Source organism: Pseudonocardia kongjuensis (assembly GCF_039526905.1).
In the GTDB taxonomy this organism is placed as follows: domain Bacteria; phylum Actinomycetota; class Actinomycetes; order Mycobacteriales; family Pseudonocardiaceae; genus Pseudonocardia; species Pseudonocardia kongjuensis.
In genome coordinates, this window is sequence record NZ_BAAAJK010000053.1 from 56,007 (window position 1) to 113,677 (window position 57,671).

Consider the following 57,671-nt stretch of genomic DNA (forward strand, 5'->3'; position numbering starts at 1 on the left):
GCTCACCGCGCTGCGGCTGATGAGCCGGATCGCCTCGACCGGATCGTCGCTGGCCGAGCTGGCGTCGGTGATGACGCCGCTGCCGCAGGTGCTGCGCAACGTCGTGGTCGGCGACCGGGACGCGGTCGCCGCGTCCGACCGGGTCGCCGAGGCCGTCGCGAAGGCCGAGGCCGAGCTCGGCGACACCGGGCGGGTGCTGCTGCGACCCTCGGGCACCGAGCTGCTGGTCCGGGTGATGGTGGAGGCGCCGACCGCCGAGGAGGCCGGTGCGGTCGCCGCCCGGCTGGCCGACGTGGTCGCCGCCGCGAGCTGAACCGCCGCCGCTCGAGCGTTGCACGATGGTCGTCGGGACCGCCATCGTGCAACGCTCGACGGCTGCCGTTCGCGATGGCGAACGACCCGGGGTGGTCGGGGGCCGGATCGGGCAGAGTGCCGGGATGCGACCGGACCTGCGGCGGGACCCCGATGCACTGGACCGGATGGCCACCCGGCTGGACGACGCCGTGGTCGATCTGCGGGCCGCCGTGGCCGCCGGCCCGACCGGTGAGCACGGCCGGGACGCGCTGCGGATCGCCGACGAGCTGGAGTCCCTGGCCGCCACCGCCCGGTACTGCGCCGGCGCAGCCCGCGCCGCCGACGAGATGACGGCCGCAGCGTTCCGGGCGGCCCACTGGACGACGCCGAGCCATCCGGCCGGACCATCGGATCCGGCCGGGCGATCGGATCCGGCCGGGGCACGGGACCCGCGGTGACCGGGATCGCGGAGCAGAGCGCTGCGCTGCGGCGGCTGGTGGAGCACCTCGACGACACCGCCGGTGCGCTGGTCGCGGTGCGCCGTGCCCTCGCCGCCGCCTGGGACGACCCGGCGGGCCGGGAGTGGACCGACCGGCTCGATCTGGTGCGCCGGGCGACCGACCGGCTGGCCGCCGACGCCACGGCCGAAAGACAGCGCCTCGACGGGTGCTCCGAGCAACCCGAACCCGGGCAACCCGAACCCGGGCAACCCGAACCCGGGCAGCCGGAAACCGGCCCGGCCGGGCCTACCGCCCCGCCGCTGCCCGGCATCACCGGGACCCGCACCACCGACCGCCGCGGCGTCGTCGCACCGCTGCTGCCGCCGCTCGGCCCGGACCCCGGCCGCTGACACGGGGGGCCGGGACCCGGCCGCTGACACGGCGGCCCGGACCCCGGCTGCTGATCACGGATCGGGCACCGGATCGGTCGCCCGGGAGGCGTCCCGGTTCCCGATCGGTGATCAGGCGCCGGCCGGCCCGGTCAGCGGCCGATGCCGAGCAGGCCGCCGGACGAGGCGGACTCCTCGTCGTCCTCGGCCGGGGTGAGATCGACCAGCGGAGCCCCCGGGACGTTGCCCGAGGTCAGTGCGGACACCCGCTTCTCGCCGATCAGCTCCTGCATCAGGAACGCGGTGACCAGCGCCCGGGTGATCTTGCGGGTGCGGTGCTGCGGGCGGTTCTGCAGCAGCAGGCTCGACCAGTGCGTGCCCTCGCAGAAGCCGAGATGACCCGCCTTGTCGATGCTGCGCAGGGTCACCTCGCCACCGGCCGCCCTGGCGATCGGCTCGGCGTGCCCGGCGGCCGGCGCCAGCGAGTCGACCGCGGCGGCCAGGTGCAGGGCGGGTGCGGTCACCCGGCCCGCGGCCTCGATCGCGGACGGCGAGGTCTCGGCCGGGGCGAGCGTCACCAGCGCGCCGAGGCGCTCCCGGGCGGCCGCGGCCAGGATCGCCGCGCCACCGCCGATGCCGTGCCCGACCAGGGCGGTGCGGCGGGCGTCGACACTGATGTGGCCGTCGCCGAGCCGGACGCCGACGCACACGTCGAGCACGGTGTTCAGGTCCGCGGAGAACCGGGACACGCTCGGCACCGGGCCGCGCTGCGTGTTCGGTGCCGCGGCGACGAAACCCCAGGTCGCGAGGTGCCGGAGCAGCTCGTGATAGCGGCGCACCGGCTGCAGCCAGGCGTGCCCGAGCACGACGGCGGGCAGCTGGTAGCCCTCCGCGGGGGTGTAGACGATGCCCGGCAACCCGATCAGGCCGAGATCGCCGTACCGGACCGGGTTCGGCCCCGGCCGGGAGAGCACGCCGAGGGCGTCCTTGGCCCCCTTCATGGACGGGGGACGGGTCACGCTGGTCCGGGCCACGGACGGCACCGTACCGGTGCAGGTCACGACCTGCCCGCCGCGCCGCCCACCTCGGGCGTGGCGCCGCTCGCACCCGGCGCCGGAAGATCGCGGATCGGGCGTCGATACGCTCGGTCGTATGTGTGGCATCGTCGGTTACGTCGGTCATCAGGTCGCACTCGACGTCGTGCTCGGCGGCCTGCGCCGCCTGGAGTACCGCGGGTACGACTCCGCCGGTGTCGCCCTACCGGGTGACGGTGACCTGCTGGTGGAGCGGAAGGCGGGTGCGCTGGCGAACCTGGAGGCCCGCCTGGACGAGATCGGCCGGGAGGGGTTCGTCAGCACGTCCGGGATCGGGCACACCCGCTGGGCGACGCACGGCCCGCCGACCGACCGCAACGCGCACCCGCACCGCAGCAGCGACGGCAAGGTCGCGGTGGTCCACAACGGGATCATCGAGAACTTCATCGAGCTGCGCGCCGAGCTGGAGGCGCGCGGGATCTGGGCCGAGTCCGACACCGACACCGAGACGGCGGCGCACCTGGTCGCCGTCGCCTACGCCGAGGGCGGGACCGCCGGGGACCTCCCGGCCGCCGTCCGCGCGGTGGCCCGCCGGCTCGAGGGCGCCTTCACCCTGGTCGTCACGCACGCCGACGACCCGGACCGGATCGTCGCGGCCCGCCGGAACTCGCCGCTGGTGCTCGGCATCGGCGACGGCGAGACGTTCCTGGCGTCCGACGTCGCGGCGTTCATCGAGCACACCCGCTCGGCCGTCGAGCTCGGGCAGGACCAGGTCGTCACCATCACCCGGGACGGCTACGAGGTCACCGACTTCCACGGCGAGCCGGTGACCGCCACCCCGTTCGAGGTGACCTGGGACCTGGCCGCCGCCGAGAAGGGCGGCCACGACTACTTCATGCTCAAGGAGATCGAGGAGCAGCCGACCGCGATCGCCGACACCCTGCGCGGGCACCTGGTCGACGGCCGGATCGTGCTCGACGAGCAGCGGCTCACCGACCAGGAGCTGCGCGACGTCGACAAGGTCTTCGTGGTCGCCTGCGGGACCGCCTACCACTCCGGGCTGCTCGCGAAGTACGCGATCGAGCACTGGACCCGGATCCCGGTCGAGATCGAGCTGGCCAGCGAGTTCCGCTACCGCGACCCGGTGCTGGACCGGTCCACGCTGGTCGTCGCGATCTCCCAGTCCGGCGAGACCGCGGACACCCTGGAGGCGCTGCGGCACGCCAAGGACCAGAAGGCCAGGGTGCTGGCCATCTGCAACACCAACGGGGCGCAGATCCCGCGCGAGTCGGACGCGGTGATCTACACCCACGCCGGTCCGGAGATCGGCGTCGCCGCGACCAAGACGTTCACCGCGCAGGTCGCCGCGAACTACCTGGTCGGCCTGGCGCTGGCGCAGGCCCGCGGCACCAAGTACCCGGACGAGGTGGTCCGCGAGTACGAGCAGCTGGAGGCGATCCCGGCGGCCGTCGCCGAGGTGCTGGAGTCGCTGGGGGCGGCCCGCGCGCTCGGGCAGGAGCTGGCGCCGTCGAAGGCCGTGCTGTTCCTGGGCCGCCACGTCGGCTACCCGGTCGCCCTGGAGGGTGCGCTCAAGCTCAAGGAGCTCGCCTACATGCACGCCGAGGCGTTCGCGGCGGGCGAGCTCAAGCACGGCCCGATCGCGCTGATCGAGGACGGCCTGCCGGTGGTCGTGGTGATGCCGTCGCCGAAGGGGCGCGCGGTGCTGCACTCCAAGCTGCTGAGCAACATCCAGGAGATCAAGGCCCGCGGCGCGCGGACCGTGGTGCTGGCCGAGACCGGGGACGAGACGGTGCGGCCGTTCGCCGACCACCTCTTCGAGCTGCCGGCCGTGCCGACGCTGCTGCAGCCGCTGGTGGCGACGATCCCGCTGCAGGTCATCGCGGCCGAGATCGCCCGGGCCCGCGGCTACGACGTGGACAAGCCGCGGAACCTGGCGAAGTCGGTCACCGTGGAGTGAGCCGACCGCCGATCGGGACGCGGGTCTAGTCTCCGCGCCATGCACGGGTTGTACACCGCGGAGCAGGTCAGGGCGTCCGAGAGCGCGATGGCGGCGACGGTCGCCGACGGCGTGCTGATGCGCCGGGCGGCCGGTGGGCTGGCCGCGCACCTGCGCGGCCTGCTCGGCGGCGGCTACGGACGCCGGGTGGTCCTGCTGGTCGGGGCCGGCGACAACGGCGGCGACGCGCTGTGGGCCGGTGCCGAGCTGCGCCGCCGCGGCGCCCGGGTCACCGCGCTGCTGCTGGACCGGGACCGGGCCCATCCGGCCGGGCTCGCCGCGCTGCGCCGGGCCCGCGGCCGGGTGCTGCCGGTGCTGCCGGAGACCCTGGACGCGGCGCGCGAGCTGGTGGCCGGTGCCGACGTCGTGGTGGACGGCATCGTCGGCATCTCCGGCCGCGGCCCGCTGCGCGATCCGGCCCCGGCGCTGGTCGACGCCGCGGACCGGGCGGGCGTCCCGATCGTCGCCTGCGACCTGCCGTCGGGCGTCGACACCGACACCGGGCGCACCGCCGGGCCGCACGTGCGGGCCGCGTGCACCGTCACCTTCGGCACCCGCAAGCCGGTGCACGCGCTCGCGGCGCCGCTGTGCGGACCGGTCCACCTGGTCGACTTCGGCCTCGGACCGTACCTGGGCGAGCCGCACGCCCGGGTGCTCGACGACGCCGACGCCGGCCGGTACTGGCCGGTCCCGGGCCCGGACGACGACAAGTACAGCCAGGGCGTCGTCGGGATCGCCGCCGGATCGGCGACCTACCCGGGCGCCGCCGTGCTGGCCGCCGGCGCGGCCGCGCTGGCCACCTCCGGGATGGTGCGGTTCGCCGGATCGGCGGCCGACGAGGTGCGCCGGCACTGGCCGGAGATCGTCGCCACCGGGGACATCACCGACGCCGGCCGCACCCAGGCGTGGGCGGTCGGCCCCGGCATCGGCACCGGATCGGCCGGCCGGGCCGTGCTGGAGGCGGTGCTGGACCGGGAGGTGCCGGTCTGCATCGACGCCGACGGGATCACCCTGCTGGCCGCCGACCGGGCCCTGCGGGAGCGCGTGCACGGGCAGCCCGCGGTGCTCACCCCGCACGCCGGCGAGTTCGCCCGGATCGCCGGCGACCTGTACCGGGACCACGGCGGCGACCGGGTCGCGGCGGCCCGGGCCGCCGCGGCCGAGCTGGGCGTGACGGTGCTGCTGAAGGGCAACGCCACCGTCGTCGCCGCCCCGGACGGGCGCGCGCTGGTCGATCCGGCGGCCGACGCGTGGGCCGCCACCGCGGGCTCCGGCGACGTGCTCACCGGGATGATCGGTGCCCTCCTGGCGGCCGGCCTGGAGCCCTGGTGGGCGGCCGGCTGCGCGACCCTCGTGCACGCCAGGGCGGCGACCCGCGCCGCGCGTGCGCACGGGCTGCCGCCGGTGCCGGTGCCCGCGTCGTCGCTGCAGGCCGCGATCCCGGGCGCGCTGAGCGGGGTGCGGGCCGCCGCAGCGGGCTGAGCCCGGGCCGCGCGGTCCCGTCCCCGGCGGGCCGACCGGTGCGGGATGCGATGATCGGACCCGTGTTGCCTGCCACCGAACCCGTGCCCGGTGCGGGTGCCGCCACACCCCCGGCCGGCGGCCCGCGCGCCGAGGCCGTGATCGACCTGGACGCGGTGCGGCACAACGTCGCCCTGCTCTCCGGTGCGGCGTCCCGCTCGGGCGCCGAGACGATGGTCGTGGTGAAGGCCGACGGCTACGGCCACGGCGCACCCGGCGTCGCCCGGGCCGCGCTCTCGGCGGGCGCGACCCGGCTGGGCGTGGCGACCCTCGACGAGGCGCTCGCGGTGCGCTCCGCCGGGATCGACGCCCCGCTGCTGAGCTGGCTGCACCTGCCCGACGAGGACTTCGCCGCCGCCGTCGCCGCCGGGGTGGAGCTGTCGGTGTCCTCCCGCGAGCACCTCGCCGCGGTGCTCGCCGGGGCCCGCGCGGCCGGCCGGCCGGTCCGGCTGCACCTCAAGGCCGACACCGGGCTGGGCCGCAACGGCTGCCCGCCCGGCGAGTGGCCGGGCCTGGTCGACGACGTCGTGGCGGCCGCCGCCGACGGGACCGCCGAGCCGGTCGCCGTCTGGTCGCACCTGGCGCGGGCCGACGAGCCCGGCGATCCCAGCATCGACGCCCAGGCGGCCCGGCTGCACGCGGCCGTCGCGCACGTCCGCGACCGCGGCTTCGCCCCGCTGCGCCATCTCGCCAACTCGGCGGCCACCCTGACCCGCTCCGACCTGCACCTCGACCTGGTCCGGCCGGGCATCGCCGCCTACGGGCTGGACCCGATCGCGCAGCCCGCGGACAGCCCGCTGCGCCCGGCGATGACGCTGCGCGGGCGGGTCGCGCTGGTGAAGACGGTCCCGGCGGGCGAGGGCGTGTCCTACGGCCACGAGTTCGTGGCCGCCGGCCCGCGGGTGCTGGCGCTGGTGCCGCTCGGCTACGCCGACGGCGTCCCGCGGCGGGGGAACGACCGCGGCCGGATGCGGGTGCGGATCGGTGGCACGATCCGGCCGGTGGCCGGCCGGGTGTGCATGGACCAGTTCGTCGTCGACTGCGGGGAGCCGGGCGCGCTCGCGGTCGCCGTCGGGGACCCGGTGGAGCTGTTCGGGACCGGCGCGGGCGGCGGGCCGACCGCCCGCGAGTGGGCCGACGAGCTCGGCACCATCCACTACGAGATCGTCACCGGGATCAAGGGCCGGGTCCGCCGGACGGTGCACGACGGAGGGCAGGCGTGAGCCGCAGGGGATGGACGGTCGCCGGGATCACCGGCGGCCTGGTCGGCGCGGCCGGGGCGGCCGCCGGTGTCGGCGTCGCCGCGCAGCGCCGCAAGATCGCCTCGGCGCGGCGCAGCCTGGCCACCGAGATGGCCGAGCACGGCGGCGCGCCCTCGCCCGGCCGGATCGGCGAGGAGAGCTCGGTGATGGCCGACGACGGCATCCGGCTCGCCTGCGAGGAGGTCGCGCCCGCGGACGGATCGGAGCCCGCCGCGACCGTCGTCCTGGTGCACGGCTTCGCGCTGGACCGGCGGACCTGGCAGGAGCAGCGCGCGTTCCTGGCCGGCATGACCGACCCGTCGGTGCGGATGGTGCTCTACGACCAGCGCAGCCACGGCCGCTCCGAGCGGGCGCCGCAGGACTCCTGCACCATCGACCAGCTCGGCCGGGACCTCGACGCGGTGATCCGCGCGATGGTCCCGGAGGGGCCGCTGGTGCTGGTGTCGCACTCGATGGGCGGCATGACGGTGATGGCGCTCGCCGAGCAGCACCCGGAGCTGTTCCACGACCGGGTCGCCGCCGTCGCGCTGGTGTCGACGTCGGCGGGCGAGATGGCGGCGTCCGGCCTGCCCGGCACCTTCCTGTCCCGCCGCAACCCGGTGATCCGCGCGCTCGGCGGGCTCGCCGCCTGGCAGCCGGGGCTGGTGGAGACCGGCCGCCGCGCGCTCGGCGACATCATCTGGGCGATCACCAAGCGGTTCGCCTACGGCGACCGGCAGGTCGACCCGCGGATGGTGGACCTGGTCGACACGATGATCGACTCGAACGCGGTGGGTGCGCTCACCGACTTCGTCGACACCCTCGGCACGCACGACCGGCTCGCCGCGCTGCCCGGCCTGTGCTGCGCCGAGGTGCTGGTGCTGGCCGGCGACGGCGACCGGATCATCCCGTACCGGCACAGCGAGGTGATCGCCGACGCGATCCCGACCGCGCGGCTGGTGCGGCTGCCCGGCGTCGGGCACATGCCGATGCTGGAGCAGCCGGAGAAGGTCGACGCCGAGCTGGGTGCGCTGATCGAGCGCAGCCTGGAACGCACCCGGGGCGGCCGGTTCCGGCGCAGGCGCCCCGAGCACGGCCCGGACCGGCGCCCGGACGCCGACGGCACGCCGGACCGCCCGCGCCGCCGCGCCGGCGTCCTGCGCGGGGCCGGCCGCGGGAAGCGGAAGGGCCGCGCGTGATCCCCGCGCCGGGTGCCGCGCCGCTGCGCCGCGAGCTGCCGACCGTCGCCGACACCGAGACGTTCGGCGAGGAGCTGGGCCGCGAGCTCGTCGCCGGGGACGTGCTGCTGCTCGCCGGCCCGCTCGGGGCGGGCAAGACCGCGCTGGTCCGCGGGCTGGCCCGCGGGCTCGGGGTGACCGGGCAGGTCGCGTCGCCGACGTTCGTGATCGCCCGCGAGCACCCGCCGTCCGGGGACGGGCCGGCGCTGGTGCACGTCGACGCCTACCGGCTGGGCGGCGCCGGCGGGCCGGACGAGGCTGCCGCTGCCGCCGCGGTCATCGACGAGCTCGACGACCTGGACCTGGACACCGAGCTGGACCGGGCCGTGGTCGCCGTCGAGTGGGGGATCGGGGTGGCCGACCGGCTCGCCGAGCGCGCCGTCGAGGTCGTCCTGGAGCGCCGCGAGGACGAGACCCGGGTCGCCACGCTGCGCCGCACCGCACGCCCGTAGGCTGGCCGACCGTGCTGGTACTGGCCCTGGACACCGCGACCCCGGTCGTCACCGCCGGCCTGGTCGCGCTGGAGGACATCCCGCGGGCCCTCGCCGTCCGCGCCCACCGCGGTTCCCCCACCCGCCCGAGCAGGCACGGCGAGCTGCTGATGCCCGCCGTCCGGGCGCTGTGCGCCGAGACCGGCCGGGACCTCGCGACGGTGGACGCGATCGTGGTCGGCGCCGGGCCGGGGCCGTTCACCGGGCTGCGGGTCGGGATCGCCTCGGCGGCCGCGCTCGGCCACGCGCTCGACGTCCCGGTGCACGGCGTCTGCACGCACGACGCGATCGCGCTGGCCGCGGCCGGGATCGCCGAGCCGGGCGCGGAACGTCCGCAGGCCGGGCCGGGCAACCTGCTCGTCGTGACCGACGCGCGCCGGCGCGAGGTGTACTGGGCGGCCTACGACCCGGCGGCGCGGCGGCTCAGCGGCCCCGCCGTCGAACCGCCGGACACGCTGGCCGGCCGGCTCGGCGAGCTGGCGGTCGGCACCGTCGCCGGGGACCCGGCGTTCGCCGACCGGCTCGGTGTCCCGGTCGGCGGGCCCGATGCCGCCACCCCGGAGGGCCTGGTCGGGGTGGCCGCGGCCGCGCTGCGGGCCGGGCGGGAGCCGGAGCCGGTCGAGCCGCTCTACCTGCGCCGCCCGGACGCCGTCGAGCCCACCGGGCGCAAGCGCGTCACCGCATGAGCACCACCGTCACGGTCGGCCCGCTCTACCGGGCCGACGCCGAGCGCTGCGCGGAGCTGGAGCGGTTGCTGTTCCCCGGCGACGACCCGTGGAGCGCCCAGGCGTTCCGGGACGCCGTCAGCTCCGGGCAGCTCTATCTCGCCGCGCGGGCGGGCAGCGAGCTCGTCGGTTACGCCGGGCTGGCCGTCGTCGCCGGCCCGCCGCAGGCCGAGGCGGAGGTGCACACGATCGGCGTCGATCCGGCCTGGCAGCGGCACGGGATCGGCCGGGCCCTGCTGGCGAAGCTGCTGGAGGTCGCCGACGAGCTGCGCGCCACCGTGTTCCTGGAGGTGCGGACCGACAACGAGCCGGCGAGGACGCTGTACGAGCGGCACGGCTTCGAGATCGTCGGCCTGCGCAAGCGGTACTACCACCCGTCCGGCGCCGACGCGCACACCATGCGCCGGACCGCGCGCGGCTGAGCCGTCTACCGGCTCACAGCAGCGTCGTCCAGCGCGGCCGCGGTCACCTCGGCCAGCAGGTCGAGGTGCTCGGCGGTCGCGGTGAGCGGCGGCGAGAAGCCGACCGCCGAGCCCATCGGGCGGATCAGCGCCCCGCGCTCGCGGGCCGCGCGGAACACCCGCTGCGGCAGGTCGGGCGCCCCGGCCAGCCGCTCCGGGTCGAGCGCGAGCGCGCCGAGCACCCCGGTGCCGCCGCGGGCGTGGTCGACCAGCGGATGGTCGGCGATCCCCTGCAGCCGCTCCAGCAGCTGCGTCTCCAGCACGTCGGCCCTGGCCAGCAGCCCGTCCCGCTCCAGCAGGGCGATCGTGGCGCTGCCCGCCGCGCACGCCGCGGGATGACCGGCGTAGGTCTGGCCGTGCCGGAACACCCGGCCCGGGACGTCCCAGAACGGGGCCGCGATCCGCTCGGACGCCACGATCCCGCCGAGCGGCTGGTAGCCCGACGTCACGCCCTTCGCGAAGACGGCGATGTCCGGGCGGACCCCGAACCGCTCGACGCCGAACCAGTCGCCGAGCCGGCCGAACCCGCAGATCACCGCGTCGGCGACGAACAGCACCCCGTGCCGGCGGCAGACCTCGGCGGCGGCCGCGACGTAGCCCTCCGGCGGCGGCAGCACGCCGCCCGCACCGATCACCGGCTCGCAGAAGAACGCCGCGACCCGCTCCGGGCCGAGATCGACGATGGCCTTCTCCAGGCCGGCGGCGTCGTCCCAGGGGGTCTGCACGACGTCCGGCACGAACGGCCCGGCCAGCCGGTTGCCCGGGATGCCCGCCAGCGAGGTGCCCAGGCCGTGGGTGCCGTGGTAGCTGTGCTCGCGGTGCAGCAGCACCGTGCGCTGCGGTTCCCCGATCGCGCCGAAGTACTCCCTGGCGAGCTTCGCGGCGGTCTCGATCGAGTCGCCGCCGCCGCTGGTGAAGAAGACCTTGCCGTCGTCCAGCGGGGCGCGCTCGGCGATCTCGGCGGCGAGCCGCTCGGCCGGCTCGTTGGTGAAGTCGGTGAACGTGGAGTACGCCTCCAGCCGGCCGAGCTGCTCGGCGATCGCGTCGACGATCTCCCGCCGGCCGTGGCCGACGTTGGCGTACCAGAGGCTCGCGGTGCCGTCGAGGTAGCGCCTGCCTGCGTCGTCGAACACCCAGACGTCCTCGCCGCGGACGATCGTCACCGCGCTGTCGCGGACGGAGTGCATGGCGGCGAACGGATGCCAGAACGCGGACATCGGCGGACCTCCTGGGCGGGACGGGGACTCGCCGTTCGACGCTAGCCCCGATCACCGGCCGCCGGATCCCGGTGGATCCACAACTGTGGACGGCGTCGTTGTGTTATCCACAAGGGTGTGGATCTCGACGACCTGCTCGGCCGGGACGGTTTCGGGCTCCTCCCGGTCGTGCCGGGGCGGCGGCGGCCGGTGCTCGGCGCGCACGTCGTCGAGATCGGGCACCCGACGCGCTGGGTGCCGCCGGGCTGGGTGCTGCTCACCACCGGCCTGCGGCTCGGCTCGCCCGCCGACTGCCGGGAGCTGGTCGCGGAGCTGGCCGCCGGTGATCTCGCGGCGCTCGGGTTCGGGATCGGGATCGTGCACGACACCGTCCCCGCCGCGCTGGTCGACGAGGCCCGCCGCCGGGAGCTGCCGCTGTTCGCGGTGCCCGAGGCGACGCCGTTCCGGGAGATCGTCCGCGCCGTCGACGCGGCGGTGCTGGATCGCGACCGGGACGTGTTCCGGCGGACCGCGGCGATCACCGACACGCTGACCGGGCTGCTCGACGGGCCGGTCCCGCAGCAGTCGCTGGTGCACGGGCTCGCCCGTGCGCTGCGCTGCGGGGTCGCGCTGCACCGCCCGGACGGGTCGGTGCTCGCCGCCGATCCGGCGTCCGGCCGGGCCGGGGCGGCCGAGCGCTGGACCCGGTTCCGCGGGCTCGCGATCACCGGGCCACCGGTCGAGGTGGTGGACGCCGACGGGCTGTTCGCCGCCGCCGTCCGGCCGCGCGGCGAGCTGCGCGCCTGGCTGGTGGCGGGGGCGTCGCGCGGATCGGTGCCGGTCCCGCTGATCGTGCGGGCGGTGGCGCTGGTGGCGCGGCTGCTCGGCGGGCTGGCCGCCGCCGCGGACGACGACGCGCTCCGCCGCCGGGCCGACCGGGCCGCCGAGCTGCACCGGCTGGTGGCCGGGGACCCGGCGCCCGGCCCGGACGCCGGGACCCACGGACCGCCCGCCGACCGGCCGCGGACGGTGCTCGTGCTGGCCGCCGGCACGGCACTCGCCGACGCCGAGCGCACGCTGGACGCGCTGCGCGTCCCGTACCTGCTCGGCGAGGTCGACGGCTCGGTGGTGGCCGTCGTGGGGGAGGACGTCCCCGCCCCCGGGCCCCCGGTGGCCGGCGCGGCCGGCGCGCCCCCGGTGGCCGGCGCGGCCGGCGGGCTCCCGGTGGCCGGGTCGGCCGGGGTCGCTGCCGGGGCGCCGCTGGGCCCCGGCCACCGCGACGCCCGGCTCGCCGCCCGGCACGCGGCGCTGACCGGCGGCGGCCCGGTCCGCGCCGGGGACCTCGGCGTCCTCGACCGGATGGTGCTGGAGATCGGCGAGGAGCGCACCGCGGAGCTGGCCCGGCCCCTGCTCGCGCCGCTGGCCCCGCCGCTGGTCGAGACGGTGCGGGTCTGGCTCGCGCACCGCCAGGACGTGCCGGCGACCGCGCGGGCGCTGCACGTGCACCCGAACAGCGTCCGGCACCGGCTGGGCCGGGTGCAGGCGCTGGTCGGGGACCTGCGGGACCCGGCGGTGCTGGCCGGGATCTACCTCGCCCTGCTCACCGGCGGGTGATCGCGAGGTGGGCCACGCGGCGTGGCTGTCGGCGCCCCGGCACGGGGATCCGCGCGCGACCGCCCGGGGCCGGTCAGCCGGTCGCCGACAGGTAGACCAGCAGCCGCAGCTCGTCGTCGGTGAGCTCCAGGGTCCGCATCGGCAGCAGCTGCGCCAGCTGCTCCGGGGTGCGGGCACTGGCGATCGGCGCGGTGACCGACGGCTGGGCCGCCAGCCAGGCCAGCGCGACGGCCGGGACCGGAACGCCGTGCCCGGCGGCGATCTCGTCCAGCCCGGCGAGCACGGCGCGGCCGCGGGAGTCGAGATAGGCGGCGGCGCCCTCGGCGCGCGGACCCTCCGGCACCGAGTCGGGCCGGTACTTCCCGGTGAGGAAGCCCCTGGCCAGCCCGTAGTAGGGGTAGACGGCCAGTTTCTCGGACTCCGCCAGCGGCGCCAGCGCGGCCTCGTAGTCGTCGCGCTCCATCAGGTTGTAGAGCGGCTGGACGGCGGTGAAGGCGGTGAGCCCGTCGCGCGCGGAGATCTCCAGCGCCGAGCGCAGCCGGTCGGGGGCGAAGTTCGACGCGCCGATCTCGCGGACGAGGCCCTCGCGGACGAGCGCGTCGAACGCGTCGAGGGTCTCCTCCTGCGCGGTGTCCGGGTCGTCGCGGTGTGCGTGGTAGAGGTCGATCCGGTCGGTGCCGAGCCGGCGCAGCGACGCGCGCGCGGCCGCCGCGATGTTCTCCGCGGCGAGCCCGGTGTGCCCGGGCAGCGCGCCGACCTTGGTGGCGATGTGCAGCCGGTCCCGGTTGCCCCGGGCCCGCATCCACTCGCCGAGGATCGTCTCGGACTCGCCGCCGGAGTTGCCGGGATGGCGCCACATGTAGGAGTCGGCGGTGTCGATCATCGTCCCGCCCGCGTCGGCGAACGCGTCGAGTACCGCGAACGACGCGTCCCGGTCCGCCGTCCAGCCGAACACGTTCGCCCCGAGAACCAGGTCAGCCACGGCTGTGGACGCTACCCTCCGGGGCGCACCGCGGTTCGTGCCCCGGGTGGGTGAAGAACCGGTTGAGCCCCCGTCGCGGTTCTGGCACTCTCGTGAGTAGAGTGCCAATGCGCGCGACGGACACCTGTCGCCCCGGCACCCGCGACGGCGGGGCGGGAGGGCGTACGCGCGCGCTTCTGACACCGGACATACCCGTGACACCGGATTCACCCCAGGAAGGGGAGGTCATCGTCGTGGCGAACATCAAGCCGCTCGAGGACAAGATCGTCGTCCAGGCCAGCGAGGCGGAGACCACCACCGCCTCCGGCATCGTCATCCCGGACACCGCCAAGGAGAAGCCCCAGGAGGGCAAGGTCCTGGCCGTCGGCCCGGGCCGGGTGGACGACAACGGGAACCGCGTCCCGCTCGACGTGGCGGTCGGCGACGTCGTCATCTACTCGAAGTACGGCGGCACCGAGGTCAAGTACAACGGCGAGGAGTACCTGATCCTCTCCGCCCGCGACGTGCTGGCCGTCGTCAACTGACGCCGAGCATCTCGTGAACGCACCGCCCCGGCGGGTCCACTCCGAGGGGTGGTCCGGCCGGGGCGGTCGCATTTCTCCCATGACGAGAGGTTGAGAGAAGAGAAGATGGCGAAGCAGATCAGCTTCGACGAGAACACGCGTCGCGCGCTCGAGCGCGGCGTGAACCAGCTCGCCGACGCGGTGAAGGTGACGCTCGGCCCGCGCGGCCGGCACGTCGTCATCGACAAGAAGTTCGGTGGCCCCACGGTCACCAACGACGGCGTCACGATCGCCCGCGAGATCGACCTCGAGGACCCCTTCGAGAACCTCGGGGCGCAGCTGGCGAAGACCGTCGCCACCAAGACCAACGACGTCGCGGGCGACGGCACCACCACCGCCACCGTGCTGGCCCAGGCGCTGGTGAAGGAGGGCCTGCGCAACGTCGCGGCGGGCGCCGCCCCGTTCGCGCTCGGCCAGGGCATCGCGGCCGCCGCGCAGAAGGTGTCCGACGTCCTGCTCTCCCGGGCGACCCCGGTCGACGCGGGCAGCCACATCGCCCAGGTCGGCGCCATCGCCTCCCGCGAGCAGGAGATCGGCGACCTGATCGCCCAGGCGATCCAGACCGTCGGCAACGACGGCGTCATCACCGTCGAGGAGGGCTCCACGCTCTCGACGGAGCTGGAGATCACCGAGGGCCTGCAGTTCGACAAGGGCTACCTGTCGCCGTACTTCGTCACCGACTCCGAGTCGATGGAGGCGGCGCTCGACGACCCGTACATCCTGCTGCACCGGGACAAGATCAGCTCCATCCAGGACCTGCTCCCGCTGCTGGAGAAGGTGCTCGGCGAGGGCCGGCCGCTGCTGATCATCGCCGAGGACGTCGAGGGCGAGGCGCTGTCCACCCTGGTGGTGAACTCGATCCGCAAGACCGTCAAGGTCGCCGCGGTGAAGTCGCCGTTCTTCGGTGACCGGCGCAAGGCGTTCATGGACGACCTGGCGATCGCCACCGGCGGTCAGGTCATCAACCCTGAGATCGGCCTCAAGCTCAACGAGGCGGGGCTGGAGCTGCTGGGCCGGGCCCGGCGCGTCGTGGTCACCAAGGACAACACCACGATCGTCGAGGGCGGCGGCTCGAAGGACGACGTCGCGGGCCGGGTCGCGCTGCTCAAGCGCGAGATCGAGGAGTCCGACTCCGACTGGGACCGGGAGAAGCTCCAGGAGCGCCTGGCCAAGCTCTCCGGCGGCGTCGCGGTGATCCGCGCCGGCGCGGCCACCGAGACCGCGCTCAAGGAGCGCAAGCACCGCATCGAGGACGCCGTCGCGGCGACCCGGGCGGCGGTCGAGGAGGGCATCGTCCCCGGTGGCGGTTCCGCACTGGTGCACGTCGCCTCGGAGCTCGACGGCGGCCTGGGCCTGACCGGTGACGCCGCGACCGGCGTCGCGATCGTCCGCAAGGCGCTCTCGGCGCCGCTGTACTGGATCGCCGAGAACGGTGGCGACGAGGGCTCGATCGTGGTGTCCCGGGTCGCCGAGAAGGGCTGGGGCACCGGGTACAACTCGGCCAGCCGCAGCTACGGCGACCTGATCGCCGACGGGGTCATCGACCCGGTCAAGGTGGTCCGGTCGGCGGTGGAGAACGCGTCCTCCATCGCGCGGATGGTGCTCACCACCGAGAGCGCCGTGGTGGACAAGCCCGAGGAGGAGCCGCCGGCCGCCGCCGGTGGTCACGGCCACGGGCACGGGCACTGACCCCGGATCCACACAGCACGCACGACGAGGGCGGGTGGTCGAATCGACCACCCGCCCTCGTCGGCGTCGGGAACCGGTGTGACGCGCCGGTATCGCGGCAGGGTGCGGCGCTCAGGCGGAGCCCAGCGTCTTCTCGATCGGCTGGGGATCGGCGACCTTGAGGGTCCGGCGCGGCCCGCGGATGATCGTGTCGCGCTCGGACTCGGAGAGCCCGCCCCAGATGCCGTACGGCTCGTGGACCTTCAGCGCGTGCTCCCGGCACTGGGCCAGCACCGGGCATTCCTGGCAGACCTGTTTGGCGCGTGCCTCGCGCCGGGCCCGCGCGGGACCGCGCTCGCCCTCGGGATGGAAGAAGAACGCGCTGTCCATCCCCCGGCAGGCTCCCTCCATCTGCCAGTCGTAGATGTCGGCGACCGGGCCGGGAAGCCTCCGGATGTCCGCCATGTTCGTCACCTGCCTTCGACCTCGGACGTGTCGAGGTCCAGATTCCCGGGGTCTGCCGGGCGCAAACCTGATTCGAGGTGAACGATCGTGCACGTCCGGACGTCGGATCCGGGAGCCGTCCCGCCGCCCGGGATCCGGCGCCTGCTCGGCGGCCCGGCGAGCACCGCCGAGACGGCCGCGGCCGGCCGGTCCGGACCGCTGTGGCGCTGGGCCGGTGGGGTCGCGCTCGGCGGGCTCGGCCACTACGCGGCCGCCGCGGCGGTGCTGGAGCCGCTGTCCCGGTCGCCGGCCGCCGGCCCGGCGCTGCGGGCGCACGCCGCGGTCACCCGGGCGTCGCACCTGCGGCAGCTGGGCGGGCACGCCGCCGCCGCGGTGCTCGACGGCGGGGCGCTCCGGGCGCTGTCCGCGATCGCCGCCGCGGGGGACCCGTCCGCCACCGACGTCTGGGGGACCGGGGCCTGCGCCGCGACGGCCGACGCGCTCACCGGGCTCGCCGCGGACGCCCTCGGCCGGTTCGACGCGCGGACCGCCCGGGTGCTGCTCGACCGCGCCGGGCCGTGGTGCGGCGGCCCCGGCCACCGGACCCGGGTGCGCCACGACTGGGTGCTGGCCGAGACCGCGCTGGTCGCGGGGGACCCGGTCGCGGCGCTCGGGGCGGCCGGGCGCGCGCTGGCCGGGGCCCGGCTGCTCGGCTCGCCCCGGCACGTGCTGAAGAGCCGGCTGGTCCGCGCGGTGGCCGGCGGGGTCGCGGGTGAGGACCCGGTCGCGGTGCTCGCCAAGCTGGATGCGGTCGCGGCGGAGGCGGACGGCTCCGGGCTGCTGCCGCTGCACCGTGCCGCACTGCTCGCCGGCGCCGATCTCGCGGCCCGCACGGGCGCCCGGCCGCCATCCGGACAGCGCGGTGGTCCGTCCGCGGGAGCCGGCCGTTCACGAACCGGACACGCCACGGCCGATCGGGCGACGCCGGACGGCCGGCGTGATCCGGACGCCAGGGGACGACACGCCGGAGCGTCACGATCCGATACGCGTAGTCGCCAAACGGATGCGGAGGGTCGCCGAAGTGCGGTGTTGCGCACGGTGAGCGTCCTATATACGCGAAGTGACGGGCCCGGGCGGGACCTGCTGCGGGAGTAGTGCCCGCAGGCGGGCCCGGAGGATGTACCGTATGGACTACTCCATTCGGCGAACCTTCACCCACATGACGCTGAGCCAGGCGGGGCGAGGTTCCGAACGGAGGCAACAAATTCGCCCCGACCGTGTCAAGGTGAGAGGGTCACCCGCCGATTCGGAGGGTGAATATCACCCGGCTGCAGGAAGCTGCAGGAAGGAATCGTCGTGACGACGGTACTCATCTGCGACGATCGTCGCAGCGTCCGCGAGGGATTGACTCGCGTCATGTCCGCGGTCCCCGGGGTCCAGCGCATCGACTGCGTGGCCCACGGGGACGAACTCCTCGCCCGCTACGCCCGCCAGTCCGTCGACGTCGTCCTGGTCGGGACGCAGCGAGCGGTCCCCACCGGCGTGGAGGCCACCCGGCGCCTCGTCGCGGCCCACCCGCAGGCGAACGTGATCGTGTTCGGCGCCCCGGACGACGCCGGCAGCATCGCCGCCGCCATCGCCGGCGGGGCCCGTGGCTACCTGCGCTGGGACGCCTCGCGTCCCGAGCTGGTCGCCGCGCTCGCGCACACCCTGGCCAGCACCTCGGTGCCGACCCCGCGGGTGCCGACCGACCCGGGTGTCCAGCTCACCGAGCGCGAGCTGCAGGTGCTGCGCGGGATGAGCCAGGGCAAGAGCAACGGTCAGATCGGCCGCGAGCTCTACCTGTCCGAGGACACCGTCAAGACCCACGCGCGCCGGCTGTTCCGCAAGCTGGGCGTCCGGGACCGGGCACAGGCCGTCGCGCACGGCTTCCGCCGCGGCCTGGTCTCCTGACCGGGTTCCACACCCACGTCGTTCCCGCGGAGCGTCCGCCGGTCCCGAGCCGGAACGCCCGCAGCATCCGGTCGGCGCCGCACCACCGGCGCGACCCCCGGATGTGATCTGGTGAGCCGGGCCGACCCCCGCGGTCCGGTGCGGAGTGCGCAGCGCGCACCCCCTCGACGGCCCGTGTCCCGGGCCGCGGCGCCGGTCGTGCTCCCCGCGGCCGGACCCGCACATCCCGTCCCGCCGTCGGCGGCCTGCTCCTCCCGAGCGCGTGCCGTCGCCCCGCGGACGAGCGGTCGCTCCCGCGCCGGGAGTCGTCACCTCGCTGCTCCTGCTTCACTCTCGTCACTCGCGCCTCTGGTGTTACATCGCCCGCGCGAGGACCTTCGGCCCGGACAGCGCCGAGCCGGGCACCACCGGCGCCGGGCGGTCCGGTCCCGGTGTCCGGGTCCTGTCAGTGGCCCTGTCATGGGCCCTGTCATCGCCGCGCAGCGCCCGGATCGTCCCCCCGCGGCCCGAACAGACCGTTCGCCGACCGTGCCCGGCTGGTGACCGCGTGCACCCGACACGCCGCGCAACCCGACACTCCGCACGATCGTCTGACTCCGTGTGGAGCAACTCCCGCGGGCGTACTGCGCTCGGATACGGTGGGCGGACTGTGGTCCCCGCCTGTCCTGCGGCGGGTTGCCTCCACGATCGGATGACACTGACGGAGTCTCGTAACGCCTGGGCGGTTCCCCACGATGAGTGAATCAAGAGACGTACCCGACGAGTGGATCGAAGCGGCCATGGCCGGCGATCGCTCCGCGGTCGAGCGCGTTCTCACCATGATTCGGCCCCTCGTCGTGCGCTACTGCCGCGCCCGACTGGGGACCGACCGAGGGTCCGTCTCGGCGGACGACGTCGCCCAGGAGGTGTGTGTTGCAGTGCTGACGGCGTTGCCGGGGTACCGGGTGCAGGGCCGCCCGTTCCTCGCTTTCGTCTACGGCATCGCGTCGCACAAGGTGATCGACGCGCACCGCGCCGCATCCCGGAACCGGTCCGAGCCCGTCGCGGACGTGCCGGACCGGATCGAGATCGCGGACGGTCCGGAGAGCAGGGCCCTTCAGGTCGAACTGTCCGCGGAGATGTCCAGGCTGCTGGAGGTCCTCCCGGAGAAACATCGGGAGATCATCGTGTTGCGGGTGGTCGTGGGGTTGTCCGCGGAGGAGACCGCGGCGGCCGTCGACTCCACACCGGGCGCCGTCCGGGTGGCACAGCACCGGGCGCTGACCCGGCTGCGGAAGATAATGAGTGAGGAGGTGGTCCGGGATGCGTGACGACCAGGGTCCGGTCGGTCCGGGCTCCCCTCCGCCGTCCGGCGACGGCTGGGAGCGACCGCCGGCACCGGTGACCCGGGGCCGCTTCGGCGAGCCCCGCACGGGCCGCCACGGCAGCGGCCCGAACAGCCAGGGCGGACCGAACGGCCCGCACGGCCCGAACAGCCGCGGCCCGAACGGCCCGAACGGGCACGGTTACGTCCACCCGCCCGGCCGCAACGGGCATCCCGCCCCGCAGCCGGTCGGCAGGCGGTTCGCCGAGCTCGACGACGAGGGTCCGGTGGACCTGGTCGAGCTGCAGGCCGACGACGAGCTGATCAACGCGCTGTCCTCCGGGCTCGGCGTGTCCGGCCCCGGCCGCCAGGGCTACGACGTCGACGACCGGCTGGTCGCGATGCTGTCGTCCTGGAAGGACGAGGTCGACCGCGAACCGGTCCCCGAGCTCGTCGGCACCGACGAGGCCGTGCAGATGCTGCAGCCGGCGCGGCCGTCGCGGAAGGTCTCCTGCCTGCGTCCGCTGGTCGCCGCCGCGGCGGTGGCCGCCTGCGCGCTCGCCGTCGTCTCGATCAGCGCCCACGAGGCGGTGCCGGGCGACACGCTCTGGGGCGTCTCGAAGGTGCTCTACAGCGAGCGCGCCGAGCAGGTGCAGGCCGCGGCCGACCTGCGACAGGGCATCGAGCGGGTCAACGCCAAGCTGGCCGTCGGCGACACCGTCGGCGCGCAGCAGGACCTGGCCTCGCTCGGCCCGCTGGTCGACAAGGTCGGGCCGGACGAGCAGGGCTACTTCGAGCAGCAGAACCGGTTCCTGACCGCCAAGGTCGCCGAGACGCCGCCCGGGACCCCGACCGATCCGCGGTCCCCGCTGCGCGACGGCACCCCGGCCCCTCCGCCGCCCCCGGCGTCGGAGGGCACCCCGGAGGAGCCGCCGCCGGCGCAGCCGCAGCAGCCGTCCCCGCCGCCCGGCTCGACCGGTCCCGGTGGCACCACCGGTGGCGGCGAGGGCAGCCCCGGACCGGCCGACCCGAGCGGCTCGACCGATCCGCGGGTGCTGTCCGGCCCGGGTGGCACCACGTCCGACCCGTCCACCACGACGAGCCCGGACCCGTCGCAGACCTCGCCGACCACCGAGGGCTCGGCCGACCCGACGACCACCACGTCGTCGACCCGGCCGACCGCCTCCGGCGAGGGCAGCTCCGACCCGGAGGGGCCGACGTCGTCGACCGCGACCGGGGCGGTCAGCAGCAGCCCCAACTAGCGCCACGCAGGAACGACGAAGGGCGGGCCCGGCCGGGCCCGCCCTTCGTGTGTGCCGCAGGTCGCTGTGCGGTCTTCGTCTCAGCCCGGCCGTCACCCGGCCGGGGTCGCGCGGCTCAGCCGTCGGCGAGCGTCGCGTCCGCGTACCCGCGGCAGTACTCCCACGTGACGTAGTGCGCGGGATCGGGATCGTAGGCCGGCTCGTGCGGCCGCATCCGGCCCTCGTCGAGCAGCTGCTGGAGGCTCGCCCGCAGCAGGTTCCACTCGTGGAAGTGCTGCTCACCGCAGTCGGCGCAGTCCACCACGATGCCCCGGACCCCACGCCCGGACAGCAGCGCCTGGTAGACCGCGAGATCGGCCAGGTCGGCCAGGATCTCGCCGCGGTCGGTCTCGGTCAGCGGGGGTCCGTCGGGGTCACCGGAGCCCGCTCCGGTGATCTCGGCGTGATCGTCCAGCGCCCCCATGGAGCGCGCAGGGTCATCCGGGTCTCCGGCGAACGGGTCCGGTGGCAGCGCCTCTGGTGACACGCTGTACACGGTACCGGGGCACGGGGCCGGGCCCCGGCCCACCCCGCAATGGTGGACGTACGATGGCGTCGGCGCGGCGGGCGCCCGCCGCGGTAGCCGTGACTGCAAGGAGCCTCCAGGAGATGACGAGCGAGATCGGCGGCCTGCCCGAGAAGTTCGCGATGCTCGGCCTGACGTTCGACGACGTCCTGCTGCTCCCTGCCGAGTCGGACGTCGTGCCCAGTGCCGCCGACACCTCGAGCCAGGTCACCCGGCGGGTCCGGGTCCAGGTCCCGCTGGTGTCGTCCCCGATGGACACCGTCACCGAGTCCCGGATGGCGATCGCCATGGCCCGGGCCGGTGGACTGGGCGTGCTGCACCGCAACCTCTCCCCGGAGGCCCAGGCGGCCCAGGCCGAGGTGGTCAAGCGGTCCGAGGCCGGGATGGTGACCGATCCGGTGACCTGCTCGCCGGACGCGACGCTGGCCGACGTCGACGCGCTGTGTGCCAAGTTCCGGATCTCCGGCGTGCCGGTGACCGGTGAGGGCGGCAAGCTCGTCGGGATCATCACCAACCGGGACATGCGCTACGAGGTCGACCAGGACCGCTCGGTCGCCGAGGTGATGACCAGGGCGCCGCTGGTGACGGCGAAGGTCGGGGTGACCGCGGAGGCGGCGCTCGGCCTGCTGCGCAGGCACAAGCTGGAGAAGCTGCCGATCGTCGACGGCGACGACGTGCTGCGCGGCCTCATCACGATCAAGGACTTCAACAAGACCGAGCAGTACCCGCTGGCCACCAAGGACCCGGACGGCCGGCTCGTGGTCGCCGCCGCGGTCGGCGTCGGCGACGACGCCTACGCGCGCGCCATGCTGCTCGTCGAGGCCGGTGTGGACGTGCTGATGGTCGACACCGCGCACGGGCACTCCCGGCGGGTGCTGGAGACCGTCGCGAAGCTGCGCGCCGAGGTCGGCGAGCAGGTCGACGTCGTCGGCGGGAACGTCGCCACCTACGAGGGCGCGCTGGCGCTCGTCGAGGCCGGCGCGGACGCCGTCAAGGTCGGTGTGGGCCCGGGCTCGATCTGCACCACCCGGGTCGTCGCCGGGGTCGGCGCGCCGCAGATCACCGCGATCTACGAGGCCACCCGGGCGTGCGCCCCGGCCGGCGTCCCGGTGATCGGCGACGGCGGCATCCAGTACTCCGGGGACGTCGCCAAGGCGATCGCGGCCGGCGCGTCCACGGTGATGCTGGGCTCGCTGCTCGCGGGCACCGCGGAGTCGCCGGGCGAGGTCGTGCTGGTCGGTGGCAAGCAGTTCAAGACCTACCGCGGCATGGGTTCGCTGGGCGCCATGCAGGGCCGCGCCGGTGCCGCCGGGCGCAGCTACTCCAAGGACCGCTACGCCCAGGACGACGTGCTCAGCGAGGACAAGCTCGTCCCGGAGGGCATCGAGGGGCGGATCCCGTTCCGCGGGCCGCTGTCGTCGGTGGTGCACCAGCTGGGCGGCGGGCTGCGCTCGGGCATGGGCTACGTCGGCGCGCAGACGATCCCGGAGCTGCAGCAGGCGCGGCTGGTCCGGATCACCGCCGCCGGGCTCAAGGAGAGCCACCCGCACGACATCACGATGACCGTCGAGGCGCCGAACTACGCCGCCCGCTAGTCCGCGGCGCGGGAGCGCCGCCTAGGGTGTGCTCGTGCGTGACCTCGTGGAGATCGGGATGGGCCGGGAGGCCCGTCGTGCCTACGACCTCGGCCAGATCGAGATCGTGCCGTCGCGGCGGACCCGCAGCTCGAAGGCGGTGTCGACGGCCTGGCAGTTGGATGCCTACCGGTTCGACATCCCGCTGGTGACCCACCCGACCGACGCGGTGGTCTCACCGTCGTCGGCGGTGCGGGTCAGCGAGCTGGGCGGCCTGGCGGTGCTCAACGCCGAGGGCCTGTGGGCCCGGCACGGCGACGCCGAGGGCGCACTGGCGAAGGTGGTCGAGGCGGCCACCGGCGACGAGCCGGACACCGCCCTCGCGCTGCTGCAGGAGCTGCACCAGGCGCCGATCCGCGAGGACCTGATCGCCGAGGCGCTGCGCCCGCTGCGCGACGGTGCGCACACCGTCGCGGCCCGGGTCAGCCCGCAGCGGGCCCGCGAGCTGACCCCGGCGCTGCTCGCCGCCGGCGTCGAGGTGCTCATCGTGCAGGGCACCATCGTCTCGGCCGAGCACGTCTCCGACGGCGAGCCGCTGAACCTGAAGGACTTCATCGCCGACCTCGACGTCCCGGTCGTCGCCGGCGGGGTCGGTGACTACCGCACCGCGCTGCACCTGATGCGCACCGGCGCGGCCGGCGTGATCGTCGGCTACGGGCAGTCCACCGCCACCACCACCGACGAGGTGCTGGGCGTGGGCGTGCCGATGGCGACCGCGATCGTCGACGCCGCCGCCGCCCGCCGCGACTACCTCGACGAGACCGGCGGCCGCTACGTGCACGTGATCGCCGACGGCGGCATCGGCACCTCCGGCGACATCGCCCGCGCCGTGGCCTGCGGCGCGGACGCGGTGATGCTCGGCGAGCAGCTGGCCGAGGCCGCCGAGGCACCCGCCGGCGGCCTGTACTGGACCTCGTCGGCGGCGCACCCGTCGCTGCCGCGCTCCGAGGTGACCGGCCTGGGCCGGTCCGGGCGAACCCTGGACCAGGTGCTGTTCGGCCCGACCGACAGCCCGTACGGCACCACCAACCTGTTCGGTGCACTGCGCCGGGCGATGGCCAAGACCGGCTACTCGGACCTCAAGGAGTTCCAGCGGGTCGGGCTGAACCTGCGGGCCTGACCGACCACCCCGGCCGGGGACGGCTCCCGGCCCGGCGCGCCGGTGCATGATGGTCGGCAGAGCCGTCCCGCAGGTCGAGGAGGACCCGATGAGCCGACCCACCGCCGGATCCGCCATGGGCGGCGGCCGCGCGTTCGTCGACGCCACCGGCACCCCGGTGCCGCTGCGCGGACCGGTGCAGCGGGTGGTGGCGACGGATCCGGAGGTCGGTGCGCTGCTGGCCGAGCTGGGCGCCCGGGTGGTCGGCTGCGCAGGCCCGCTGGACGGCGCGGAGCCGGTCGGCGCCGAGCGCGCACCCGATCCGCAGGCCGTCGCAGCGCTGCGGCCGGACGCGATCGTCACCGGGCTCGGCGACGGCAGGCACGATCTCGCCGATCCGGCCGTGCTCGGTCGGCTGCGGCAGATCGCCCCGGTCATCGCGGTCGACCTGGCCCGCCGCGCCGCCTCCGCCGCCGACCTGCGCGCCCTGCTGGGCGCGGTGAACCCGCCCCCGCACCGCTCCCGCGGGCGGCACGAGGACTGACGATCAGGCGGTGGCGCCCCGGATCGACCGGACGCCGACGGTCAGCCCGACCGCCATCGTCGCCACCGCGGCGAGCAGGCCCCACAGCACCGCCGGATCGGCGAACGTCCCGGCGAACAGCACCCGCTCGGCGTCCACGATCCAGGTGAGCGGGTTCAGCACCGACGCGACCCGCATCCACTCCGGGCCGGTCTCCAGCGGCAGCATCATCCCGGACAGGATCAGCAGCGGGAACAGCAGCGACTGCTGGACCGCCCAGAAGATCCACTCGGTCTTCCGGGCGGCGATCGCCAGCGCGTAGGACAGCGCACCGACGCCGATCCCGAAGATCCCCAGGACGACCAGCCCGGCCAGCACGTGCAGCGGGTACAGCGCGAACCCGAACGGCACCGCGACCAGGGTGATGATCGCGGCCTGCACGACCAGCGGGGTCAGCTCCTTCAGCGCCCGGCCGACCATCAGCGACGACCGGGACAGCGGCGTCGCGAGCATCCGCTCGAACGCCCCGGTCATGATCTCGAACTGCAGGTTCGATCCGGTCATCGACGTCCCGAACATCGTGATCATGACGACCACGCCGGGCAGGAACCACTGCAGCGACGAGCCGCCGAGGGCGCCGGTGTCGCCGACGACGCCGGCCAGCAGCGGCCCGAACAGGCCGAGGAACACCAGCGGCTGGAGCAGCGAGAAGATCAGCGAGAACGGGTCCCGCACGATGGTCAGCGTCTCCCGCCACCAGACGTTGCCGATGTCGGTCAGCGCGCCGGTGGCCCGGGGCCCGGTGGTGGCGGGTGCGCTCATCGTCCGGCCTCCCCGTCGCGCAGGCTGCGGCCGGTCAGGTGCAGGAACACGTCGTCGAGGGTGGGCCGCCGGGACTCGGCGGCGACGACGTCGATCCCGGCGTCGCGCAGCCGCCCCACCAGCGCGGGCAGTGCGCGGGCTGCGGCGGGGACGCCGACGGTGAGCGCCCGCCCCTCCGGCCCGCTCCGCTCCTGCACCTCGGGTTCCGGCCCGGTCCGGCCGCCCGGTCCGGCGGGCCCGGCGAGCGCCGGGGTGACCGCGGCGGCGAGCACCGCGCGGGCGGCCGGGACGTCCCCGGCGGCGACGGTGACGGTGAGCCGGTCACCGGCCCGCTCGCTCTTGAGCCGCTCCGCGGTGTCGTCGGCGATCACCCGGCCGTGGTCGATGATGACGACCCGCTCGGCCATCGCGTCGGCCTCGTCGAGGTAGTGCGTGGTGAGCACGACGGTGGTGCCGTGCTCGGCCCGGATCCGCAGGATGTGCTCCCACAGGTTCGCCCGGTTCTGCGGGTCCATCCCGGTGGAGGGCTCGTCGAGGAACAGCAGCCGGGGGGCGTGGACGAGGCCGAGCGCGATGTCGAGGCGGCGCTTCTGCCCGCCGGAGAGCGACCCGACCTTGCGCATCGCCAGCGGCCCGAGATCGAGGGTGCGCAGCAGCCGGTCCGCGCTCGCGACGCTCTCGGCCCTGCCCATCCCGTAGAAGCGGCCCTGCACGACGAGCTCGTCGCGGACCCGGTAGTTGTGCCCGGCGCCGTCCTTCTGCCCGATGTAGCCGATCCGGCGGCGGACCTCGGCCGGGTGCGCCGCGACGTCGACGCCGGCCACCTCGGCCCGCCCGGAGCTGGGCGGCAGCAGGCTGGTGAGCATCCGCAGCGTCGTCGACTTGCCGGCCCCGTTGGGTCCGAGGAGGGCGACCAGCTCGCCCGCGCCGACGTCGAGATCGATGCCGCGGACCGCCTCGACCGTCGTCCGGCCGACCCGGAAGTGCCGGGTCAGCGATTCGGTGTGGATCACAGCAGCCTCTCGTCGTACGCCGTACTGAGTAATGGGTCGTTAGAGTACGCCGTACGGAAAGACCACGCCAGGGAGAATTCGTGACCGACGACCAGCTGCCCGCCGGGACCACCGCCGGGCAGGCGATGATCGAGCTGCTGTGGGACCCGCCGCCGGCCCCGCGCCGCGGGCCGCGTCAGCGGCTGACCCTGGACCAGGTGGTCGACGCCGGGATGGCGGTGGCCGCCCGCTCGGTGGACGAGCTGTCCATGCGCAAGGTCGCCCAGGAGCTGGGCGTCGGGACGATGAGCCTCTACACCTACGTCCCCGGCCGGGACGAGCTGTTCGAGCTGATGGTCGACCGGGCGTGGCGGATGCGGGAGCTCCCGGACCGCGAGCTGCCGTGGCGCGTGCAGGCCGCGTTCCACGCCCACGAGGCGTGGCGGATGTACCGCGCGCACCCCTGGCTGATCAGCTCCAACCTGTGGCGGATGCCGCTGGGGCCGCACGTGCTGGACGTCCAGGAGGACCTCTACCGGGTCGTCCTGCTGACCGGGCTGGACGCGGTCACCGTGGTCCGCGCGGCCGGGCTGATCGAGTCGCACGTGTTCGGCGCCGCCCGGGCCGAGATCACCGACACCAGCGTCGCGGCGCGCACCGGGGTCACCCAGGACGACTACTACGCGGCCCGGGCCGGGTTCTGGGGGACCTACTTCAGCGAGCAGCGGTTCCCGTCGATGCTGCGGCTCTGGAACGCCGGCGGGTTCGACGCCGACAACCCGGACGGGGACTGGGAGTTCGGCCTGGAACTCGTCCTGGACGGGATCGAGCGGCTGGCGGGTGGTCCGGGGCCCGGGTGACCCGGATCGCGTCGTTACCCTTGACGCGTGCAGACCCCGACCGTCCTCGTCGTGGACTACGGCGCCCAGTACGCGCAGCTCATCGCCCGGCGGGTGCGGGAGGCCGACGTGTACTCCGAGATCGTCCCGGCGTCCACGCCCGTCTCCGAGATCGTCGCCCGCGGGCCCGCCGCCGTGATCCTCTCCGGCGGCCCGGCGAGCGTCTACGCCGAGGGCGCCCCGGCGCTCGATCCGGCGCTGTTCGACACCGGCATCCCGGTCTTCGGCATGTGCTACGGCTTCCAGGCGATGGCCCGCGCGCTCGGCGGCGAGGTCGCGCACGACGGCACCCGCGAGTACGGCCGCACCGAGGTCACGCTGTCCGGTTCGCCGGGCGTGCTGCACGACGGCCTGCCCGCCCGGCACCCGGTCTGGATGAGCCACGGCGACTCGGTGACCGCCGCGCCCGAGGGCTTCACCGTGACCGCGTCGTCGGACCGGGTCGCGGTCGCCGCCTTCGAGGACACCGGCCGCCGGCTGGCCGGCGTGCAGTACCACCCGGAGGTCGGCCACTCGCCGCACGGCCAGGAGGTGCTGCGCCGGTTCCTGCACGAGGTCGCCGGCATCACCCCGGGCTGGACCACGGCGTCGATCATCGACGAGACCGTCGAGGCGGTCCGGGCCCAGGTCGGCGACGGCCGGGCGATCTGCGGGCTGTCCGGCGGGGTCGACTCCGCGGTCGCCGCCGCGATCGTCCAGCGGGCCATCGGCGACCGGCTGACCTGTGTGTTCGTCGACCACGGGCTGCTGCGCGCCGGCGAGCGCGAGCAGGTCGAGTCGGACTTCGTCGCCGCCACCGGGGCGAAGCTGCACACCGTCGACGCGGCCGACCGCTTCCTCACCGCGCTCGCCGGGGTCACCGACCCGGAGGAGAAGCGCAAGATCATCGGCCGGGAGTTCATCCGGGTCTTCGAGGCCGCCACCGCCGAGGTGCTGGCCGAGGAGAAGGTCGACTTCCTGGTGCAGGGCACGCTCTACCCGGACGTCGTCGAGTCGGGCGGGGTGGACGGCTCGGGCAACAACACCGCGACGATCAAGAGCCACCACAACGTCGGCGGGCTCCCCGACGACATCGAGTTCGCCCTGATCGAGCCGCTGCGCGCGCTGTTCAAGGACGAGGTCCGCAAGGTCGGCGCCGAGCTCGGGCTGCCCGAGGTGATCGTCGCCCGGCAGCCGTTCCCCGGCCCCGGCCTGGGCATCCGGATCATCGGCGAGGTCACCCACGACCGGCTGGAGACGCTGCGCGCCGCCGACGCGATCGCCCGCGACGAGCTCACCGCGGCCGGTCTGGACCGGGAGATCTGGCAGTGCCCGGTGGTGCTGCTGGCCGACGTCCGCAGCGTCGGCGTGCAGGGCGACGGCCGCACCTACGGGAACCCGATCGTGCTCCGCCCGGTCAGCTCCGAGGACGCGATGACCGCGGACTGGACCCGGCTGCCCTACGAGGTGCTCGAGCGGATCTCCACCCGGATCACCAATGAGGTGTCCGAGGTGAACCGGGTGGTGCTCGACGTGACGAGCAAGCCCCCGGGCACCATCGAGTGGGAGTGAGCCCCCGGCCGACGTGATGCGGGGCGGAGCCGGTCAGTCCGGCCCCGCCCCGGCCCACCCGGGTCGAGCGGCGCTCGACCCCCGTCGGAGCCGCGACCTCGCGGGTGGAACGGACGTCGGCGAGGCTCCCCAGCCCGCCGGCACCCGTCGTCTCTCCCTTAGTCGTCCGTGGCCGCCCGGGAGTTACGCACACTCGCCACCAGGAATGCGATCCCGGCCACGACCGCGGTCCCGGCCAGCAGCCAGCGGATGTCGACGACCTCCCACGGGCCCGTCCCGGTGATCCCGGCCGCCGCGACCAGCAGCGACAGCAGGCCCGCGACCAGTCCGACCGGATCCGGCCGGGTCCGTGCACGGCCGTCCCGGCCGGTACCGCCCTGCTCAGCCACGCTGCACCTCCACCGCTCCCATCTCGGCCCGCAGGTCGAGCTCCAGTACCCGTCCGCCGGGACCGTCCGGCCCGGGATCGGTCACGTCGAGCCGGGCGTCCTGCCCGGCCCGGGACTGGCCGTCGACGGTCACGTCGCCCCATCCGGCCGAGCTGCGCACGACGAGATCGGCGTCCTGCGGGACGCGCACGATCACCGCCCCGGCACCCACCTCGGCCCGGGTGGACACCGGGCCCTCGGCGCCGGGGGCCGCGGTGAGGTCGAGCCGGGTCAGGTCCAGTTCGATGCTGCCGGTGCCGCGCCGGTACTCCGGCGCCAGCTGGGCCAGCGTCGCCGGAGCGTCCATCATCGGGCCCATCCCGCCGCGGACCGCCCACCCGTCCGGGCCCAGCGCACCGTTCAGCAGGGTCGCCAGCCAGGTCACGATCGCGAGCAGCACCGCGAACGGGATCAGCCAGCGGCCGGCCCGCCGGAACGCACCCACCAGCAACCCGATCCCGACGACGGCGAGTGCCGCACCGGGGACCGCGGAGGCGGGCAGTGCGCCGGGTGCGGCCAGCACCACGACGCCGACCATGCCCGCGGTGACCAGCGCGACGGCGAGGGTCACCGGGGTCACCCTGGAGCGCGGCCGGGGTGGCGGCGCCGGTTCGGGGCCCGGCTCGGGGAGGTCCCAGGCGAACGGTGCGACGCCGAGCGGGTCCCACGCCGGTGGCGCGCGCTCCGGCTCCGGTGGCGCGACCGGCGGCGTACCCGGCCGGCCCGGATCCCGGGCCGGGATCGCGGCGGTCGTCCCGTCCGGTGCGGCCCAGGGCACCGGCGGCGTCGGGGTGAGCGCGGCGGTCCGGCCGCCCGGGCGCCCCCCGCGGGTCACGTGCACCGCGACCAGCAGGCCCAGCGTGACGATCGTCGCGATCAGCCGGTCCACCGGCATCACCAGCGGGATCGCCAGCAGCGCCGCGATCGTCAGCAGCACCGCGGCGAGCGCGGAGGTCGATCCGCCGCGCTGCGGTGGCGGGCCCCCCGGCCGCCCCGCATCCGGCAGCACCGCGCACCCGGCGAGGTACAGCGGCAGTCCCGGGCCGGCGATCGCCGCGACGACGAAGCCGACCCGCACCAGCGTCGGATCCAGCTCGTAGCGCCGGGCCAGCGCCGCGGCGACGCCGGCCAGCTTCCGGTCGTCGCGCGGCCGCAGTGGCCGTGACTCCCACATGTCGCGCAGGGTGTCCGTCGCCTGCACCCCCGTCCCCGGGGCCCCCGATCCGCTCATGCAGGTCACTCTGCCCGCCCCGGGGACCCGGGGTCTCCGGGACAACCCCGAGGCGACCCCGGAACCGGACCGGAGGGCCCGGGGCGCGGCGCGTGTGACGATGGAGGGGTGAACAGCCCGAACCCGCGCACCGGGAGCCCGCCCGCGACCGTCGCGCGCGAACCGGACGTGGTGCCCGGGGAGCAGCCGGGAACGTCCCCGGAGCCGGCCGGGACCCAGGCTGCGCCGCCGGACCAGGCTGCGCCGCCGGACCAGGCTGCGCCGTCGGACCAGCCTGCGCCACCGGACCAGGCGGCCCCGGGCGCGGCGCCGACCGTGCCGGGCCCGGCCACCCGGCCCGCGGCCCCGCTCACCCGGCGGCGCACCGGGCGGCTGCTCGGCGGCGTCGCGGGCGGTCTCGCCGACCACGTGGGTGTGGACGTGCGGTGGGTCCGGGCGGCGTTCGTCGTCCTGACCTTCCTGGGCTGGGCCGGGGTGCTGGCGTACGGCCTGCTGTGGGTGTTCGTCCGGCAGGAGGACGATCCGGTCGAGCGCACGGTGACCCGCTCCGAGCGGCTGCAGGCGGCCGGGCTGCTCACCCTCGGTCTCGGGCTGTCCCTGGTCGCGGCGACCTCCGGGGCGTCGGTGCTCGGCTGGATCGCCGGGCCGCTGGGGCTCGCGACGGTGGGTGCCGCCGTCGTCTGGCGGGAGGCCGACGAGGCGCAGCGCAGGCGGTGGGCGCGCGACGCCCGCAGCCGGGTCGTCGGCGGGCGGGCGGCGCTGCTGCGCACGCTGCTCGGCGCGGCCCTGGTGCTGACCGGGCTGGCGGTGTTCCTGGTCGGCAACCTCGATCTCGGCCAGGTCCGGTTCGGGATCCTGGCCGCGCTCGCCACGCTGCTCGGCGTCGCGGTGCTGACCGTGCCGTGGTGGGTGCGGCTGGTCCGGGACCTCGGGGAGGAGCGGCAGGCCCGCGCCGTGGAGGCGGAACGGGTGGAGATCGCGGCGCACCTGCACGACTCGGTGCTGCAGACGCTCGCCCTGATCCAGCGGCAGGCCGGCGACTCCCGCGAGGTGCAGCGGCTGGCCCGCGGGCAGGAACGGGAGCTGCGGGCGTGGCTGTACGGGCCGGGTGGCCGGGCGCGGGGCGGTGACGGCAGCGCCGCGGCGACCGAGACGACGCTGTCCGCGGCGATCACCCGGGTCGCCGGCGAGGTCGAGGACACCTACGCGGTCACGGTCGGCCCGGTCCTGGTCGGTGACGCCGAGCTGGACGGCGACCTGCGGGCGCTGGTGCTCGCGGCCCGCGAGGCGATGGTGAACGCGGCGAAGCACTCCGGATGTTCGGAGGTGGACGTCTACGTGGAGGTCGAACCCGGCGAGGACGGCGCCGCAGGCACCGCCGAGGTGTTCGTCCGGGACCGCGGGCGCGGCTTCGACCCGGACGCGGTGGACGGCGACCGGCACGGCCTCGCCGACTCGGTGCACGAACGGATGCGTCGGCACGGCGGTACGGTCCGGATCCGGACCGGCGCGGGCTCGGGTACGGAGGTGCGGCTGTCGATGCCGCTGGGGGAGAAGGAGACGGCATGAGCGACGACGGCGATCCGATCCGGGTCTACCTGGTCGACGACCACGCGCTGTTCCGGTCCGGGGTGCGCGCCGAGCTGGACCGCGGCGACGGCGGCACACCGGTGGTCGAGGTGATCGGCGAGGCCGGATCGGTGGACGAGGCGGTGGCCGGCGTCGGGCACCTGGCCCCGGACGTGGTGCTGCTCGACGTGCACCTGCCCGGCGGGGGCGGCGCGGAGATCCTGCGCCGGACCCGGGCGGCGGGCACCGAGTCGGTGTTCCTCGCACTGTCGGTGTCCGACGCGGCCGAGGACGTGATCAGCGTGATCCGGGCAGGCGCCCGCGGCTACGTCACCAAGACGATCTCCGGCCGGGACCTGTCGGACGCGGTGCGCCGGGTCCGGGCCGGGGACGCGGTCTTCTCGCCGCGGCTCGCCGGGTTCGTGCTGGACGCCTTCTCCGACCGCCCGGGCGCCGCCCCGCCGGTCGATCCGGAGGTCGACCAGCTCACCAAGCGCGAGCGGGACGTGCTGCGCCTGCTGGCCAGGGGCTACGCCTACAAGGAGATCGCCGGGGAGCTGTTCATCTCGGTGAAGACGGTCGAGACGCACGTGTCGAGCGTGCTGCGCAAGACCCAGACGTCGAACCGGCACGAGCTGTCGCGCTGGGCGACCGACCGCAGGCTGGTCTGATCCGGACGCCGTGACGCCGACGGCCCCGGACCAGCTGGTCCGGGGCCGTTCGGGGTACGGGTCGGGCTCAGCCGCCGAGCAGCGAGCCGACGCCCTTCGTCACGCCGCCGAGCGCGCCGCCGACCGGCTCGGTGACACCGGACAGCGCGCCGCCGACCGGCTCGGTCACCGCGCCCAGGGTCTGGCCGACCGGCTTCGTGACGGCCTGCAGCGGCTGGGTGGCCTCGCTGCCCCCGTCGTCGGAGGACCCGCCGTCGCCGGAGTCCCGCTTCGCGGAGGTGTCCAGCAGGTCGGTCACCGGGGCGGCGGCCTTCAGCACCGGACCGGTGAGCGGCTCGGTCGCGCTCAGCACCGGCTCGGTGACCGGGGAGAGCGCCCCCAGGACGGGGGTGGTGACCGGCTCGAGGGTGTCGGTGAGCGGCTTCGTCAGCGGCTGCACCGCCTCGGTCACCGGGGTGACGGCCGAGGTGACCGGGCTGAGGGTGCCGCCGAGGGTCTCGCCGACCGGTGCCGCGGCCCGGGCGACCGGCGCGACCACGCCGCCGACCGTGGACCCGACCGGGCGGGTGGCCTCGGTGATGTCCTGCAGCGGGCCGGTGCTGGTGCCGCCCTGCGCCGGGCCGGGCGCGGTGACCGGCTCGATCAGGTTCGTCGCGGGCGGGCGGGACGGGTTGTTGAGCGCCGCGACCAGCGGGACCCCGCCGATCGGCGAGCCGGTGGCGGTGGAACCGGTCCCGGTGCCCGGGGTGCCCGGCGTGCCCGGCGCGGACGGGGCGGGCGAGAGGATCCCGGGCAGCAGCCCGCCACCCTGACCGCCCTGTTCCGGGGCGCGCTGCACCGGCACCGCGGCGGCGGCGCTCGGGCCGGAGCCGGTGGAGACCTGGCGCACCGTGGCCGCGGCGGTGGACCCGGCCGCCTGCTGCGGGAACGCGACCTCCATCCAGTCGGTCGCGCCGGGCGCGGTCGCCGGGAGGGTCTCCAGCGTCGACTGCAGCGCCACGTTCGCGGCCAGGTACTGGCCGGGCAGGCCGTCGGTCTGGGCGCTCGCCGGCAGCCCGACGCCGGGGAACAGCCCGTCCGCGGCGGCCTGGGCGTCCGACGGGTGCGACGCGGCGCCGTTGTAGATGGCGGCGCCGAGCACCGAACCCGCGGCGACCAGGGCACCGGCGACGGCACCCGCCCGCCGGCGGCCGGCCGCGGGCCGGTTGGCCCACTCCTGGGCCGCGACGGCCGCGGAGCGCGGCTGCGGCAGGTCGATGTCGGGCCAGCCGCCGGGCGCACCGGCGGCGGGGACGTCGGCGGCCGCGGCGGGGACCGGCGCGCGGCCCTCCCGGCGCAGCAGGTCGCCCACGGACAGCACGGGGCCGGTCAGCGGACCGGTCTCGTGCCGGGACTCGCGCGCGCCTGCCGTGTGCCTGGCCAGCAGTTCGGCGACGCTCACTACCTCACGGGGCCCGGAGGCGCCGCCCTGGGCGCCGGGGAGCGGGGCACCGGCGGGGGTGTCGGTCACGGCCGCACGTCCTCCTTCGGGTCATTTCGACCAGGGAAGATGTACCGGATGAGCCGCCCCGTCCCAAGTGGTGACCCTCCGCTCGTCGCAGGTACCCCTTTAGGGTGATTCCCGTTCATCGGGCGTATCCAACCGCTCGTCCTGCTCGTTGGCGTCACAGGCAACCTGTGTGTGACGCACCGAGGTCGGAAGTCCCAGGTCGGTCACCCGTCGCCTTCGGAATCGGTCACGCAGCGGGCACGCCGGGCGAATCGGCGAACGGTTGTGATCTGATCCGCCGACACGCCGTGTGCCGCACGCCCCGGCGGGACGGGTGCCGGTTCAGCGCCCGCCGAGCCGGCCGCGGCCGAGGCGCAGCAGCATCATCGCCAGCTCCCGGCCCTCGGACCCGAGCGCGTCGAACCGGTCCAGCACGGCCATCTCGCGGCTGTAGACGATCCGTGGGCCGCCGGCCGCCATCCGGGCGGCGCCGATCCGCTTCGAGACCTCGGTGCGCCGCAGGATCGCGTCCAGGATCTCGGCGTCCAGCCGGTCGATCTCGGCGCGCAGTGCGTCGATCTCGTCGTCCGCGGCGGTGGGGACGGAGTCGGTGCGGGTGCCGTGCGGGCGGGGGTCGGTGGCGGGCATGGGCTCCTCGTCTCGGTCGGTCGGGTGCTCGGGCCCGGGGACCGGGGACGCGCGAACGCCCCGGGTCCGCGGACTCCGGGGCGTGCTGGTGGCTCTGCGCTCAGACGGTGGGCGCGGTGGGCGCAGCGGGTACCCGGGTCCGGGACCCGTGGCGAAATCGCCCGCCGACGTACACGTTGCGCACGCGCGGAAGTGTAGACCACCCGGCGCGATGACGGCCGCGGGTTCGGGAGTGTCGGACCCCCGGCGTACCGTGTTCGACACGATGAGTGCGCTGTTCGAACTCCCCGGAACCAGCCAGGGCGGGTCCGCCGCCGAGCCGAAGACCTCGCGCGGCCGCCAGCTGCTGGAGGGTCTCAACGACCGGCAGCGAGAGGCGGTCACGCACGCGGGATCGCCGCTGCTCATCGTGGCCGGTGCCGGCTCCGGCAAGACCCGGGTGCTCACCCACCGGATCGGCTGGCTGCTCGCCGAGCGCGGCGTGCACCCCGGCGAGATCATGTCGATCACCTTCACCAACAAGGCAGCGGCCGAGATGAAGGAGCGGGTCGACGCGCTGGTCGGCCGCCGGTCCGGCCCGATGTGGGTGTCGACGTTCCACTCGATGTGCGTGCGGATCCTGCGCCGGGAGGCCAAGCACCTGGGGGTGCGCAGCGCCTTCTCGGTGTACGACGCGGACGACACCCGCCGGCTGGTCGGCATCGTCGGCCGGGACCTGGAGCTGGACCCGAAGAAGTACGCCCCGCGGGCGCTGGCCGCGCAGATCTCGAACCTGAAGAACGAGCTGCTCTCGCCGGACGACGCGGCCGAGCGCGCGGCGAACGACCACGAGCGCCGGGTGGCCGAGGTGTACGGCGTCTACCAGGCGCGGCTCCGCCAGGCGAACGCGTTCGACTTCGACGACCTGATCATGGAGACGGTCTCGCTGCTGGACCGGATGCCCGCCGTCGCCGAGTACTACCGGCGCCGGTTCCGGCACGTGCTGGTCGACGAGTACCAGGACACCAACCACGCGCAGTACGAGCTGGTCCGCCAGCTGGTGCTGCCCGCGACGGCGCAGGCCGCCCCGGCCGAGCTGTGCGTGGTCGGCGACTCGGACCAGTCGATCTACGCCTTCCGCGGCGCGAACATCCGCAACATCGTCGAGTTCGAGCAGGACTTCCCGGACGCGCGGACCATCCTGCTCGAGCAGAACTACCGCTCCACCCAGACCATCCTCACCGCGGCCAACCGGGTCATCGCGCGGAACACCGAGCGCCGCGACAAGCGGCTGTGGTCGGACGCGGGCGACGGCGAGAAGCTGGTCGGCTACGTCGCCGACAACGAGCACGACGAGGCGTCGTTCGTCGCCCGCGAGATCGACCGGCTGGTCGACTCCGGCGAGTACCGCAACTCCGACATCGCCGTGTTCTACCGGACCAACAACCAGTCCCGGGTCTTCGAGGACGTCTTCCTCCGGGTCGGGCTGCCCTACCGGGTCGTCGGCGGCGTGCGCTTCTACGAGCGGCGCGAGATCCGGGACGCGCTGGCCTACCTGCGGGTGCTCTCCAACCCGGAGGACACGGTCAGCCTGCGCCGCATCCTGAACGTGCCCAAGCGCGGCATCGGCGACCGGGCCGAGGCGGTCGTCGCCGAGTACGCCGAGCGGGAGCGCACCTCGTTCGCCCGCGCGCTGCGCACCGCGGCCGAGCAGCCGGAGCGGCTGCCCGCGCTGGCCACCCGGTCGCAGCGCAACATCGCCGGGTTCGTCCGGATGCTCGACGAGCTGGGCGAGCTGGTCGAGCGCGGCGACGACACCGCCGAGATCCTGGAGGCCGTCTACGGGCGCACCGGGTACCTGGAGGAGCTGCAGGCCTCCGAGGACCCGCAGGACGGCACCCGGATGGACAACCTCGCCGAGCTGGTCACCGTCGCCCGTGAGTTCGCGGGGGACGCGGCGGTGGCCGACCTGGCGGCGCTGTCGACCGATCCGGACGCCGGGGCCGCACCGGCCACCGACGACCCGGCCACCGACCGCCCGGCCACCGACGGCCCGGCCACCGACGGGCCGGGTGCCGACGACGACATCGCCGCCGGCGTCCCCGAGCCGGGTTCGCTGGCCGCGTTCCTGGAGCGGGTCGCGCTGGTCGCCGACGCCGACTCCATCCCGGACGACGACTCCGGCCTGGTCACCCTGATGACCCTGCACACGGCGAAGGGCCTGGAGTTCCCGGTGGTGTTCCTGACCGGCTGGGAGGACGGGATCTTCCCGCACCTGCGCACCCTCGGCGACCCGAAGGAGCTCGCCGAGGAGCGCCGGCTCGCCTACGTCGGCATCACCCGCGCCGAGCAGCGGCTCTACCTCTCCCGGGCGATCGTCCGGTCCGCGTTCGGGCAGCCGAGCACCAATCCCGCGTCCCGCTTCCTGGACGAGGTGCCGCCGGAGCTCGTCGACTGGCGGCGCACCGAGGAGCAGCTGGTGGCCGAGCGGCCGTCCGCCCCGGTCGGCCGGTTCGGCTTCGGCCGCCGCTCCGGCTCCGACCGCGGCGACTGGAAGGTCCCCGAGCGCAGCCTGAACAACCAGTCCCTGCAGCTCGACGTCGGCGACCGGGTCAACCACGACAAGTACGGCCTGGGCACGGTGGTCGCCTCCGACGGGTCCGGGCCGCGGGCCACGGTGACGATCGACTTCGGCAGCGGCGGCACCGTCCGGCTGATGCTGATCGGCGGCGTGCCGATGCAGAAGCTGTAGCCGGGCGGCTCAGTCGTCGTCGTCGTCCGGATCGGCGACGGCCTCGCTGCGGGTGAGGATCTCGGTGCTGCCGAACGCGCCGGACACGTCCACCCGGACGGGCTGCCCGCCGGTGGTCGCGCACGCGGTCTCGCAGTCCACCGAGCCGAACACCTTCCAGCCGCCCACGGTCACCCGCGCGTCGTCGGGCACGACCACCCGGACCGAGCCGAACAGCACCCCGAGCTCGACCCGGTCGCGGTCCTCGGCGACGCCGACCGTGCGGCTGCCGAACACGACCGTGCCGTCGTCCCCGCCGAGCAGGTGCGAGCCGCCCCACAGGGCGGCGGCGACCAGCGCGATCGTGGTGAGCGTCCCGCCCGCCGTGCGCGCCCACTCCAGGCCGATCTCGCGGGCCCGTGAGGTGGCCGGGGCCGCGCCCGCGCGGGTGGCGGGCGCCCGGTCGTCGGGCGGCAGGTCGTCGGTCAGGCCGGCCAGCTCGGAACGGTGCCGGGCGGCCCACGCCTTGGCCGACCGTTCCTCGTACTCCTCCAGCGTCAGCCGTCCCTCGCCGTGTGCGCGCTGCAGCCGGTCGTCGACCGCCCGCCGCTCGGCGTCCCCGATCCGGTAGTCGTCCCCCACCCGGACATCCTGTCGGGTCGCCTCCGGCGAGGGGAAGGCGGGGACCCGACCCGGTCGGGCGACCGGCTCAGGCGTCCCGGCTGCCGGTGGCGCCGCTGATGTCGAGGCCGCGCGCGGCGAGCCACGGCCGCGGGTCGGTCTTGGTGCCGTCCGCCTCCCACACCTCCAGGTGCAGGTGCGGGCCGGTGGACTGGCCGCGGTTGCCGACCTCGGCGATCTCCTCGCCGGCCCGGACCTGCTGACCGACCTCGACCAGCGAGCGGTTGATGTGCCCGTAGACCGTCGCGGTGCCGTCGTGGTGCCGGAGCACGACCCACATGCCGAACCCGCTGGCCGGCCCGGACTCCTCGACGACGCCGTCGGTGAGGGCGAAGATCGGCGTGCCGATCGGGGCGGCCAGGTCGATCCCGTAGTGCTGCACGCCCCAGCGGGCGCCGAAGCCGGAGGTGAACCGGCCCGAGGTCGGCATCACGAACGGCTCGCCGTCGTAGACGACGGCCTTCGGGGCACCCTGCGACATCGCGGTGGACAGGGCGCGCTCGACCTTGGCGGCCTGCTCACCGAGCCGGGCGGCCTTGGTCAGGTTCTCCACGTCGACCGCGGCCGTCCGCGCCAGATCGGGCACCGACGACGCGGCCGCCAGCTGCTCGCCGCCGATCGCCGAGGTCACCGCGGGTGCGGTCGCCGCGGCCGGCTCGGCGGTCACCGGGAGCATCGCCGACGCGGCGATCCGCTCGTAGGACTCCTCCACCGACGGCGCACCCGCCAGTGCGGGGATGCCGAGGGTGCCCGCCACGGTCTGCCCGGCCGCGACCAGCGCACCGCCGGCTGCGGCGGCGACCGTCACACGGGTGCGCGAGATCGTCGGCGGTGGCGCCGGGAGCCGGTGACCGCCCGCGGTGACCGGCACACGGGGGAGCGTGCCGGGCCGGAGCTCCGGTCGGATGGCGCCGCTGGGGGAGCGGTGGCGCGCCAAGACCTGCCCTTCTGGGTGTTCATGGCGCCGCGGGCCGTTCGCCGGTGGTCGTCGGAGTGGGGGCTCCGTCGGGGGGTGGCGCCGTTCGGGGAGGGCGCCGACCACCGTGATCGGTCCGTGACGTGGACGACGCGACGGTAACCCGCGAGTCGCGGTGTGGCAACGGCGTGCCACCGGGTGGTTGCGGACGGTCGGAGATCATCGACGACCGGTCGGGCCGGTGCGGGGAGCCGTCGCCGGCGTCGTCAGGAGGCGGGGGCGCCGCGCTGGTCGGTGACCGCTTCGGCGGAACCCGGATCGCGCCGTCCGGCCGGGCGCAGCGAGCCGCGCAGCCGCCGGTCGCGGACCCGGTCGTGCTCGCGCCGCTCCTGCTCGCCGCGGGCCAGCGTGCTCGCCACCCAGTGCACCGTCCGCCGGTCGATCGGCAGCGACAGGTGACCGACGTCGTCGAGCCCCAGCTCCTGAACGTCGAGATCGGGATGGCGGAGCCGGGAGTTGCGCTGCGGGAGGATGATCTCGTCCATCCGCGACCAGACCACCAGGAACCGGGTCCGGCAGCCGGGTGCCGGCTCGGCCAGCTCGCGCAGCACGTCCGAGCCGGGTCGCAGCTGGCGGCACAGCGCGGTCGGCGCGAGCCGGGCCAGGTTGCTGCCCGAGTGCGGGCTGCCGAGGGTGACCACGGTGTCGACGACCGCGTCGCCGCCCATCCGCTGCACGTAGTAGCGGGCGATCACCCCGCCCAGCGAGTGTCCGACGATGTGCACCTTCTCCGAGCCGGTCACCTCGCGCAGCCGCTCGACGTGGCCGTGCAGCTCGTGCGCGGCACTGCGCAGGTCCCCGGTGAGCAGGCTGTAGTTGATGGCGTTCACCACACCGAACCCGCGGCGGCGGAGCTCGTGGGCGAAGACGGTGAACACCGAACGGTTGTCCATGATGCCGTGGATCAGCAGGATCGGGGTGCCCGCCGCGGCCGGGTCGGCGACCACCAGGCTGCGCTTGACCGGGGGCAGCGAGTCGGTGCGGTAGTGGCCGTGCGGGCGGACCGTCTCCTCCGCCAGGCCGACCGGGTAGAGCGCCACGTGCGCGGTGAGCCAGGCCCACTCCACGGCCAGGCCACGCAGGCCGGCGGGCGAGGTGAAGGTGCGCAGCGCGTACCCGGCAGCCTGCCCGAGGTCGAGGGCCAGGGACGGGACCCCGGCGGCCGCCGCGCGCAGGCGCCGCCATCCGGGTAGCGCCGTCGCCATGATCGAACGATAGGTCAGAAACGTCACCGCAACCAGACGGCAAAACGGTCAGGGCTGACCGGGGTCCGTCGCCCGCGGTCATCGGTGACTGCTCTTGCGGGGTGACAGCAGTCACCAGGACCAGGTCAGGACGGGTGCGGCCGGTCTGGTTAGGCTCCCCGACGCAGCACGACCGACGTCCGCGACCGCTGCCGCCTCCCCTGTGCGGGGCGCCCCCGGGAGAAGCCGGGCCGCGCCGGTCGCGACGAGAGCGAAGTGGAGCGGGAGAGCCGAGTGGACCTGTACGAGTACCAGGCGAAGGATCTCTTCGCCGCGCACGGAGTCCCGGTGCTGCCGGGCAGGACCGTGGACAACGCCGCCGACGCGGCGGCCGCGGCGGCCGAGCTGGGCACCGCCGTCGTGGTGAAGGCTCAGGTCAAGACCGGCGGCCGGGGCAAGGCCGGTGGCGTCAAGCTGGCCGAGAACGCGGACGAGGCCAAGGAGAAGGCCGAGGCCATCCTCGGGCTGGACATCAAGGGCCACACCGTCCACCAGGTGCTGGTGACCGAGGCCAGCGACATCGCCGAGGAGTACTACTTCTCGTTCCTGCTGGACCGCTCCAACCGCACCTTCCTGGCCATGTGCTCGGCCGAGGGCGGCATGGAGATCGAGCAGCTGGCCGTCGAGCGGCCGGACGCGCTGGCCCGGATCGCGATCGACCCGATCGCCGGTGTCGACAAGGCCAAGGCCGACGAGATCGTCGCCGCGGGCAAGATCCCGGCGGCGGTGGCCGACGAGGCCGCGACCGTGATCGTCAAGCTGTGGGAGACCTTCGTCTCCGAGGACGCCACGCTGGTCGAGGTCAACCCGCTGGTCCGCGACCCGCAGGACAAGGTGATCGCGCTCGACGGCAAGGTCACCCTGGACGAGAACGCCGGCTTCCGGCACCCGGCGCACGCCGAGCTGGTCGACGAGCGCACCGAGAACCCGCTCGAGGCGAAGGCGAAGGCCAAGGGCCTCAACTACGTCAAGCTCGACGGCGGCCAGGTCGGCATCATCGGCAACGGCGCGGGCCTGGTCATGAGCACCCTGGACGTCGTCGCCTACGCCGGTGAGGCGCACGGTGGCGTGAAGCCCGCCAACTTCCTCGACATCGGCGGCGGCGCCTCGGCGCAGGTCATGGCCGACGGCCTGGACGTCATCCTGGGCGACGACGAGGTCAAGAGCGTCTTCGTCAACGTCTTCGGCGGCATCACCGCCTGCGACGCGGTCGCCAACGGCATCGTCGAGGCGCTGAAGATCCTCGGCGACGAGGCGACCAAGCCGCTGGTCGTCCGGCTGGACGGCAACAACGTCGACGAGGGACGTCAGATCCTCGCCGACGCGAACCACCCGCTCGTCACCGTGGTGGGCACGATGGACGACGCGGCCGCCAAGGCCGCCGAGCTCGCGAACGCTGGAGCCTGAGACATGTCGATCTTCCTCAACGAGAACAGCAAGGTCATCGTCCAGGGCATCACCGGCGGCGAGGGCACCAAGCACGCCACCAAGATGCTGGCCTCGGGCACGAACATCGTGGGCGGCGTGAACGCCCGCAAGGCCGGGACCACCCACACCGTGGGCGACAAGGACGTCCACGTGTTCGGCACGGTCGAGGAGGCGATCAAGGAGACCGGCGCCGACGTGTCGGTGCTGTTCGTCCCGCCGAAGTTCGCCAAGGACGCCGTGATCGAGGCGATCGACGCCGAGATCCCGCTCGCCGTCGTGATCACCGAGGGCATCCCGGTGCACGACTCGGCGTACTTCTGGGCGCACGCCGTCGCGAAGGGCAACCGGACCCGGATCATCGGCCCGAACTGCCCCGGCATCATCTCCCCGGGGAAGTCCAACGCGGGCATCATCCCGGCGAACATCGCCGGCCCCGGCAAGATCGGTCTGGTGTCGAAGTCCGGCACGCTGACCTACCAGATGATGTTCGAGCTGCGTGAGTTCGGCTTCTCCACCGCGATCGGCATCGGCGGCGACCCGGTCATCGGCACCACCCACATCGACGCCCTCGAGGCGTTCGAGGCGGACCCGGAGACCGAGGCCATCGTGATGATCGGCGAGATCGGCGGTGACGCCGAGGAGCGGGCCGCCGACTTCATCAAGGCGAACGTCACCAAGCCGGTCGCCGGGTACGTCGCGGGCTTCACCGCGCCGGAGGGCAAGACGATGGGCCACGCCGGCGCCATCGTGTCCGGCTCGGCCGGCACCGCGCAGGCGAAGAAGGAGGCCCTCGAGGCCGCGGGCGTGAAGGTCGGCAAGACGCCGTCCGAGACCGCCGCGCTGATGAAGGAGATCCTCTCCTCGAAGTAGCAGGCACTCGCCGACGCACGCGCGGGCCCCGGGATCGTCTCCCGGGGCCCGCGCGTTCGCGTGGTGCCTCACCCGACCGGGTGGCCCGATCGGCTAGCGTGCGACCGAGCAGTCCTGTCGCCGACGCCGCGCCCGTCGCGGCCCGCTGGAGTAGCCGTCATGACGAGCCACCAGCCCGCCTCCCCGGGGGCCGCACCCCCTGCCCGACCCGCGGAGGCCGGTGATCCCGGCACCCTCCAGGGAGGTCCGGCGCGGCTCGCGGTGCTGGGCGGCGGGGCGCTGGCCCTGATCTCGCTGATCGCGGCGTTCTTCGACGCCGGCGCGGGCAGCCTGCTCCCGCTGACGCTGGTCGTCGGTGGCGGGATCGCGGGCACCCTGTCGCTGCTGCCCGGCACCGGCCGCACCCTGGTCGCCGGGGTGGCGCTCACCGGAACCGGGTTCCTGACGATGCTGTTCCTGTTCACCGCGAGCGGCAGCCCGGTGTCCGCGGGTGCGGCGGGCTGGATCTCGCTGGCGTTCGCCCTGCTCGCCGCGGCCGCGCTGCTCTACGGGCAGCTCCTGCTGTCCGGGGTGCTGTCGGCGCCCGCGCCGCGGCCGGCCCGGCCGTCGCACGTGGCCGAGCAGCCGTGGGCCACGCCGGGGCTGCCGCAGCCCGGCTACCCCGGTCAGCCCGGGCCCGGCCAGTTCCAGCAGCCCGGATACGGCCAGTACGGCGCCGTCCCCGGCCACTACGGCGTGGGGCAGCAGGCCGCGCCCGGTTACGGCCAGCACGCCCAGCACGCCCAGCCGCCGGGGCAGTACCCGGGCCCGTACGGCCAGCCCGGTTACGCCGGTCCGCAGCCGGGCGGTCACACGCCCGGGGCGCATCCCTCGGGGGTGCCGTCCGGCGGTGCGTTCTCCGGGATCGCCTACGGCGAGCGGCCGGTCGCGGCGTCCGAGCCGGGTGGGTACGGGCAGGCGCCGGGCCAGCAGTACCCGGGTCAGCCGGGTGCGGGCCAGCCGGCCGCGGGTCAGCCGGGTGCGGGTCAGCAGGCGGCCGGTCAGCCGGGTGCGGGTCAGCCGGCGTCCCCGGGTGTGCCCGCTGGTCATGATGCTTCCGCCGGCCAGCAGGTGCCGGCCCAGCCGGCCGCGCCGTCGTCGTCCGGTCAGCCCGCGCCGGGGCTCTCCCCGGCCGCCCAGCCCGGCTCGGCGCTCCCCGAGCAGGGGCAGGCGTCCTCGCCGGCCCACCCGGTCCCGGCCCAGTCCCCGTCGCCCCAGTCCGGGGCACCCCGGTCGGTGTCCCAGCATTCCGCGGGGCAGTCGGAGTGGGCGCCGGGACCGTCCGGGACCGCCCAGCCGGGGACGCCGGCCGATCCGCCGCCCAGCACCCGCCCCTACGGCGGCGAGGACGTCCCCGGCGCCGAGCCCGGCGCCGGTGCGGCCTCCTCGGCGGGCCACCGGCAGCCGGATCCCGCCGGGAACGCCCCGGACGACGAGGCGACCCGCGCACTGCGCACCGACGGCGGCTCGTCGGGCTGAGCCGGGACGCGGGTGACGGTGACCGCCGTCCCCGGCGTGCCTGCCGTCGGTGGCGTCCCGGCGCTGCGACCCTGACCGGGTGAGCACCCCGTCCCGGCCCACCCGCGGCCGTCCCGCGTCCCGTTCCCGGACGACCGGCTCCGCGGCCGGCCGGACCCGCGGCGGGGTGCGCGACGCGGGCGTCGCCGAGCGCGGCCGGTCCCGTGACGGCGGTGCCCCGGATCGGGGGGCGTCCCGTGACGCGGGTGCCGCCGAGCGCGGTCGGTCCCGTGACGGCGTTGCTGTCGAGGGCGGCCGGTCCCGTGACGGCGGTGCCGCCGACCGCGGCCGAACCCGTGACGCGGGTGTCGCCGACCGCGGCCGGCCCCGTGACGCGGGTGCCGCGGAGCGTGGCCGGTCCCGCGACGGGACTGCGGCCGGGCGCGGCCGGTCCCGTGGCACGGCCCGCGCGGGCGGTCCCGGCGGGCGACCGGAGCGCGGCGGCACCGGGCACGGTCTGGACCGGCTGCGGGTGCTGCTCGCCTCGACGATGGGGGCGGTGCTGGCCGGCTACACGATGCTGGTCCCGGTCGCCGCACTGCTCACCGGTACCGGCGGTGCCCCGGTCACCGCGGACGGCGCGCTCGCCGCGGCCGTCCCCATGTGGCTGGCCGCCCACCAGATCCCGATCGCGCTGGACGGGCATCCGCTCGGCGTCCTCCCGCTGCTGCCGACGATCGTGGTCGTCGTGCTGGTCGGCTGCTTCTCGCGCTGGGCGGTGCGCCGGCTCGGCGGGCGGGTCCGGCACGACGCGGGAGCCGTGGTCGCGAGCCAGGCCGGCGCCGCGGCGGCCGTCGCCGTGCTGGCCGGTGCGCTGCTGCCGCGGGAGATGGCGGTCACCGCGCCGTGGGCGTCGCTGGTCGGTGCCGGGCTGATCGGCGGCACCGCCGCCGGGGTGGGCGTCGTCCACGCCTGCGGGCTCCCGGTGGCCTGGCGCCGGGTGCTGGCGGGCTGGCCGGGGGTGGCGTTGGCCGGGATCCGGGTGGCGGCCACCGGCCTGCTGCTCACCGCCGCGCTCGTGCTGACCGCGGCGCTGCTGATCACCGCGCCCGCGGTGACCGACATCGCCCTGCGGCTCGGCCCCGGGATGGGCGCCGCGACCGGGGTGCTCGTGCTGACCGTGGGCTACCTGCCGAACGCGCTCGTCGGCGCGCTGTCCTGGGCGACCGGGCCGGGCGTGACGATCGGCATCGCCACCTCCGGGCCGCTGGCCGCCGAACCCGGCCCGATGCCGCCGTTCCCGCTCACCGCGGTCCTCCCGGTGACGGCCGTCCCGACCGCCGCACCGCTGGTGCTGCTGTTCCCGGTGGCGGTGGGCGTGCTGACCGGGCTGGCCTGCCGGCGTGCGCTGCCCACCGGCGCCCCCACCGCGGACCGGATCGCCGCGCCGGTGACGGCGGCCGCCGTCACCGCCGTCGGGGCGGCGGTGCTCGCCACCGTGGCCGGTGGCCCGCTCGGCGGCGGCCCGTACGACCCGGTGTCCTTCCACCCCGGTGCCCTCTTCGGGGCGGTGCTGCTCCTGGTCGGTCTGCCCGCGCTGCTCACCTGCGCCGGGCCGGAGCTGGCCCGGCACGTCCCGATGGGCAGCGCGACCGGTCGCCGTCCGTCCGCGCGCCCGGCGCCCGCGCGATCCCGCGGTGCGCGCCAGGGCCGCCCGGCCACGGTCGGTGACCTCGTCGAACGGCACCGCACCTCGGGCTCCGGGGCCCCCGGCCGGGCATCCGCCGCGACCCCGGCCGGGCGCTCGGCCGACGACCCGGATCCGGGCAGCGCCACCGACCACCGCGCCACCGGCCACCGCGCCGACCAGGACAGCGCCGACCAGGACAGCACCGGCCAGGACAGCACCGATCGCGGCAGCGCCGACGACGACGGTGCCGACCACAGCACCGCCGACCACAGCACCGCCGACCACAGCACCGCCGATCGCGACAGCGCCGCCGACGACAGCCCCGATCGCAGCGCCATCGATCACCGCGCCGACCACGGCAGCGCCGACCACAGCACCACCGACGGCGACAGTCCCGACGGCGACAGCGCCGACCGCGACAGGTGAGCACCGCGCCACCGACAACGGCAGCACCGCCGATCCCGGCGACCATGGTGCGACCGGCAGCCATGGGGCGACCGGCGACCACAGGGCGATCGGCAGCCACGGCGACACCGGCGGTCGCGGCACCACCGGCACCCCCGGCGAACCGGGCGGCGAGCCGGACCGCTGACCGCCGCCGGACCTCCCACCCGGCCCGGACAGGGCCCCGGCACCGCCCGGCGGGCCCCCGCCTACCCTGGCCTGTGCAGCGGGACGGCCCGCGGGGCGATGTCGAGGGAGAGCGGTGGGCGCGGACGAACAGCCGGTGACCGGCCGGTTCCGGATCGTCGTCCTGATCTCGGGCGGCGGGACCCTGCTCCAGGCACTGCTCGACGCGGCGGGCCCGGAGTTCGCAGTGGTCGCGGTCGGCGCCGACCGGCCGGGGGCCGCCGGGCTGGACCGGGCACGCGCCGCCGGCCTGCCCACCTTCGTCGAACGGGTCGGTGACCATCCCGACCGCGCGGCATGGAACCGGGCGCTCGCCGCCGCCGTGACGGCACACCGGCCGGACCTCGTCGTCGGGGCCGGCTTCATGAAGCTCGTCGCACCGGCTTTCCTGGACGCGCTCGGATGCCCGATGCTGAACACGCACCCGGCCCTGCTGCCGGCGTTCCCCGGCGCGCACGCGGTGCGTGACGCGCTGGCCGCCGGGGTGGACGTCACCGGCGCGACCGTGCACGAGGTCGACGCGGGACTGGACACCGGGCCGGTGCTCGCGCAGGCGGAGGTGCCGGTACTCCCGGGCGACGACGAGACCGTCCTGCACGAGCGGATCAAGACCGAGGAACGACGGCTGCTGGTCGGGACGGTGCGGCGGCTCGCCGCATCGGGGACCACCGCCTCCGAACCCACGAGGTGAACATGAGTGAGCGCAGGCCGGTCCGCCGGGCCCTGATCAGCGTCTACGACAAGGCCGGGCTGCTGGACCTGGCGACCGGGCTGCACGCCGCGGGGGTGGAGATCGTCTCGACCGGCTCGACCGCCGCGCGGATCGCCGACGCCGGCGTGCCGGTCACCGCGGTCGAGGAGGTCACCGGGTTCCCGGAGTGCTTCGACGGCCGGGTGAAGACCCTGCACCCGCGGGTGCACGCCGGGCTGCTGGCCGACACCCGCAAGCCCGAGCACGTCGACCAGCTGGAGCAGCTGGGCATCGCGCCGTTCGACCTGCTGGTGTCCAACCTGTACCCGTTCCGGGAGACGGTGGCCTCCGGCGCCGGCCGGGACGAGATCGTCGAGCAGATCGACATCGGCGGTCCGGCGATGGTGCGGGCGTCGGCGAAGAACCACGACAGCGTCGCCGTCGTGGTCGACCCGGCCCGGTACGACTGGGTGCTGGAGCAGGTCGCCGCGGGCGGGTTCGTGATCGAGGACCGGCGCGGGCTGGCGGCCGAGGCGTTCCGGCACACCGCGGGCTACGACGTCGCGGTGGCGTCCTGGATGGGCGGCGAGCTGGCGCCCGAGCAGGACGCCGGGCCGTTCCCGACCTGGATCGGCGCCACCTGGAACCGGGAGCGGTCGCTGCGCTACGGCGAGAACCCGCACCAGGCCGCCGCGCTCTACACCGACGGCGCCCCCGGCCTCGCCGGTGCCGAGCAGCTGCACGGCAAGGAGATGTCCTACAACAACTTCGTCGACGCCGACGCCGCCTGGCGGGCCGCGCACGACCACGGTGACCAGCCGACCGTCGCGGTGATCAAGCACGCGAACCCGTGCGGCATCGCGGTCGGCACCGACGTCGCGCAGGCGCACCGCAAGGCCAACGCCACCGACCCGGTGTCCGCCTTCGGCGGCGTGATCGCGGTCAACGGCGAGGTCTCGGTGGAGCTGGCCGAGCAGGTCGCGGAGATCTTCACCGAGGTGGTGGTCGCCCCCTCCTACGCCGACGGTGCGCTGGAGGTGCTGTCGCGCAAGAAGAACGTCCGCCTGCTGCGGATCCCCGGCGAGGTCGCCCGATCCGGCGTGGAGCTGCGGCCGATCTCCGGCGGGGTGCTCGTCCAGCAGCGCGACCTGGTCGACGCCGACGGTGACGACCCGGCGGCGTGGAAGCTCGTCACCGGCGACCCGGTCGCCGAGGAGACGCTCGCCGACCTGGCGTTCGCCTGGCGCGCCTGCCGCGCGGTGAAGTCGAACGCGATCCTGCTCGCGCACGACGGCGCCGCGGTCGGGGTCGGCATGGGCCAGGTCAACCGGGTGGACGCGGCCAAGCTCGCGGTGCAGCGGGCCGGGGACCGGGCGCGCGGCTCGGTCGCGGCCTCGGACGCGTTCTTCCCGTTCCCGGACGGGCTGGAGGTGCTGCTCGACGCCGGCGTCGCCGCCGTCGTGCAGCCCGGCGGATCGGTGCGCGACGAGCAGGTGATCGCCGCCTGCGCGAAGGCGGGCGTCCCGATGTACCTGACCGGGACCCGGCACTTCGCGCACTGACCTCGTCCCCCGGCCGTCGGCCCGGGTCGCCGCGGGCGGCCCGGGCCGCGCCGTGTCCGGGGTCCGTGAGCAGCCCGGCCGAAACTGTCGGGGTGCCGTGCGACGGTGCTCCGCATCGGCCCGGGCATCCCCCGACCGGGGGCTGCACAGCGCCGGGCCGGGCCCTATGATTCGAACGTAAGTTCGAGCACGCGCCGTCTTCCCCACGGCGTGCCGGGCAGGTTCCGGCCGGTCAGCTGACCGGCCACGGTGCGTGGAGCGGGGGAGGTCCGTGTGGTGAGGGCCGTGCAGTGGTGAGGGCCGTGCAGTGGTGGGCCGTGCAGTGGTGGGCCGTGCAGTGGTGAGCGCAGTGGATGCCGGTGCGGGTGGGGACCCGGAGCCGGTGTTCGACCCGGCGGAGGTGTCGGGCCCGGTGATCGGCGCCGGGTACACGGGGACGGACGGGGAGCCCGTCCCCGTGGGCCGCGCCGGTCCCGGCGATGCCGGGTCCGGCGCCCCGGTCGGTGCGTCACCCGCGGACCGGCTGGCCGCGGCGCGGCGGGTGCTGCACCGGATGGAGGCCCGGGCGGATCCGGAGCGGTCCCGGCCGCGCGGGGTCCCCCGCACCGGGCCCGCGCGCCCGGCCGGTACCGCGACAGGTGCCGCCGCAGGGATCGACGACGCGCCGGGCGATCCGGTGCTGCCGGTGCCCGGCCCGCTGTCCGGGCTGCTGCCCGGGGGTGGATTGCGCCGCGGCTCCACGGTCGCGGTCGGCGCCGGGTCCGGCGCCGGATCGCTGCTGTTCGCCCTGCTGGCCGCGGCCTCCGCGGAGGGCGCCTGGGCCGGGGTGGTCGGCCGTCCGGGCCTGGGGGCGACGGCGGCGGCCGAGAGCGGTGTCCGGCTGGACCGGCTGGCGCTGGTCCCGGATCCGGGGATCGACGTGGTGCCGGTCGCCGCGGCCCTGCTCGACGGGCTGGATCTGGTCGTGGTGGCGGGCCCGGAGCGGGCCGGGCTGCGCGCGGCGGACCGGCAGCGGCTGGCGGCCCGCGCCCGGCAGCGCGGGGCGGTGCTGCTGGCGCTGGGCCCCTGGCCGGGGGCGGACCTGCGGCTGCACTGCGAGCGGGCGCGCTGGGAGGGTGCCGGCCGGGGGACGGGCCGGCTCCGGTCGCGCCGGGTGGAGGTGCGCGCGCACGGCCGCGGGATCGGGCCGGCGGGGTGGGGCGTCGAGGTGCTGCTGCCGGGCCCGGGCGGGACCGTCGTCGAGGCCCCGGCCGGTCCCGGAACCGCCGTCGCACCGGCCGGGCTGCCGGCACCGGCCGGGCAGGCCGCACCGGCCGCAGTGGCCGCGCCGGCCGGAGTGTCCGCACCGGCCGCACCGGCCGTAGTGGCCGCATCGCCCGGGCCGGCCGCCGCGGTGCGGGTGGCCGGATGAGCGCCGCGGCCCGGGTGCTCGCGGTCTGGTCCCCGGACTGGCCGGTCACCGCGGCGGCCCGGGCCGCGCACGTGCCGGTGCACCGTCCGGCGGCGGTGTTCCACGCCAACCGGGTGCTGGCCTGCTCGGCGAACGCCCGCAGGCACGGGGTGCGCCGCGGCCTGCGCCGGCGCGAGGCACAGGCCCGCTGCCCGGGGCTCGCGGTGCTCGCGCCGGATCCCGGCCGGGACGCCCGGCTGTTCGAGCCGGTCGCGGCGGCGGTCGAGGAACTCGCCCCCGGCGTCGAGGTGGTCCGGCCCGGGCTGCTGGTGCTGCCCGCGCGCGGCCCGGTCGGCTGGTTCGGCGGCGAGCGGGCCGCGGTGGAACGGCTGATCGACCAGGTCGCGCTGCGGGCCGCCACCGAGTGCCAGATCGGGATCGCGGACGGGATGTTCGCCGCCGGGCTCGCGGCCCGCCGCGGGCGCGGGGTGCCGGCGGGCCGGTCGGCGGAGTTCCTGGCCCCGCTGGAGGTCGCCGAGCTGGACCGGGATCCGGATGTCGACCGGTCCGCGCTGGTCGATCTGCTGCGCCGGCTCGGCCTGCGGTCGCTGGGGGCGTTCGCGGAGCTCGCCGAGGCCGACGTCGCCTCCCGGTTCGGTGCCGACGCGGTGGCCGCGCACCGGCTGGCCCGGGGCCTCGATCCGCGCCCCCCGGCCCGCCGGGTGCCGCCGGAGGAGCTGGCCGCGGCGATCGAGCTGGATCCGCCGGTGGACCGGGTGGACGCGGCCGCGTTCGCCGCCCGCGGGCTGGCGACCCGGCTGCACGAGGCGCTCGCCGGGCACGGTCTGGCCTGCACCCGGCTCGGGGTGCACGCACGCACCGAGGGCGGGGAGGAGCTGCTGCGGGTCTGGCGGTGCGCCGAGCCGCTGACCCCGGGCGGCACGGTCGACCGGGTGCGCTGGCAGCTCGACTCGTGGCTCGGGCGCGGCGGCTCGGGCACGCTCGTCGCGCTGCGCCTGACCCCGGAGGACACGGTGCAGGCCGGCGCGCTGCAACGCGGGCTGTGGGGCGACGTCGGCGAGTCCGACGAGCGGGCCGGGCGGGCGCTGGTCCGGGTGCAGGCGCTGCTCGGCCCGGAGGCGGTGCTCACCGCGGTCCCGGTCGGCGGGCGGGACCCGGGCGAACGGGTCCGGCTGGTGCCCTGGGGGGAGGAGCGGACCCCCGTGGGCGCGGGCGCCTCACCGAAGGACCCGCCGCCGTCCTGGCCGGGGCGGTTGCCCGCGCCGTCCCCGGCGACGGTGCCGCCGGAGCCGGTGCCGGTCCGGCTGCTCGCGGCCGGCGGCACCGAGGTGCACCCGGCCGCCCCGGACCTGCTCGACGGCGTCCCGCACCGGATCTCCGGGGGCGGCGGTCCGGACCGGGAGATCACCGGGTGGGCAGGCCCCTGGCCGGTCGGGGCCCGCTGGTGGGTGCCGGGGGACCCCGGCCCGGCGGTGCGGGTGCAGGCCGTCCTCGCCGACGGGACGGCGCTGCTGCTGGTGCACCGGGCCGGTGGCTGGGCGGTGGCCGGTGTCTACGACTGAGGCGCCGCCGACCGGGCGGGCCCGGCCCGGCGGCTCACCTTGCCGGCACCCCGGACAGGTCCACCGCGAACCGGCCGATCGCCGAGCCCATCGCGGTGAGGTTGCGGTCCAGCGCCGTGCGGTCGATGTTGGTCAGCCGGTCGCAGGCGGTGTGGTAGCAGGGATCGAACGACTGGCCCGCCGTGCCGCCCCACTTCTGCGCCTGCTCCGGGGTCTTCTGCTCCTCGGCACCGGTGAACAGGCCCCCCGCCGGGATCCCGGCGTCGATGAAGGGCCCGTAGTCCGAGCGGCCGTCGAAGGCGGTCCCCTCCGGGCCGGTCACACCGGCGGCGACGAGCGCCTCGGTCAGCACCCGCTCCGCGGTGTCCGAGCCGGGCGGCCCGGGCTCGCCGCCGAGCCCGTCGGAGTCGTCGCCGTCGTAGACGAGGTAGGCCGGGTTCGGGGAGGCGACCATGTCGAAGTTCAGATACAGCGCGATCCGGGCCCGGTCCTCGTCGGAGAGCCCCTCGACGTACCGCGCCGCACCGACCAGGCCGATCTCCTCGGCGCCCCACCAGGCGAAACGCACCTTCTGCGCCGCGGGCGGGGTGGCGCCGAGCTGCTGCGCGACCTCCAGCAGCGCCGCGCTGCCGCTGCCGTTGTCGTTGATGCCGGCCCCCTCGGGCGCCGAGTCCAGGTGCGCCCCGGCGACCAGCACCCGGTCCGGGTCGCCGGTCGTCGTCTCGGCGATCACGTTGCGCGAGGTCTGCTGCTCGATCGTCGTGTCCAGCAGCAGGGTCGCCTGCTGCCCGTCCTGCAGTCCCTCGCCCGCGGACCGGGTCACCGACGCGGTCGGGACCACCTCCGGGGTGTCGCCCAGGGTGGCGGGCAGCGCGGCGTCCTCGGTGTTCACGATGATCACCGCACCGGCCCCGGCTGCCCCGGCCAGCTGGGACTTCTGCCCGAACGGGCAGACCCCCCGCTCGACGACGGCGATCGCCCCGGCCGGCATCCCGGCGTAGTCCTCCGCCTCGCAGCCCGGCGTCGGGTCCTGCGGGGTGCGCGCCCGCACGGACAGCGGCGCGGTCAGCCCGCCGGGCGGGGTGGCGGGGGAGAAGCTGAGCACCTCGGTGGGGACGGGCGCGTCCGCGACCGTCAGCCGGGCGTCGTTCGAGGTGAAGGTGCGGACGTCGAACGAGGGGGTCTGCACCTCGAACCCGGCCTCGCGCAGCTCGCCCACCACGTAGTCGAGGCTCGCGTCGTAGCCGGAGGTGCCGACCGCGCGGTTGCCGTCGTTCGCGTCGGCGATGCGCTCGAACTCCTGCAGGTGGGCGTAGGCGGCGTCGGCGCTGACCGCGGCGGCGAGCCGCTCCGGCAGACCGGGATCGGCCTGGCCGGCGCCGGCCGCGCCGGTGTCCAGGGTCGCCGCCGCGCCGGGCCCGGCGGGCACGTTGGCGCACGCCGCCAGCGCGGCCGCGGTGATCCCGGCACCGAGCACGCGTGCCCATCGGCGGCCGGTGCGCCGCCCCGGTGCGCCCGCCGCTCCTGTCGTTCCCCTCGTTCCCGACCGCATGGCCCCCCACCCCCGCTGCCCGGCCCGGCGCCGGTCGTCGTCCGTGCCGTCCACAACGGCCGAGCATCCGGCATCGGGTGTGGACACGCCGTGAAACGGCGATCACGACACGGTAGCGGTGATCGGCCGTCCGGGCCTGCCACGACCGGCGCGGCCGCGGCCGGTCGGCCCGTCCGCGTGCCTGTCCACGTGCCTGTCCACGGCCTATCCACGGTCGGATCTCAGCCGTCCCACAGGTTCGGCTGGTGGAATCGGATCCGTCGGCGGGGAGCGACCCGCCGACGGATCCGAGGGCCTTCCGAGTGGCCCCGCGGCCCGGCGCTGGGGAGCGGCCGGTGTCGCGGAGGAGCTCGGTACCGCCGTGCGGGGCCGGCCGGTGCTGGGGAGCTGCCGGCCGGTCCCCGCACGGCCGGCCCCGGGTCCGCGATCCGGGACTCCCGTTCGAACTTGTGTTCGACTATGCTCCGGTGCGTGGGCTGGCAGAACCCGGATGTCCCGTGGTCCGAGCTGGAGAGTGCGCTCTCCGGCCGCTCGGTCACGGGTTCGTCGCTGAGCGGCGGGCCGGAGGCCGACGGGGGCGACTCCCCGGCCTGGTCCGCGCACCGCGGCCCCTACCGGCCGCCGGAGGGCCTGCGCCCGGCCCCGGCCGGCGTGGTCCCCTATGCGGAGCTGCACTGCCACTCGCACTTCAGCTTCCTCGACGGCGCGAGCTCACCGGAGGAGCTGGTCGAGCGGGCGGCCGAGCTGGGCCTGGAGGCGGTCGCGCTCACCGACCACGACGGGATGTACGGCGTGGTCCGGTTCGCCGAGGCCGCCCGGGCGCTGGGGATGCGGACCGTGTTCGGCGCCGAGCTGAGCCTGGGGCTGTCCGCCCCGCAGGCCGGTGCCGCCGACCCGGAGGGCGAGCACCTGCTCCTGCTGGCCCGCGGCCCGTCCGGATACCGGGCGCTGTGCCGCACGATCTCCACTGCGCAGATGCGCGGTGGGGAGAAGGGCCGCCCGGTCTACGAGATCGACGAGGTGGTCGCCGACACCGCGGGCGAGGTCGTCGTGCTGACCGGCTGCCGGAAGGGCGCGGTGCGCCGGGCACTCGACCGGGGCGGTCCGGCGGCCGCCGCGGCCGAGCTGGAGCGCCTGGTGCGGTGGTTCGGCCGGGAGCACGTCCGGGTCGAGCTGACCGCGCACGGCGATCCGTGCGACACCGAGCGGAACGACGCGCTGGCCGCGCTGGCGGCTGCGGCCGGGGTGGACACCGTCGCGACCACCGCCGCGCACTACGCGACACCGGACCGGGCGCCGCTGGCGGCCACGGTCGCCGCGGTGCGGGCCCGCCGCAGCCTAGACGAGATCGACCCCTGGCTGCCCGCCGCGGGCACCGCGCACCTGCGTTCGGGGGCGGAGATGGCACTGCGGTTCGAGCAGCGGTACCCGGGCGCGGTCGCCCGGGCCGCGGAGCTGGGCCGGGAGCTGGCGTTCGAGCTGCACCTGGTGGCCCCGGACCTGCCACCGTTCGACGTGCCGCCGGGCGAGACCGAGGCGACCTGGCTGCGGAAGCTGACCCGGATCGGTGTCATGACCCGGTACGGCAGCGAGGCCGAGCACCCGTTCGCCGCGCACACCGTGCAGCGCGAGCTGGCGATCATCGAGCGGAAGAACTTCCCCGGCTACTTCCTGATCGTGCACGACATCGTGGACTTCTGCCGCCGCTCGGGGATCTTCTGCCAGGGCCGGGGCTCCGCGGCGAACTCCGCGGTCTGCTACGCGCTGGGCATCACGAACGTCGACGCGGTGCGGCACGGCCTGCTGTTCGAGCGGTTCCTGTCCCCGGACCGGGACGGCTATCCCGACATCGACCTGGACATCGAGTCCGGTCGCAGGGAGGAGGCCATCCAGTACGTGTACCGCCGCTACGGCAGGTTGTTCGCCGCGCAGGTCGCGAACGTCATCACCTACCGGCCGCGGTCGGCGGTCCGCGACACCGCCCGCGCGCTCGGGTTCTCGCCCGGCCAGCAGGACGCGTGGAGCAAGCGGATCGAGCGGTGGCACGCCCTGGAGGCGGAGGCGCTGCCGCAGGACATGCCCGACCGGCTCGTCGAGCTGGCCGGCCAGCTGCTGGGGGCGCCCCGGCACCTGGGCATCCACTCCGGCGGGATGGTCATCTGTGACCGCCCGGTGTCCGAGGTCGTCCCGGTGGAGTGGGCCCGGATGGCGGACCGCACGGTCGTGCAGTGGGACAAGGAGGACTGCGCCACCGCGGGGCTGGTCAAGTTCGACCTGCTCGGCCTGGGGATGCTCACCGCGCTGCACCTGATGGTGGACCTGGTCGCCGAGCACGAAGGCACCCGGATCGCGCTGCACGAGATCGGCGAGTCCGATCCGGAGGTCTACGCGATGCTGTCGCGTGCGGACTCGGTCGGGGTGTTCCAGGTGGAGTCCCGGGCCCAGATGGCGACGCTGCCGCGGCTGCGCCCGCGCGAGTTCTACGACCTGGTCGTCGAGGTCGCGCTGATCCGGCCCGGCCCGATCCAGGGCGGCTCGGTGCACCCCTACATCCGCCGCCGCAACGGCCTCGAGGAGTGGGAGCACGATCACGAGCTGCTGCGCCCGGCGCTGGACAGGACCCTGGGCATCCCGCTGTTCCAGGAACAGATGATGCAGATCGCGGTCGACGTGGCCGGGTTCTCCGCCGCCGAGGCTGACGAGCTGCGCCGGGCGATGGGGGCCAAACGGTCCACCGAGCGGATGGAGCGGCTGCGTACCCGGTTCTTCGACGGGATGGCGGCGAACGGGATCACCGGCGAGCCGGCCGACCGGATCTTCACCCGGATGCTGGCGTTCGCGAACTTCGGTTTCCCGGAGAGCCACTCGATCAGCTTCGCCGCGCTCGTCTACTACTCGGCGTGGTTCAAGCGCTACCACCCGGCGGCCTTCTGCGCGGCGCTGCTCAACGCCCAGCCGATGGGTTTCTACTCGCCGCAGTCGCTGGTCGCCGACGCGCGCCGGCACGGGGTGCCGGTCCGCGGGCCGGACGTGAACCACGGCCGCGCCGACGCGATCCTGCAGGCCGTGCCGGAGGACGAACGGACGGGCACCGGCGGCCGGGCGGTCCGGCTCGGCCTGTCCGGGGTCCGGACGATCGGCGCCGAGCTGGCCGCGACGATCGACGCCGAGCGGGACGCGGGCGGCCCGTTCGCCGATCTCGCGGATCTCGCCCGCCGGGTCCGGCTGACCGGCCCGCAGGCCGAGGCGCTGGCCACCGCCGGTGCGTTCGGCTGCTTCGGGGTGGACCGGCGGGAGGCGCTGTGGGCGGCCGGTGTGGTGGCGGGGGTGCGCCCGGAGCACCTGCCGGGCACCGCGGTCGGCCTGACGGCGCCCGCGCTGCCCGGGATGACCGAGGCCGAGCTGACGGTGTCCGACGTCTGGGCCACCGGTGTCTCCCCGGACAGCCATCCGGTGCAGCACCTGCGGAGCGAGCTCGACGCGCTCGGTGCGATCCGGATCGACCGGCTCGACGCCGTCGGGCGCCGGGAGCAGGCCCGCCCGGACGAGGACCGGCACCGGTCCGGGCCGGAGGCGCCGCCGCGGGTGCTGGTCGGTGGTCTGGTCACCCACCGGCAGCGTCCGGCGACGGCGGGCGGGGTGACGTTCGTGAACCTGGAGGACGAGTCCGGGATGCTCAACGTGACCTGTTCGGAGGGGCTGTGGGCGCGGTACCGGTCGGTGGCGCTGGGCAGCGCCGCGTTGCTGGTGCGCGGCCGGCTGGAACGCAGCCCGGAGGGGGTGCTGAACCTGCTGGCCGACCGGTTGCAGCGGATGCCGCTGGCGGTCACGGTGCGGTCCCGCGACTTCCGCTGAGGCGCCCACCCGCGCGGGTGGGCGCCCCGGTGCGGTCAGGACCGCACGAGCGGATTGCCCATCGCCATCGCACGTCCGCCCAGGGTCTGGCCGAACGCGTCGAACAGGATGTAGGCGAACACCGCGCAGAACGCGAACGTGGTGATCCCGGCGATCGGGAACAACCCGGCGTTGCCGGCGGTCACCCCCAGGTAGGCGAGCACGAACGTGATGTCGACCAGCACGAACCCGACGGTGAACATCAGCGGCAGCCGCAGCGTGGCGAGCGTCAGCAGGATGAAGACCAGGGTGAACGACAGCAGGTAGGTCGACTGGATGGAGCCGATCTGCGCGGTGGACAGCGCCTCACCGGTGC

The 57,671-nt window shown here is 75.6% G+C and carries 50 protein-coding genes (2 of these 50 cut by a window edge); 34 read left to right on the top strand and 16 right to left on the bottom strand.

Translation table 11 applies throughout. The features are described 5' to 3' along the window. The 3 genes from glmM to ABD160_RS29980 all read left to right on the top strand — a co-directional run. On the top strand, positions 1–313 hold the final stretch of the coding sequence (gene glmM, locus ABD160_RS29970; protein WP_344028950.1) for a phosphoglucosamine mutase. 1,022 nt of this gene lie to the left of the window's left edge; only the last 313 of its 1,335 coding nucleotides appear in the window; the start codon falls outside the window, past its left edge; the stop codon is at positions 311–313. A 124-nt stretch (positions 314–437) separates the two neighbouring features. Next, entirely contained in the window at positions 438–752 is a 315-nt protein-coding gene (locus ABD160_RS29975; protein WP_344028953.1) for a hypothetical protein, read from the top strand. Further along, positions 749–1,144, top strand: coding sequence for a hypothetical protein (locus tag ABD160_RS29980; protein ID WP_344028956.1), 396 nt, complete (start codon positions 749–751; stop codon positions 1,142–1,144). Before ABD160_RS29975 ends, ABD160_RS29980 begins: the two co-directional genes overlap by 4 nt. Positions 1,145–1,275: 131 nt before the next feature. Here the strand turns inward: ABD160_RS29980 and ABD160_RS29985 are convergent, their stop codons facing one another. Further along, positions 1,276–2,157: a dienelactone hydrolase family protein gene (locus ABD160_RS29985; RefSeq protein ID WP_344028958.1), complete on the bottom strand. Its 882-nt coding sequence runs from the start codon at positions 2,155–2,157 to the stop codon at positions 1,276–1,278. A 118-nt stretch (positions 2,158–2,275) separates the two neighbouring features. Here ABD160_RS29985 and glmS point away from each other — a divergent pair, with 118 nt between their 5' ends. The 7 genes from glmS to rimI all read left to right on the top strand — a co-directional run bounded on the left by glmS (position 2,276) and on the right by rimI (position 9,812). Further along, complete coding sequence (glmS, locus tag ABD160_RS29990; RefSeq protein ID WP_344028961.1) at positions 2,276–4,135, top strand: glutamine--fructose-6-phosphate transaminase (isomerizing); 1,860 nt, start codon at positions 2,276–2,278, stop codon at positions 4,133–4,135. Positions 4,136–4,174: 39 nt separating this feature from the next. Next, positions 4,175–5,656, top strand: a complete 1,482-nt coding sequence (locus ABD160_RS29995; RefSeq protein ID WP_344028964.1) for an NAD(P)H-hydrate dehydratase — start codon at positions 4,175–4,177, stop codon at positions 5,654–5,656. Between the two features lie 65 nt (positions 5,657–5,721). Continuing rightward, positions 5,722–6,918 carry an alanine racemase gene (gene alr / locus ABD160_RS30000; protein ID WP_344029808.1) on the top strand — a complete coding sequence of 399 codons (1,197 nt, stop codon included), beginning with the start codon at positions 5,722–5,724 and terminating at the stop codon, positions 6,916–6,918. After that, positions 6,915–8,135: an alpha/beta fold hydrolase gene (locus ABD160_RS30005; protein WP_344028966.1), complete on the top strand. Its 1,221-nt coding sequence runs from the start codon at positions 6,915–6,917 to the stop codon at positions 8,133–8,135. Before alr ends, ABD160_RS30005 begins: the two co-directional genes overlap by 4 nt. Continuing rightward, complete coding sequence (tsaE, locus tag ABD160_RS30010) at positions 8,132–8,626, top strand: tRNA (adenosine(37)-N6)-threonylcarbamoyltransferase complex ATPase subunit type 1 TsaE (RefSeq protein WP_344028969.1); 495 nt, start codon at positions 8,132–8,134, stop codon at positions 8,624–8,626. The genes ABD160_RS30005 and tsaE overlap by 4 nt, the downstream gene beginning before the upstream one ends. Before the next feature lie 11 nt (positions 8,627–8,637). Then, positions 8,638–9,351: a tRNA (adenosine(37)-N6)-threonylcarbamoyltransferase complex dimerization subunit type 1 TsaB gene (gene tsaB / locus ABD160_RS30015; RefSeq protein WP_344028972.1), complete on the top strand. Its 714-nt coding sequence runs from the start codon at positions 8,638–8,640 to the stop codon at positions 9,349–9,351. Further along, on the top strand, positions 9,348–9,812 hold the full coding sequence (rimI, locus tag ABD160_RS30020) for a ribosomal protein S18-alanine N-acetyltransferase (RefSeq protein WP_344028975.1): 465 nt from the start codon (positions 9,348–9,350) through the stop codon (positions 9,810–9,812). The genes tsaB and rimI overlap by 4 nt, the downstream gene beginning before the upstream one ends. A gap of 5 nt (positions 9,813–9,817) precedes the next feature. Here the strand turns inward: rimI and ABD160_RS30025 are convergent, their stop codons facing one another. After that, the gene (locus tag ABD160_RS30025; RefSeq protein WP_344028977.1) at positions 9,818–11,068 is read right to left on the bottom strand and encodes an aminotransferase family protein; all 1,251 of its coding nucleotides are present in this window, start codon (positions 11,066–11,068) and stop codon (positions 9,818–9,820) included. A 117-nt stretch (positions 11,069–11,185) separates the two neighbouring features. Between ABD160_RS30025 and ABD160_RS30030 the strand changes: the two genes are divergently transcribed. Next, positions 11,186–12,661, top strand: a complete 1,476-nt coding sequence (locus ABD160_RS30030) for a PucR family transcriptional regulator ligand-binding domain-containing protein (RefSeq protein WP_344028980.1) — start codon at positions 11,186–11,188, stop codon at positions 12,659–12,661. A 73-nt stretch (positions 12,662–12,734) separates the two neighbouring features. Here ABD160_RS30030 and ABD160_RS30035 read toward each other — a convergent pair whose 3' ends face one another. Continuing rightward, a complete protein-coding gene (locus ABD160_RS30035) occupies positions 12,735–13,643 on the bottom strand; it encodes an aldo/keto reductase (protein ID WP_344028983.1) in 909 nt (302 codons plus the stop codon). Positions 13,644–13,876: 233 nt separating this feature from the next. On the opposite strand from ABD160_RS30035, the gene groES reads away from it, so the two are divergent. Next, a complete protein-coding gene (gene groES, locus ABD160_RS30040; RefSeq protein ID WP_010225616.1) occupies positions 13,877–14,167 on the top strand; it encodes a co-chaperone GroES in 291 nt (96 codons plus the stop codon). A gap of 105 nt (positions 14,168–14,272) precedes the next feature. After that, positions 14,273–15,895, top strand: coding sequence for a chaperonin GroEL (gene groL, locus ABD160_RS30045; RefSeq protein ID WP_344028986.1), 1,623 nt, complete (start codon positions 14,273–14,275; stop codon positions 15,893–15,895). Positions 15,896–16,006: 111 nt separating this feature from the next. On the opposite strand, the gene ABD160_RS30050 is transcribed toward groL, so the two are convergent. Continuing rightward, positions 16,007–16,339, bottom strand: coding sequence for a WhiB family transcriptional regulator (locus ABD160_RS30050; RefSeq protein WP_344028988.1), 333 nt, complete (start codon positions 16,337–16,339; stop codon positions 16,007–16,009). Between the two features lie 87 nt (positions 16,340–16,426). On the opposite strand from ABD160_RS30050, the gene ABD160_RS30055 reads away from it, so the two are divergent. From ABD160_RS30055 to ABD160_RS30070, 4 genes are all read left to right on the top strand, one after another. Continuing rightward, positions 16,427–17,473, top strand: coding sequence for a hypothetical protein (locus ABD160_RS30055; protein ID WP_344028991.1), 1,047 nt, complete (start codon positions 16,427–16,429; stop codon positions 17,471–17,473). A 201-nt stretch (positions 17,474–17,674) separates the two neighbouring features. Continuing rightward, positions 17,675–18,271, top strand: a complete 597-nt coding sequence (locus ABD160_RS30060; RefSeq protein ID WP_010225624.1) for a response regulator transcription factor — start codon at positions 17,675–17,677, stop codon at positions 18,269–18,271. A 734-nt stretch (positions 18,272–19,005) separates the two neighbouring features. Continuing rightward, the gene (locus ABD160_RS30065; RefSeq protein ID WP_344028993.1) at positions 19,006–19,581 is read left to right on the top strand and encodes a sigma-70 family RNA polymerase sigma factor; all 576 of its coding nucleotides are present in this window, start codon (positions 19,006–19,008) and stop codon (positions 19,579–19,581) included. Next, a complete protein-coding gene (locus tag ABD160_RS30070) occupies positions 19,574–20,836 on the top strand; it encodes an anti-sigma-D factor RsdA (RefSeq protein ID WP_344028996.1) in 1,263 nt (420 codons plus the stop codon). The genes ABD160_RS30065 and ABD160_RS30070 overlap by 8 nt, the downstream gene beginning before the upstream one ends. Positions 20,837–20,951: 115 nt before the next feature. On the opposite strand, the gene ABD160_RS30075 is transcribed toward ABD160_RS30070, so the two are convergent. After that, on the bottom strand, positions 20,952–21,362 hold the full coding sequence (locus ABD160_RS30075) for a DUF5319 domain-containing protein (protein ID WP_344028999.1): 411 nt from the start codon (positions 21,360–21,362) through the stop codon (positions 20,952–20,954). A 122-nt stretch (positions 21,363–21,484) separates the two neighbouring features. Between ABD160_RS30075 and guaB the strand changes: the two genes are divergently transcribed. From guaB to ABD160_RS30090, 3 genes are all read left to right on the top strand, one after another. After that, complete coding sequence (gene guaB / locus ABD160_RS30080) at positions 21,485–22,996, top strand: IMP dehydrogenase (protein WP_344029002.1); 1,512 nt, start codon at positions 21,485–21,487, stop codon at positions 22,994–22,996. A 34-nt stretch (positions 22,997–23,030) separates the two neighbouring features. Further along, positions 23,031–24,155: a GuaB3 family IMP dehydrogenase-related protein gene (locus tag ABD160_RS30085; protein WP_344029005.1), complete on the top strand. Its 1,125-nt coding sequence runs from the start codon at positions 23,031–23,033 to the stop codon at positions 24,153–24,155. A gap of 88 nt (positions 24,156–24,243) precedes the next feature. Then, a complete protein-coding gene (locus tag ABD160_RS30090; RefSeq protein WP_344029008.1) occupies positions 24,244–24,678 on the top strand; it encodes a TroA family protein in 435 nt (144 codons plus the stop codon). A gap of 3 nt (positions 24,679–24,681) precedes the next feature. Here ABD160_RS30090 and ABD160_RS30095 read toward each other — a convergent pair whose 3' ends face one another. Beyond that, complete coding sequence (locus ABD160_RS30095; RefSeq protein WP_344029011.1) at positions 24,682–25,479, bottom strand: ABC transporter permease; 798 nt, start codon at positions 25,477–25,479, stop codon at positions 24,682–24,684. Continuing rightward, positions 25,476–26,492: an ABC transporter ATP-binding protein gene (locus ABD160_RS30100; protein ID WP_344029014.1), complete on the bottom strand. Its 1,017-nt coding sequence runs from the start codon at positions 26,490–26,492 to the stop codon at positions 25,476–25,478. The genes ABD160_RS30095 and ABD160_RS30100 overlap by 4 nt, the downstream gene beginning before the upstream one ends. An 80-nt stretch (positions 26,493–26,572) precedes the next feature. On the opposite strand from ABD160_RS30100, the gene ABD160_RS30105 reads away from it, so the two are divergent. Together ABD160_RS30105 and guaA are read left to right on the top strand one after the other, a co-directional pair. Next, a complete protein-coding gene (locus tag ABD160_RS30105) occupies positions 26,573–27,331 on the top strand; it encodes a TetR/AcrR family transcriptional regulator (protein WP_344029016.1) in 759 nt (252 codons plus the stop codon). A gap of 27 nt (positions 27,332–27,358) precedes the next feature. Beyond that, positions 27,359–28,921 (top strand): glutamine-hydrolyzing GMP synthase, encoded by a 1,563-nt coding sequence (gene guaA / locus ABD160_RS30110; protein ID WP_344029019.1) that lies wholly within the window; start codon positions 27,359–27,361, stop codon positions 28,919–28,921. A gap of 158 nt (positions 28,922–29,079) precedes the next feature. Here the strand turns inward: guaA and ABD160_RS30115 are convergent, their stop codons facing one another. Together ABD160_RS30115 and ABD160_RS30120 are read right to left on the bottom strand one after the other, a co-directional pair. After that, on the bottom strand, positions 29,080–29,310 hold the full coding sequence (locus ABD160_RS30115) for a hypothetical protein (protein WP_344029023.1): 231 nt from the start codon (positions 29,308–29,310) through the stop codon (positions 29,080–29,082). Continuing rightward, positions 29,303–30,580 (bottom strand): PspC domain-containing protein, encoded by a 1,278-nt coding sequence (locus ABD160_RS30120; protein WP_344029026.1) that lies wholly within the window; start codon positions 30,578–30,580, stop codon positions 29,303–29,305. Before ABD160_RS30120 ends, ABD160_RS30115 begins: the two co-directional genes overlap by 8 nt. A gap of 108 nt (positions 30,581–30,688) precedes the next feature. Between ABD160_RS30120 and ABD160_RS30125 the strand changes: the two genes are divergently transcribed. Both ABD160_RS30125 and ABD160_RS30130 read left to right on the top strand, forming a co-directional pair. Further along, positions 30,689–32,149 (top strand): ATP-binding protein, encoded by a 1,461-nt coding sequence (locus ABD160_RS30125; RefSeq protein WP_425563687.1) that lies wholly within the window; start codon positions 30,689–30,691, stop codon positions 32,147–32,149. Further along, the gene (locus tag ABD160_RS30130; RefSeq protein WP_344029029.1) at positions 32,146–32,820 is read left to right on the top strand and encodes a LuxR C-terminal-related transcriptional regulator; all 675 of its coding nucleotides are present in this window, start codon (positions 32,146–32,148) and stop codon (positions 32,818–32,820) included. The genes ABD160_RS30125 and ABD160_RS30130 overlap by 4 nt, the downstream gene beginning before the upstream one ends. Before the next feature lie 67 nt (positions 32,821–32,887). Here the strand turns inward: ABD160_RS30130 and ABD160_RS30135 are convergent, their stop codons facing one another. Both ABD160_RS30135 and ABD160_RS30140 read right to left on the bottom strand, forming a co-directional pair. Continuing rightward, positions 32,888–34,330 carry a hypothetical protein gene (locus ABD160_RS30135; RefSeq protein WP_344029032.1) on the bottom strand — a complete coding sequence of 481 codons (1,443 nt, stop codon included), beginning with the start codon at positions 34,328–34,330 and terminating at the stop codon, positions 32,888–32,890. A gap of 321 nt (positions 34,331–34,651) precedes the next feature. Further along, complete coding sequence (locus tag ABD160_RS30140) at positions 34,652–34,957, bottom strand: chorismate mutase (protein WP_344029034.1); 306 nt, start codon at positions 34,955–34,957, stop codon at positions 34,652–34,654. Between the two features lie 265 nt (positions 34,958–35,222). On the opposite strand from ABD160_RS30140, the gene ABD160_RS30145 reads away from it, so the two are divergent. Beyond that, positions 35,223–37,688 (top strand): UvrD-helicase domain-containing protein, encoded by a 2,466-nt coding sequence (locus tag ABD160_RS30145; protein ID WP_344029037.1) that lies wholly within the window; start codon positions 35,223–35,225, stop codon positions 37,686–37,688. A 9-nt stretch (positions 37,689–37,697) separates the two neighbouring features. Here the strand turns inward: ABD160_RS30145 and ABD160_RS30150 are convergent, their stop codons facing one another. The 3 genes from ABD160_RS30150 to ABD160_RS30160 all read right to left on the bottom strand — a co-directional run bounded on the left by ABD160_RS30150 (position 37,698) and on the right by ABD160_RS30160 (position 40,529). Further along, positions 37,698–38,309 (bottom strand): DUF1707 SHOCT-like domain-containing protein, encoded by a 612-nt coding sequence (locus ABD160_RS30150; protein WP_344029040.1) that lies wholly within the window; start codon positions 38,307–38,309, stop codon positions 37,698–37,700. 67 nt (positions 38,310–38,376) lie between these two features. Beyond that, entirely contained in the window at positions 38,377–39,156 is a 780-nt protein-coding gene (locus ABD160_RS30155; RefSeq protein ID WP_344029043.1) for a M23 family metallopeptidase, read from the bottom strand. A gap of 374 nt (positions 39,157–39,530) precedes the next feature. Then, entirely contained in the window at positions 39,531–40,529 is a 999-nt protein-coding gene (locus ABD160_RS30160) for an esterase/lipase family protein (protein ID WP_344029046.1), read from the bottom strand. 255 nt (positions 40,530–40,784) lie between these two features. On the opposite strand from ABD160_RS30160, the gene sucC reads away from it, so the two are divergent. The 8 genes from sucC to ABD160_RS30200 all read left to right on the top strand — a co-directional run bounded on the left by sucC (position 40,785) and on the right by ABD160_RS30200 (position 51,909). Then, positions 40,785–41,975, top strand: coding sequence for an ADP-forming succinate--CoA ligase subunit beta (gene sucC, locus ABD160_RS30165; RefSeq protein WP_344029049.1), 1,191 nt, complete (start codon positions 40,785–40,787; stop codon positions 41,973–41,975). A 3-nt stretch (positions 41,976–41,978) separates the two neighbouring features. Continuing rightward, a complete protein-coding gene (sucD, locus tag ABD160_RS30170; RefSeq protein WP_344029052.1) occupies positions 41,979–42,866 on the top strand; it encodes a succinate--CoA ligase subunit alpha in 888 nt (295 codons plus the stop codon). A gap of 159 nt (positions 42,867–43,025) precedes the next feature. Continuing rightward, entirely contained in the window at positions 43,026–44,384 is a 1,359-nt protein-coding gene (locus ABD160_RS30175; protein WP_344029054.1) for a DUF5336 domain-containing protein, read from the top strand. Positions 44,385–44,895: 511 nt separating this feature from the next. Further along, positions 44,896–46,479: a cell division protein PerM gene (locus tag ABD160_RS30180; RefSeq protein ID WP_344029057.1), complete on the top strand. Its 1,584-nt coding sequence runs from the start codon at positions 44,896–44,898 to the stop codon at positions 46,477–46,479. 280 nt (positions 46,480–46,759) lie between these two features. Beyond that, positions 46,760–47,374, top strand: coding sequence for a phosphoribosylglycinamide formyltransferase (gene purN, locus ABD160_RS30185; protein WP_344029060.1), 615 nt, complete (start codon positions 46,760–46,762; stop codon positions 47,372–47,374). Positions 47,375–47,376: 2 nt separating this feature from the next. Continuing rightward, the gene (gene purH, locus ABD160_RS30190) at positions 47,377–48,936 is read left to right on the top strand and encodes a bifunctional phosphoribosylaminoimidazolecarboxamide formyltransferase/IMP cyclohydrolase (protein ID WP_344029063.1); all 1,560 of its coding nucleotides are present in this window, start codon (positions 47,377–47,379) and stop codon (positions 48,934–48,936) included. A 340-nt stretch (positions 48,937–49,276) separates the two neighbouring features. Then, positions 49,277–50,347, top strand: coding sequence for a hypothetical protein (locus tag ABD160_RS30195; RefSeq protein ID WP_344029066.1), 1,071 nt, complete (start codon positions 49,277–49,279; stop codon positions 50,345–50,347). Further along, positions 50,344–51,909 (top strand): DNA polymerase Y family protein, encoded by a 1,566-nt coding sequence (locus tag ABD160_RS30200; RefSeq protein WP_344029069.1) that lies wholly within the window; start codon positions 50,344–50,346, stop codon positions 51,907–51,909. The genes ABD160_RS30195 and ABD160_RS30200 overlap by 4 nt, the downstream gene beginning before the upstream one ends. Before the next feature lie 34 nt (positions 51,910–51,943). Here ABD160_RS30200 and ABD160_RS30205 read toward each other — a convergent pair whose 3' ends face one another. Beyond that, the gene (locus ABD160_RS30205; RefSeq protein ID WP_344029071.1) at positions 51,944–53,386 is read right to left on the bottom strand and encodes a M28 family peptidase; all 1,443 of its coding nucleotides are present in this window, start codon (positions 53,384–53,386) and stop codon (positions 51,944–51,946) included. A gap of 546 nt (positions 53,387–53,932) precedes the next feature. Between ABD160_RS30205 and ABD160_RS30210 the strand changes: the two genes are divergently transcribed. Beyond that, positions 53,933–57,316, top strand: coding sequence for an error-prone DNA polymerase (locus ABD160_RS30210; protein WP_344029073.1), 3,384 nt, complete (start codon positions 53,933–53,935; stop codon positions 57,314–57,316). Positions 57,317–57,351: 35 nt separating this feature from the next. On the opposite strand, the gene ABD160_RS30215 is transcribed toward ABD160_RS30210, so the two are convergent. Then, a protein-coding gene (locus tag ABD160_RS30215) for a GPR1/FUN34/YaaH family transporter (protein WP_344029075.1) crosses the window boundary here: on the bottom strand, positions 57,352–57,671 show its end. 343 nt of this gene lie beyond the right edge of the window; only the last 320 of its 663 coding nucleotides appear in the window; the start codon falls outside the window, past its right edge — the gene reads right to left on this strand; it ends in the stop codon at positions 57,352–57,354.

Coding starts and splice junctions, on each gene's coding strand:
- purH (WP_344029063.1), top strand. CDS start 47,377: ATGAGTGAGCGCAGGCCGGTCCGCCGGGCCCTGATCAGCGTCTACGAC.
- ABD160_RS30050 (WP_344028988.1), bottom strand. CDS start 16,339: ATGGCGGACATCCGGAGGCTTCCCGGCCCGGTCGCCGACATCTACGAC.
- ABD160_RS30090 (WP_344029008.1), top strand. CDS start 24,244: ATGAGCCGACCCACCGCCGGATCCGCCATGGGCGGCGGCCGCGCGTTC.
- ABD160_RS30120 (WP_344029026.1), bottom strand. CDS start 30,580: ATGAGCGGATCGGGGGCCCCGGGGACGGGGGTGCAGGCGACGGACACC.
- ABD160_RS30095 (WP_344029011.1), bottom strand. CDS start 25,479: ATGAGCGCACCCGCCACCACCGGGCCCCGGGCCACCGGCGCGCTGACC.
- ABD160_RS29975 (WP_344028953.1), top strand. CDS start 438: ATGCGACCGGACCTGCGGCGGGACCCCGATGCACTGGACCGGATGGCC.
- ABD160_RS30200 (WP_344029069.1), top strand. CDS start 50,344: ATGAGCGCCGCGGCCCGGGTGCTCGCGGTCTGGTCCCCGGACTGGCCG.
- rimI (WP_344028975.1), top strand. CDS start 9,348: ATGAGCACCACCGTCACGGTCGGCCCGCTCTACCGGGCCGACGCCGAG.
- groL (WP_344028986.1), top strand. CDS start 14,273: ATGGCGAAGCAGATCAGCTTCGACGAGAACACGCGTCGCGCGCTCGAG.
- ABD160_RS30175 (WP_344029054.1), top strand. CDS start 43,026: ATGACGAGCCACCAGCCCGCCTCCCCGGGGGCCGCACCCCCTGCCCGA.
- ABD160_RS30140 (WP_344029034.1), bottom strand. CDS start 34,957: ATGCCCGCCACCGACCCCCGCCCGCACGGCACCCGCACCGACTCCGTC.
- glmS (WP_344028961.1), top strand. CDS start 2,276: ATGTGTGGCATCGTCGGTTACGTCGGTCATCAGGTCGCACTCGACGTC.
- ABD160_RS30160 (WP_344029046.1), bottom strand. CDS start 40,529: ATGGCGACGGCGCTACCCGGATGGCGGCGCCTGCGCGCGGCGGCCGCC.
- ABD160_RS30145 (WP_344029037.1), top strand. CDS start 35,223: ATGAGTGCGCTGTTCGAACTCCCCGGAACCAGCCAGGGCGGGTCCGCC.
- ABD160_RS30025 (WP_344028977.1), bottom strand. CDS start 11,068: ATGTCCGCGTTCTGGCATCCGTTCGCCGCCATGCACTCCGTCCGCGAC.
- ABD160_RS29995 (WP_344028964.1), top strand. CDS start 4,175: ATGCACGGGTTGTACACCGCGGAGCAGGTCAGGGCGTCCGAGAGCGCG.
- ABD160_RS30070 (WP_344028996.1), top strand. CDS start 19,574: ATGCGTGACGACCAGGGTCCGGTCGGTCCGGGCTCCCCTCCGCCGTCC.
- ABD160_RS30130 (WP_344029029.1), top strand. CDS start 32,146: ATGAGCGACGACGGCGATCCGATCCGGGTCTACCTGGTCGACGACCAC.
- sucD (WP_344029052.1), top strand. CDS start 41,979: ATGTCGATCTTCCTCAACGAGAACAGCAAGGTCATCGTCCAGGGCATC.
- guaB (WP_344029002.1), top strand. CDS start 21,485: ATGACGAGCGAGATCGGCGGCCTGCCCGAGAAGTTCGCGATGCTCGGC.
- ABD160_RS30065 (WP_344028993.1), top strand. CDS start 19,006: ATGAGTGAATCAAGAGACGTACCCGACGAGTGGATCGAAGCGGCCATG.